46 protein-coding genes and 1 tRNA gene (1 of these 47 running past the window's edge) are annotated in these 57671 nt (G+C 33.6%); 18 read left to right on the forward strand and 29 right to left on the reverse strand.

What is annotated here, in order from left to right:
* On the forward strand, positions 1–479 hold a 479-nt coding region (locus ABJF52_RS08870), incomplete at its 5' end, for a DUF4290 domain-containing protein (RefSeq protein ID WP_348149191.1).
* A gap of 15 nt (positions 480–494) precedes the next feature.
* Entirely contained in the window at positions 495–1805 is a 1311-nt protein-coding gene (murA, locus tag ABJF52_RS08875) for a UDP-N-acetylglucosamine 1-carboxyvinyltransferase (protein ID WP_348149193.1), read from the forward strand.
* Between the two features lie 76 nt (positions 1806–1881).
* On the opposite strand, the gene ABJF52_RS08880 is transcribed toward murA, so the two are convergent.
* From ABJF52_RS08880 to ABJF52_RS08890, 3 genes are read right to left on the reverse strand one after another with little or no spacing between them, the layout of a single operon-like run.
* Positions 1882–3189: a deoxyribodipyrimidine photo-lyase gene (locus tag ABJF52_RS08880; RefSeq protein ID WP_348149195.1), complete on the reverse strand. Its 1308-nt coding sequence runs from the start codon at positions 3187–3189 to the stop codon at positions 1882–1884.
* A 1-nt stretch (position 3190) separates the two neighbouring features.
* On the reverse strand, positions 3191–3883 hold the full coding sequence (locus tag ABJF52_RS08885; protein WP_348149197.1) for an SDR family oxidoreductase: 693 nt from the start codon (positions 3881–3883) through the stop codon (positions 3191–3193).
* Positions 3884–4381: an SRPBCC family protein gene (locus ABJF52_RS08890; RefSeq protein ID WP_348149199.1), complete on the reverse strand. Its 498-nt coding sequence runs from the start codon at positions 4379–4381 to the stop codon at positions 3884–3886.
* A gap of 172 nt (positions 4382–4553) precedes the next feature.
* On the opposite strand from ABJF52_RS08890, the gene ABJF52_RS08895 reads away from it, so the two are divergent.
* Positions 4554–5399: a DUF2911 domain-containing protein gene (locus ABJF52_RS08895; RefSeq protein WP_348149201.1), complete on the forward strand. Its 846-nt coding sequence runs from the start codon at positions 4554–4556 to the stop codon at positions 5397–5399.
* Between the two features lie 72 nt (positions 5400–5471).
* Here ABJF52_RS08895 and ABJF52_RS08900 read toward each other — a convergent pair whose 3' ends face one another.
* The 13 genes from ABJF52_RS08900 to ABJF52_RS08960 all read right to left on the reverse strand — a co-directional run bounded on the left by ABJF52_RS08900 (position 5472) and on the right by ABJF52_RS08960 (position 26884).
* Positions 5472–8594, reverse strand: coding sequence for a DUF5107 domain-containing protein (locus tag ABJF52_RS08900; RefSeq protein WP_348149203.1), 3123 nt, complete (start codon positions 8592–8594; stop codon positions 5472–5474).
* A gap of 4 nt (positions 8595–8598) precedes the next feature.
* Positions 8599–11907, reverse strand: coding sequence for a VCBS repeat-containing protein (locus tag ABJF52_RS08905; protein WP_348149205.1), 3309 nt, complete (start codon positions 11905–11907; stop codon positions 8599–8601).
* A gap of 101 nt (positions 11908–12008) precedes the next feature.
* Complete coding sequence (locus tag ABJF52_RS08910; protein ID WP_348149207.1) at positions 12009–13571, reverse strand: SusD/RagB family nutrient-binding outer membrane lipoprotein; 1563 nt, start codon at positions 13569–13571, stop codon at positions 12009–12011.
* A 26-nt stretch (positions 13572–13597) separates the two neighbouring features.
* A complete protein-coding gene (locus ABJF52_RS08915) occupies positions 13598–16636 on the reverse strand; it encodes a SusC/RagA family TonB-linked outer membrane protein (RefSeq protein WP_348149209.1) in 3039 nt (1012 codons plus the stop codon).
* A 183-nt stretch (positions 16637–16819) separates the two neighbouring features.
* Positions 16820–17860: a LacI family DNA-binding transcriptional regulator gene (locus tag ABJF52_RS08920; RefSeq protein ID WP_348149211.1), complete on the reverse strand. Its 1041-nt coding sequence runs from the start codon at positions 17858–17860 to the stop codon at positions 16820–16822.
* A gap of 118 nt (positions 17861–17978) precedes the next feature.
* The gene (locus tag ABJF52_RS08925; protein ID WP_348149212.1) at positions 17979–19712 is read right to left on the reverse strand and encodes a sodium:solute symporter; all 1734 of its coding nucleotides are present in this window, start codon (positions 19710–19712) and stop codon (positions 17979–17981) included.
* Between the two features lie 104 nt (positions 19713–19816).
* Complete coding sequence (locus ABJF52_RS08930; protein WP_348149214.1) at positions 19817–22351, reverse strand: PIG-L family deacetylase; 2535 nt, start codon at positions 22349–22351, stop codon at positions 19817–19819.
* Positions 22352–22451: 100 nt separating this feature from the next.
* Positions 22452–23501 (reverse strand): magnesium and cobalt transport protein CorA, encoded by a 1050-nt coding sequence (locus tag ABJF52_RS08935; protein WP_348149216.1) that lies wholly within the window; start codon positions 23499–23501, stop codon positions 22452–22454.
* A gap of 32 nt (positions 23502–23533) precedes the next feature.
* A complete protein-coding gene (locus tag ABJF52_RS08940; protein ID WP_348149218.1) occupies positions 23534–24079 on the reverse strand; it encodes a mechanosensitive ion channel domain-containing protein in 546 nt (181 codons plus the stop codon).
* Positions 24076–25029 carry a septum formation inhibitor Maf gene (locus tag ABJF52_RS08945; RefSeq protein WP_348149220.1) on the reverse strand — a complete coding sequence of 318 codons (954 nt, stop codon included), beginning with the start codon at positions 25027–25029 and terminating at the stop codon, positions 24076–24078. Before ABJF52_RS08945 ends, ABJF52_RS08940 begins: the two co-directional genes overlap by 4 nt.
* 30 nt (positions 25030–25059) lie before the next feature.
* The gene (locus tag ABJF52_RS08950) at positions 25060–25650 is read right to left on the reverse strand and encodes a Maf family nucleotide pyrophosphatase (RefSeq protein WP_348149222.1); all 591 of its coding nucleotides are present in this window, start codon (positions 25648–25650) and stop codon (positions 25060–25062) included.
* Between the two features lie 3 nt (positions 25651–25653).
* Positions 25654–26181, reverse strand: a complete 528-nt coding sequence (locus ABJF52_RS08955) for an HAD-IIIA family hydrolase (RefSeq protein WP_348149223.1) — start codon at positions 26179–26181, stop codon at positions 25654–25656.
* Positions 26165–26884: a DUF2520 domain-containing protein gene (locus ABJF52_RS08960; protein ID WP_348149225.1), complete on the reverse strand. Its 720-nt coding sequence runs from the start codon at positions 26882–26884 to the stop codon at positions 26165–26167. The genes ABJF52_RS08955 and ABJF52_RS08960 overlap by 17 nt, the downstream gene beginning before the upstream one ends.
* Before the next feature lie 106 nt (positions 26885–26990).
* Between ABJF52_RS08960 and ABJF52_RS08965 the strand changes: the two genes are divergently transcribed.
* The 3 genes from ABJF52_RS08965 (at position 26991) to ccsA (ending at position 32030) form a co-directional block, all read left to right on the forward strand.
* Positions 26991–28301 carry a hypothetical protein gene (locus tag ABJF52_RS08965; RefSeq protein ID WP_348149227.1) on the forward strand — a complete coding sequence of 437 codons (1311 nt, stop codon included), beginning with the start codon at positions 26991–26993 and terminating at the stop codon, positions 28299–28301.
* Between the two features lie 72 nt (positions 28302–28373).
* Positions 28374–28760 carry a group III truncated hemoglobin gene (locus ABJF52_RS08970; protein ID WP_348149229.1) on the forward strand — a complete coding sequence of 129 codons (387 nt, stop codon included), beginning with the start codon at positions 28374–28376 and terminating at the stop codon, positions 28758–28760.
* Between the two features lie 81 nt (positions 28761–28841).
* Positions 28842–32030, forward strand: a complete 3189-nt coding sequence (gene ccsA / locus ABJF52_RS08975) for a cytochrome c biogenesis protein CcsA (RefSeq protein WP_348149231.1) — start codon at positions 28842–28844, stop codon at positions 32028–32030.
* Positions 32031–32032: 2 nt separating this feature from the next.
* Here ccsA and ABJF52_RS08980 read toward each other — a convergent pair whose 3' ends face one another.
* Entirely contained in the window at positions 32033–32824 is a 792-nt protein-coding gene (locus ABJF52_RS08980; protein ID WP_348149233.1) for a membrane metalloprotease, read from the reverse strand.
* Between the two features lie 126 nt (positions 32825–32950).
* On the opposite strand from ABJF52_RS08980, the gene ABJF52_RS08985 reads away from it, so the two are divergent.
* Together ABJF52_RS08985 and bshB1 are read left to right on the forward strand one after the other, a co-directional pair.
* Positions 32951–34126, forward strand: a complete 1176-nt coding sequence (locus tag ABJF52_RS08985) for a PLP-dependent aspartate aminotransferase family protein (protein WP_348149235.1) — start codon at positions 32951–32953, stop codon at positions 34124–34126.
* A 50-nt stretch (positions 34127–34176) separates the two neighbouring features.
* The gene (bshB1, locus tag ABJF52_RS08990) at positions 34177–34893 is read left to right on the forward strand and encodes a bacillithiol biosynthesis deacetylase BshB1 (protein WP_348149237.1); all 717 of its coding nucleotides are present in this window, start codon (positions 34177–34179) and stop codon (positions 34891–34893) included.
* Positions 34894–34928: 35 nt separating this feature from the next.
* Here the strand turns inward: bshB1 and ABJF52_RS08995 are convergent, their stop codons facing one another.
* On the reverse strand, positions 34929–37019 hold the full coding sequence (locus ABJF52_RS08995; protein ID WP_348149239.1) for a tetratricopeptide repeat-containing sensor histidine kinase: 2091 nt from the start codon (positions 37017–37019) through the stop codon (positions 34929–34931).
* 246 nt (positions 37020–37265) lie between these two features.
* On the opposite strand from ABJF52_RS08995, the gene ABJF52_RS09000 reads away from it, so the two are divergent.
* A tRNA-His gene (locus tag ABJF52_RS09000) sits at positions 37266–37341 on the forward strand.
* 120 nt (positions 37342–37461) lie between these two features.
* Here ABJF52_RS09000 and ABJF52_RS09005 read toward each other — a convergent pair.
* Both ABJF52_RS09005 and ABJF52_RS09010 read right to left on the reverse strand, forming a co-directional pair.
* Positions 37462–39021 (reverse strand): M28 family peptidase, encoded by a 1560-nt coding sequence (locus ABJF52_RS09005; RefSeq protein WP_348149241.1) that lies wholly within the window; start codon positions 39019–39021, stop codon positions 37462–37464.
* An 88-nt stretch (positions 39022–39109) separates the two neighbouring features.
* Positions 39110–39961 carry an AraC family transcriptional regulator gene (locus ABJF52_RS09010; RefSeq protein WP_348149243.1) on the reverse strand — a complete coding sequence of 284 codons (852 nt, stop codon included), beginning with the start codon at positions 39959–39961 and terminating at the stop codon, positions 39110–39112.
* Positions 39962–40105: 144 nt separating this feature from the next.
* Between ABJF52_RS09010 and ABJF52_RS09015 the strand changes: the two genes are divergently transcribed.
* The 4 genes from ABJF52_RS09015 to ABJF52_RS09030 are packed head-to-tail and all read left to right on the forward strand — an operon-like array spanning position 40106 to position 44922.
* Complete coding sequence (locus tag ABJF52_RS09015) at positions 40106–41038, forward strand: dihydrodipicolinate synthase family protein (protein ID WP_348149245.1); 933 nt, start codon at positions 40106–40108, stop codon at positions 41036–41038.
* A gap of 17 nt (positions 41039–41055) precedes the next feature.
* Positions 41056–42642, forward strand: coding sequence for an aldehyde dehydrogenase (NADP(+)) (locus ABJF52_RS09020; RefSeq protein WP_348149247.1), 1587 nt, complete (start codon positions 41056–41058; stop codon positions 42640–42642).
* Positions 42643–42662: 20 nt separating this feature from the next.
* Positions 42663–43670, forward strand: coding sequence for a 4-hydroxyproline epimerase (locus ABJF52_RS09025; protein ID WP_348149249.1), 1008 nt, complete (start codon positions 42663–42665; stop codon positions 43668–43670).
* A gap of 1 nt (position 43671) precedes the next feature.
* Complete coding sequence (locus tag ABJF52_RS09030) at positions 43672–44922, forward strand: FAD-dependent oxidoreductase (protein WP_348149251.1); 1251 nt, start codon at positions 43672–43674, stop codon at positions 44920–44922.
* 54 nt (positions 44923–44976) lie between these two features.
* Here ABJF52_RS09030 and ABJF52_RS09035 read toward each other — a convergent pair whose 3' ends face one another.
* Positions 44977–45684 (reverse strand): Bax inhibitor-1 family protein, encoded by a 708-nt coding sequence (locus ABJF52_RS09035; protein WP_348149253.1) that lies wholly within the window; start codon positions 45682–45684, stop codon positions 44977–44979.
* Positions 45685–45860: 176 nt separating this feature from the next.
* On the opposite strand from ABJF52_RS09035, the gene ABJF52_RS09040 reads away from it, so the two are divergent.
* A complete protein-coding gene (locus ABJF52_RS09040) occupies positions 45861–47423 on the forward strand; it encodes a sulfatase (protein WP_348149255.1) in 1563 nt (520 codons plus the stop codon).
* A 1-nt stretch (position 47424) separates the two neighbouring features.
* Here ABJF52_RS09040 and uxuA read toward each other — a convergent pair whose 3' ends face one another.
* Positions 47425–48633 carry a mannonate dehydratase gene (gene uxuA / locus ABJF52_RS09045; RefSeq protein WP_348149257.1) on the reverse strand — a complete coding sequence of 403 codons (1209 nt, stop codon included), beginning with the start codon at positions 48631–48633 and terminating at the stop codon, positions 47425–47427.
* Between the two features lie 15 nt (positions 48634–48648).
* Complete coding sequence (locus ABJF52_RS09050; RefSeq protein WP_348149259.1) at positions 48649–49455, reverse strand: SDR family oxidoreductase; 807 nt, start codon at positions 49453–49455, stop codon at positions 48649–48651.
* Between the two features lie 126 nt (positions 49456–49581).
* Here ABJF52_RS09050 and ABJF52_RS09055 point away from each other — a divergent pair, with 126 nt between their 5' ends.
* Complete coding sequence (locus ABJF52_RS09055; protein WP_348149261.1) at positions 49582–50406, forward strand: fumarylacetoacetate hydrolase family protein; 825 nt, start codon at positions 49582–49584, stop codon at positions 50404–50406.
* 12 nt (positions 50407–50418) lie between these two features.
* On the opposite strand, the gene ABJF52_RS09060 is transcribed toward ABJF52_RS09055, so the two are convergent.
* The 6 genes from ABJF52_RS09060 to ABJF52_RS09085 all read right to left on the reverse strand — a co-directional run bounded on the left by ABJF52_RS09060 (position 50419) and on the right by ABJF52_RS09085 (position 55835).
* A complete protein-coding gene (locus ABJF52_RS09060; protein ID WP_348149263.1) occupies positions 50419–52104 on the reverse strand; it encodes an NAD(P)/FAD-dependent oxidoreductase in 1686 nt (561 codons plus the stop codon).
* A 42-nt stretch (positions 52105–52146) separates the two neighbouring features.
* Positions 52147–52839, reverse strand: a complete 693-nt coding sequence (locus ABJF52_RS09065; RefSeq protein ID WP_348149265.1) for an SGNH/GDSL hydrolase family protein — start codon at positions 52837–52839, stop codon at positions 52147–52149.
* An 85-nt stretch (positions 52840–52924) separates the two neighbouring features.
* Positions 52925–53791: a hypothetical protein gene (locus ABJF52_RS09070; protein WP_348149266.1), complete on the reverse strand. Its 867-nt coding sequence runs from the start codon at positions 53789–53791 to the stop codon at positions 52925–52927.
* A gap of 9 nt (positions 53792–53800) precedes the next feature.
* Positions 53801–54565 carry a TIGR02757 family protein gene (locus ABJF52_RS09075; RefSeq protein ID WP_348149268.1) on the reverse strand — a complete coding sequence of 255 codons (765 nt, stop codon included), beginning with the start codon at positions 54563–54565 and terminating at the stop codon, positions 53801–53803.
* On the reverse strand, positions 54562–55125 hold the full coding sequence (locus tag ABJF52_RS09080; protein ID WP_348149270.1) for a CPBP family intramembrane glutamic endopeptidase: 564 nt from the start codon (positions 55123–55125) through the stop codon (positions 54562–54564). Before ABJF52_RS09080 ends, ABJF52_RS09075 begins: the two co-directional genes overlap by 4 nt.
* A gap of 8 nt (positions 55126–55133) precedes the next feature.
* Positions 55134–55835 carry an ABC transporter ATP-binding protein gene (locus ABJF52_RS09085; RefSeq protein ID WP_348149272.1) on the reverse strand — a complete coding sequence of 234 codons (702 nt, stop codon included), beginning with the start codon at positions 55833–55835 and terminating at the stop codon, positions 55134–55136.
* 152 nt (positions 55836–55987) lie between these two features.
* Between ABJF52_RS09085 and folE the strand changes: the two genes are divergently transcribed.
* From folE to ABJF52_RS09100, 3 genes are all read left to right on the forward strand, one after another.
* Positions 55988–56587 (forward strand): GTP cyclohydrolase I FolE, encoded by a 600-nt coding sequence (gene folE, locus ABJF52_RS09090; RefSeq protein ID WP_348149274.1) that lies wholly within the window; start codon positions 55988–55990, stop codon positions 56585–56587.
* Between the two features lie 116 nt (positions 56588–56703).
* Positions 56704–57015 carry a hypothetical protein gene (locus tag ABJF52_RS09095; RefSeq protein ID WP_348149276.1) on the forward strand — a complete coding sequence of 104 codons (312 nt, stop codon included), beginning with the start codon at positions 56704–56706 and terminating at the stop codon, positions 57013–57015.
* A gap of 58 nt (positions 57016–57073) precedes the next feature.
* Positions 57074–57671, forward strand: the 5' end (the start) of a protein-coding gene (locus ABJF52_RS09100) for a sulfite oxidase (protein ID WP_348149278.1). 629 nt of this gene lie beyond the right edge of the window; the window shows 598 of its 1227 coding nt (coding positions 1–598); the start codon lies at positions 57074–57076; its stop codon lies off the right edge, out of view.

Genomic DNA, 57671 nt, shown 5'->3' on the forward strand with positions numbered 1-57671 from the left:
CAGATTTTCAACATAAACTTTGGGATCAGTTATTTATAATGTCTGATTTTAAATTAGATGTCGACTCTCCTTTTCCGATTACCACAAAGGAAATGTTGCAAGAGAAACCAGAACCCTTGGAATATCCTCAAAACTTTCCAAAGTATCGTTTTTACGGAAACAATATTAAACGAATGATTGATGTAGCTGTTAAATGGGAAAAAGGTGATATGCGTGATGGTTTAGAATATGCTATTGCTAACCACATGAAAAAATGTTACTTAAACTGGAATAAAGATACAGTTGAAGATAAAATTATTTTCAAGCATTTAATTGAATTGAGTAACGGTGCTATTGACTTAGCTTCGAAAGAAGAGAACTTAACTGAAAGTCAACAGTTTCTTAAAAACCGTTCAAATAAGAGTAACAGTCGCAGTAGCAATAGTCACTCGAATAAAAAGAATCAACGAAATAACAACCGCGGAAAAAAGCGGTACTAATACCTCAAATCTTAGATGGGAACGTTTAAAATTGAAGGAGGCCATCAGCTCTCCGGTGAAATAACACCGCAAGGAGCCAAAAATGAAGCCTTGCAAATTCTTTGTGCTGTATTACTTACAGCTGAAAAAGTAACTATCAACAACATTCCAGATATTGTTGATGTAAATAAATTAATACAACTACTTAAAGATCTTGGTGTTAAAGTCAAGAAGTTAAGTAAAGGTTCATATTCTTTTCAAGCAGATGAAGTTAACCTAGAATATTTACAATCAGCTGGTTTTAAGAGAGACGGGAGTGGTTTACGCGGTTCCATAATGATGGTTGGTCCATTATTATCAAGATTTGGTCAAGGGTATATTCCAAAACCAGGAGGTGATAAAATTGGCCGTAGAAGATTAGACACACATTTTGAAGGTTTTATAAATCTTGGTGCGAAATTTAGGTATAATAAGGAAGAACATTTTTATGGGGTTGAAGCGAAAAAGCTAAAAGGTACTTACATGCTTTTAGACGAAGCTTCGGTTACCGGCACTGCTAATATTGTTATGGCAGCTGTTTTAGCTGAAGGTGAAACTACAATTTATAATGCAGCATGTGAGCCTTATTTACAGCAGTTGTGTAATATGCTGAATAGAATGGGAGCCAAAATCTCTGGCATAGGTTCTAATCTATTAACCATACAAGGTGTTAATGAATTGGGAGGAACGGAACATAGAATGTTACCTGACATGATTGAAATTGGTAGTTGGGTAGGACTGGCTGCAATGACAAAAAGTGAACTAACAATAAAGAATGTTAGTTGGGATGATTTAGGCCAAATACCTACAGTTTTTGGAAAATTAGGGATTAAATTAGAACGAAGAGGTGAAGATATATTTATTCCAGAACACAAGGACGGATATGAAATTCAAAATTATATAGACGGTTCTATTTTGACGATATCAGATGCCCCTTGGCCAGGTTTAACACCAGATTTACTAAGTATTATTTTAGTGATGGCGACCCAAGCAAAAGGAGAAGTTCTTGTTCATCAGAAAATGTTTGAAAGTCGACTTTTCTTCGTTGATAAGTTAATTGATATGGGAGCAAAGATTATCCTTTGCGATCCGCACAGAGCAACTGTAATTGGCCATGATTTTAAATCGACTTTAAAAGCTACGACAATGACTTCACCTGATATAAGAGCAGGGGTTTCATTATTAATAGCTGCTTTGTCAGCAAAGGGAACTTCAACAATCCACAATATTGAACAAATTGATCGAGGTTACGAAGATATAGATACAAGACTTAGAGCAATTGGAGCCAAAATTGAGCGTATAGATTAATTACTTTAGACGAAGATATACTTATATTCTTTCTTATTCAGAATTTGAAGATTTCTAGGCTTTATTAAGCAATATATTATTTTAATGCTTCTTTATAAACCGTTAAACATCTTTCACGGGCCATTTTATGGTCCACCATTTTTGACGGGTATGTAAGTTCTTGTAAATCGGTAACCCATTTGTTGATGTATTCTTTTTTCTTATCGAATTTATCAACTTGGGTCATTGGATTAAATATTCTAAAATAGGGGGCAGCATCAACGCCACTGCCTGCAGCCCATTGCCAATTTCCCACGTTTGCGCTTTGGTCGTAATCCAATAATTTTTCAGCAAAGTAGGCTTCACCCCATCGCCAATCTATAAGTAAATGTTTACATAAAAAACTCGCCACCAGCATACGTACTCTGTTGTGCATATATCCGGTTTGATTTAACTGTCGCAAACCAGCATCGACCAAAGCGTATCCAGTTTCTCCATTGCACCATTTTTTAAATTCTTTTTCATTGTTTCGCCAATCGATTCGATCGTATTTTGGTCTAAAGGACTTATTTACAGTATGTGGAAAATGCCATAAAATTTGCATAAAAAATTCTCTCCATATGAGTTCGTTCCAAAATACTTCATTTTTTTCTGCAATGGCTTTTTTTACCATTTGTCGCACTGAAACAGTACCAAAACGTAAATGCGGACCTAAGTGAGAAGTCCCATTTTTAATAGCAGGAAAATTGCGAGTTTTCTCATAATTTTCAATTAGGGTATGGGTTACATTATACTCTGGTACTTTTATTGAAGACTTTTCGAATCCTAATTCCGAAAGTTGTGGGTTCGACAGATTGATCTGAAGAAGATTTTTTAAATATTTTGTAGTATTCTTTATTTCTATAGATTTTTCAACTCTGAATTTTTCTTTCCATCTATTTTTAAAAGGTGTATAAACTACATAAGGCTCTCCATCACTTTTAACAACTTCATTTTTTTCAAAAATCACTTGGTCTTTAAAGGTTAGGAGCTCAATTTTATTTTCGGAAAGTAATTTTTTAATTTGGCTATCACGTTTTATAGCATAGGGCTCATAATCACTATTTGTATAAACCTGTTGAACATCATATTCACTCATTAACTTTTTAAAAGCTTCTTTAGGTGTATCATGTAAATAGGCTACTGAACTCTTGAAATCTTTTTCAATCGTTTTATTAATTTTTTCTAGTGTATCATAGATAAAGTTTAATCGAGCATCGTCTCTGGGAAGTTTTGATAAAATGTTTTTGTCAAATATAAATATCGGCAACACAGGATAATTACCTTTAAGTGCATGTGTAAGTCCTACATTATCTTCAAGACGTAAATCTCTTCTAAACCAAAAAAGTGATATTTCTTTTTTCATATCAATTTACATTTAGAGTACTTGTTCCCCCATCAACTGCAATAACTTGTCCGGTCATCCAACTACTGTTATCACTCAATAAAAAAACAACCATATTCGCAATATCGTCTGGAGTGCCAATACGTTGCATGGGATGTCGCATTGCATTTGTTTCTTTCTTTTTATCATTATTAAGCAACCTTTTTGCAAGCGGAGTGTCTACTAAAGAAGGTGCTATAATGTTCACCCTAAATTTTGTTGCATATTCTGCTGCTAGTGCCTTACCAAATCCCTCAATTGCTCCTTTGGCTGCAGCAACACTCGTATGAAAAGGCATACCTTTTTGCACGGCAACCGTACTAAAAAATATAACGCTAGAATTAGCTGTTAATCTAGAAACAATGGCTTTAAATACTTTTATTAAAGCAAAAAAATTGAGATGCATTTCTTCCTCAAATTTTTCACTAGCCAACATTTTAAAAGGTTTTAAATTGATACTCCCAGGACAATACACAAAACCATGAAGCTCATCAGGTAAAAGGTCTAAATTTAGACTTTCTTTCGTAGTGTCGAATTGAATATGATTTATATCCAATGAAACTAAATTATCCTTAGTTCTTGATGCAACGAAAATATTATGAGTATTATGCATTTGTTTTACTACAGCGAGGCCAATACCACTAGAACCACCTATTAAAAGAATATTTTTTTTCATTTATATAGATTTAAATTGAAGTACTTTAGATTGTGGATTTAGTACACCAAATAGTTGGTGTAGTACTTTTTCTCGATATGAAAATATTTCTGACAATTGCTTTTTAATTAAGATTGAATGTGCTAATTGACCAATTATTCCAAAAGGGATTTTATAATCAATTATATCTTCCATTTCTATACCGCCTGGAATTACTTTAATAAAGTGTTTGTGATGCCAAAGTTGATAAGGGCCAAAACGCTGTTCATCAACAAAATATTCACCTTCTTTAACATGCGTAATTTCAGTTACCCATTTTGTCGAATAGCCAATAAATGGAGATACCTTATATTGAATGATTTGGCCGGGAAACATTTTTCTTTCTGAACCTGATAAAATATTAAAACCCATTCGGGCAGGGGTAATAGTTTTTAAATTGGCTGGATTTGATAGAAAATCCCATGCTTCTTTCTGGCTTATTGGTAGTGCTTGTTTTGAATAAAGCTGATATAATCTCATAAAAAACTTTTATCAAAAATAATAAATGTCTAATTATAAAACAAAAAAGTTAGACAAAATAGTATAAATGTCATTTAACCAATTATTTCAATTTTACTTATTTAAGTTTTTATTAACAAATGCCGTATGGCATTCTGTGTAATTTCGTATAAACTAATAAATACACTATCACATGAAAAAGATTACACTATTTATTTGTGCAATAATGGCTTCTTTTGCTGTAAATGCTCAAATACAAACACCAGCACCAAGTCCGGGTGCACAATTAATTCAGACAGTAGGTTTAACTGATATTACTGTTGATTATTCACGACCATCTATGCGAGGTAGAACCATTTTTGGTGATTTGGTACCTTATGATAAAATTTGGAGAACAGGAGCAAATGCAAGAACAAAAATCTCTTTTTCAAAGGATGTAACATTTGGTGGTACTGAAGTGAAAGCAGGATCTTATGCAATATTCTCGAAACCCGGCGCATCTTCATGGGAGGTTTATTTATATGAAGGACCTAATGATGGTGGAACTCCCAAAGTTTTGGATGAATCTAAGGTTGTTGCTAAAGTAACATCTGAAGTTGTTAAAATGCCAATGTCAATGGAAACATTTACTATAATAATTGATGACCTATCTGATAATGGAGCCACTTTAGGTTTTCTATGGGAATCAACCTACTTACCCGTTAAAATTGGGGTAGGTACTGATGCAGCCGTAATGCAAAGTATCGATAAAGTTATGGCCGGTCCAGGAGCTGGAGATTATTACGCATCTGCAGTATATTATATGAATTCAGGTAAAGATATTAAGAAGGCAAAAGAATGGATGGACAAGGCAATGTCCATGACTGAAAAGCCAGCATTTTGGCAACTACGTCAGCAGTCTTTGGTAAATGCTAAAGCGGGTGATAAAAAAGCTGCTATAGATGCTGCTAAAAAGTCTTTAGCTGCTGCAAAAGAAGCAGGTAATGATGATTATGTTAAAATGAATACCGATTCTTTAAAAGAATGGGGAGCAAAATAATTAGCATTTTACTATAAAAAAAAGGTTCTATTTATAATTTAAATAGGACCTTTTTTATGTTTTAAAATATGCCTAATATTTAAGCATTTCCAAAATACCATTCCATACGAAATCAGGTAAATGACTTTTTTCTTTATAACCTTCGGCTTCTTCAAGGCTATTATTAAACAATGAAAGTGCTAATTTATTTTTAGGATTATCAGTATTTAATTTTGAACTTAATTTTTTAAGTTCATCTTCTTTTCCTAATTTTTTTAAAGCTAAAAGTCCGTACAAATGATCAATATCTGAATTTGCAATATGAGTATTGGTATAAGCTACAATTGAATTAAGTAATTCATCTCCAGATTTTGTTTCACCAATTGCATCATATGAAATAGCCAATAAATAATCTTGCACTCTTTCATCGGGAGTATAAGGTTTACCGACACCTATATTTTCAGGCCACTTTTTAGAATCATTTAAAATGGCAATGGCAGTATTGTATTTTCTATTGGAAATTAAATTCTGTGCTACCGCTATATGTGCTCGTTCATATATTCTTCTACTTTCACTAGCGTGTTCAAAAGGCAAAATTTGAATTTTTTTCAACACTTTTATTACTTCTGAATATCTGCCTGTACTAATTAAAGCACGTGCATGACTTAATTCGATATTATAATTCCCTTTAAACTTTTTAACTGCTTTTTTTGATAAAGCATAAGCATCGTCATTTTGTTTGTTTTTCAATTGAAATAGAATATTCTCTTCCCAAACTTTCCAATCGTTCGAAGCCAATTTCAGTGCTTTTTCGTAGTCTTTCGCTTTCAATTCATAATCAGAATTCTGTACAAGTGCCGCTCTAGTTCTATAAAAAATATCAGAATCAGGCACATCTCCAATTTCTTTTAGTAACTGTTCACCTTTATTATTTAGACCAACAGCAATGTAGTTTTGCGCTAAATAATACTTTAATTTCCAAGAGTCATTTTGACTTATAGCCCATTGCAGTACCGGAATAGTTTCTCTTCGATAAGGAAAAACAAGTTTAATATCAGCCCCTATTGCATCTGACAAAAGTCTTATACTTTCAGTAGTGCTAGATTCCTTTTGTAAATATGCTGCCCATATAATATTTTTTACAAATTTCTTGTTCTCTAAAATTGAAAGTAAAGCTTCCGTATTAAAACCCAATTGGTGGTATCTAATTGCTGTACTTAAAATATTTTCTTTCTCAAATTCGTTGATTAGTTTACTCGTATTTAAAGTGTCAACTGTATTATAAAATCTCGTTTTCTCGGCAGACGCAAAATTACTTAAGGGGTCAATTTTATCTAGAACTTTAGTGTAATTTTCGAAAGACTCTTTATTGTTTTTAATTCTGGATAACACTAAAAGTACCTCAGTTGCATTTACATTATTCAAATTAAATGTCAATGCTTTGGTGGCATACATTTGAGCTCTATTAAAGTTTTTTTGCGCTAAATAAATTTCTGCCATGTTCGCATAAGCAACTGATCTGTATTTAATATCTCGAGCAGCCCAACCTAAAGATTCCAAAGCATTTAAGTCATCCTTAAGTGCTTTGTAAGTTATGCCTGCAATGTAGTTCGCATTTGAATTATAGGTATCCATTTTAAGCACAGCATTTACATTTTTAAGCGCAGCATCATAATCGGTTTTTCTATATTCGAGTTCGGCTAAAGCATTTAATCCAGCACGATGCGATGGATCCAATTCTATTAAAGAAGATAATTTATTGTGAGCCAACGGGTATTCTCTAAATTCTAAAGCCTCAATACCATCTTGATAAAGATTTTCAGCATCTGAAACTTTCAAATTTTCATCAGGATAGAATGGTCGCTTAATGGTATTGACTGAGGGCTTATTTGTATAATATAACTCTGTACCCAATATCGCTACTTCAATAATATCATTAGAATTTATTGGAAGTGTTTGTGAATAAATTTCCATAGGATTTAGGTCGAAAGATTCATTAAAAACGATTTTATCATTTACTTTTACCTGAATATCCTGATTTAATTTTTGTAATGCATTTAGTCCGATTATTGCCTTGCCTTCTTCAAATTCAATATTTAAGACGCCTTGTTTAGAGGCATCTTCCATACCACCAATTTCCTTATAAGGAAACCAAATTTCCGACCAACTATCCATCATGTAAGGGTCAAAACCAACTTGGCTTATTGGGTTAACTTCTCCAGGGGAGTATTGATCAAAAAGACGACCAGCCTGAAATTCAATATATTGACCATCCGAATCGGTTAAAAGATCTTCCCAAATTCCTCCGCTTCGAGCTTGATTCCAAAGCCATAATTTTTGTCCTGGCATTTCTTCGTAAGGAGCCCATGTTCCAAAACCAAAATTCTTGTCGTGATAATATCCTCCAAAATAGTCATTATATTCACCAACAATATGATATGATTTATCGGAACCGAAATTGTTATTTTTATACATGGCTAAATTTCTACCTTTATCATCAATAGGCCATGAATGTGCATCACCAGGATGCCCTACATATTTATCACCCGGTATAAAAAATTCTAAATCCATAGTTGCTACTGCAGCACCAGTCATCCAATTATAATAACTTTCAGTTAGGGGAGAGGCATTGTACCAAGAGGCATTTGTTTCGAAAAAAGCTTTGTCTTTTTCTAAACGAATTTCTACTGTCCATCGTGTATTAGACGGTAAATCGGTATTTCCAACAATACAACTAACACTTCCGTCAGTATTCGTTTTAGTGAGATAATTAACTGAAGTTGCTGTTGCTGGATGATGTCCAATAATTCCAAAATTAAATTCAATTCCCCCTGAAGTCCATGGGCCACGCATGGCAATATTTCTAAATTTTACTACTTCATTTTTATAGAGAAATTCTTCTCCTGTTGATTTTTCTATGGCCCCCCAAACTTTACCTCCAATTTCAGGGAGTACAAAAACTTTTATATAATCATTTTCTAATGTTACAACTTTCCAATCTTTCATTTTAGAATCGTGTTCGTATTCTTCAAATTTGAAATACGGAAATATTTTTGGGTTTTCAGCTAGAATTGGAACAGGATTAGGCTTGTGAAAACCGTACGTTGGAAGCGATAAAATCTCTTCTTTAATTGCTAGTTCTTGGCTAAAAGCCATTGGTGCAGCGAGTAATAAACTTAATGCAATAATCTTAACTATGTTATTCTTCAATTTCATTCAATCAATCTTTTTTGTAAATTTTTACTGATTCATTATTTCTCGCAAACAAAATTAATTCTTCATTATTTGCATTTTTTACTGATACAACATCTCTAATCTCTCCATCTAAATTGAGTCCACTGTTTTTATTATCAAGTATGGTAAATCCACCTTTTCCATCACCTAAAAGAATAAATCCTTTGTTGGCATCATACCTACCATATTTAACTCTATTTCCAAAAAAGTTACCGGCCATTATAACATCTAAATTACCATCCTCATTAAAGTCTTCTACAAGGATGCCATATATAGGAGCGAACTGTACAACATTAGGTAAGGCTTTTAAACTAAATGTACCATCACCTAAATTCTCTACATATGAACTTGAGAAAGTTACAGCTTTAAGAATTTTCGCATCTTTGAGTTCTTCAGAAGAAAAGATGTCCGTAATTTTTGCCTTAGCATAATCAGCGTAATTAATGTACTTTGCCTTTAGTCCACTAAGTTGACCTATTAAATCATCTTTGGACCATTCTGGATATTCTTCACCCATATTAAAGGAGCTTAATATTGGATCAATAGAACCATTTCCATCAAAATCTTTCGCATACAAGCGAACAGGTTCTACGGGTGAAGCTTTTAATTGTGAGTTTAAACCAAAATTACCGAGCACAAAATCGATATCACCGTCGTTATCAAAATCCGCAGCTTCTATTGAATTCCACCATCCTTCGGTATTTGTCAAGTTCGTATTTTCAATTTCAATAAGTTGACTGTTATTATTTCTAAAAATTCTAATAGGCATAAATTCACCAACCAAAATTAGATCTTCAAGGTCATCATTATCAACATCTTCCCATATTGCATCTGTGACCATTCCAGGGTTCACCAAAGCTGGATTAATTTTTATTGTATTGTCACTAAAATTACCTTGCCCATCGTTAATTAAGATATAACTTCTTGGGGCATTGGGATATTCTCCTGTAATCACCCGACCTCCTACAAAAAGGTCTAAATCACCATCATTATCAATATCACTTGAAACAACACATGAACCATTCGTGAACATTGTAGGTAGTGCTTTTTCTCTTTTTGTAAATTTACCTTTACCATTATTAAAATAGATGCGGTCCTGTAATTCCGTAGCACCAGATTCATATTCATTTCCAGCACTTACTATATATAAATCCAAATCGTTATCATTATCCGCATCAAAGAATAATGCAGCTGTGTCTTCATATTTTAAATCTTCTTCAATTGAGAAATTAGCATCGATAAATTCTCCATTTCTAGATTGTAACATAAGTTTTCCAAGACTGCCTTTTGCGCCACAAACATATATATCTTCTAATCCGTCGCTATTTACATCTCCTTTAGCAAGTTTTGGCCCTTGTGTAGAAAGTTTATGAGGTAATAATTGCTGTCTTTTAAAATCGACATAATTATTTTCAATATGTTCAGCAATTAAGAGACTGTCTGCAGATATATCTGTAAATAGGGTAGTGGAGGGGCTTTTATCTTTTGAGTTAACTGTAATGGCATCAGCTTGATTCAGTGTTATTTCTTGGTTGGACTCGACATTTTCTATAACCTGAACTTTTGAATCTGGCCATATAATCTCAATCTTATCAATTGCTTTAACTTCACCCAATCCGAAAACTAAATTAAAATCTACCGAAGATTGATACCCTCTCGATGGCATCATTTCCTGACTAATTATTTTGTCCTTTACATGTAATAAGACTTTAGCACCAATTCCAAAGGTATTTTCATCCGAACCTTTAAGTCTAACTTTCAGATAATTTGAATTTAAATCTAACTCATTATTATTTCTATAAATAAAAGGTTCATCATCAATGTTATTTACGACTAGATCTAAATCACCGTCATTATCTAAATCTGCATATGCTGCTCCGTTTGATAAAGATTTTTGATTTAGCCCCCAATCAGCATTCATTTTAGTAAATGTTAAGTCGCCATTATTTTTATAGGTATAATTTTCTTCAATGGTAGGTGGAACTTTCTCTAATAGCTCCATGATGGCAATTTTTTGACCAGTTTTATTTTCTTTAAGTTTTTCTTGGACCGCAAAGTTCATAAAGTCCATATTCGTATAGTCGCGCTTATACCCATTGGTTATAAAAAGATCTTTATAACCGTCATTATTTAAATCAGGAAAAAGTGCACTCCAACTCCAATCTGTATTTGATATACCTGAGAACTGTCCAATTTCAGAAAAAGATTCTCCTTGGTTATTAACCTGTAGCATATTTCTCATGGTTTGGTTGTAGAAACCGGATTTTGCAAGCAGACTAAATTTATCGTAATTATCAGGACCTGAAACCATTTTTTGTCTGTCATTACCCTCAGGTAACATATCTAAGGTCATTATATCTGTATAACCATCATTATTAATATCCGCAATATCCGAACCCATGGAGAATAATGAAGTATGACCAATAAATTGTTCTAAACTCTCCGAGAACGTCCCATCTTGATTATTTATATATAGGTAGTCCTGTTCATTATAATCATTAGAAACATAGATGTCCGGCCAAGTGTCATTATTAATATCTGATATTGCAATTCCTAATCCAAAACCTAAAACGTTGGAGATTAAGCCAGATCTGTCACTAACATTAATGAATTTACCATTTTCATTTTTATATAACTTATCTGAATAATTATCGTTTTTCTTTTTCTTTAGGGAAGCTGTTATTTGACCAAAACCTGCATATTCCTGCGTAGAATGATTTAGCACATACAAATCTAAATCTCCATCTTTATCATAATCAAAAAAGGCACCTTGTGTAGAATAACCAGAATCTGCAATTCCATATTCCGCAGCACTTTCGGTAAAAGTGAGGTCTTTATTGTTTATAAATAATAAATTTTTTCTTTTATCTGGGTCTTTAGCTGCTGACCTACAAACATAAACATCTAAGTAACCATCGGCATTTACATCCGCCATTGTCGTACCCGTATTCCATAAACCATCAGCAAAAACTCCCGCTTTTTTAGCAATTTCTTTAAATTTAAAATCACCTTGGTTAATGTAAAGCTGACTACCTACCATATTGCCTGTAAAGTAAATATCTGGTAAGCCATCATTATTTAGGTCGCCTATAGAAACACCACCACCATTATATAAATAGCCATATTCTAAGACATTAAAAGTCTCGGTTTCTTTTAATATATTTTTAAAGTTGATGCCTGTTGTATTGCTAGTTAACAATGAAAATTGTTTGCCTTTATCATCTGAAGTACAGGAGCATATTATACTGGCGACAAGTAAATAAAGTAATTTACTATGAGGTCTTAAGAATTTCATTGTTTGTTATTTTAGAATAATACTATTGTTTGATAATTACATCAAACAAAAAACACCAATATAAAGATATTGGTGTTTTTCTATTAATTGTAATCAAGGGATTATTTTTTATCCCACCATAATTTAATGTTGTTCTTATCAGAGCCTAATTCAGCACTTGAAATAGCAGCATCAACACCTTCACTACTTGGTTCAAATGAGCTAGTAACATAAACCATTCGTCTTACTATCTCATCAGCAGCTACATCAGGATTTTCTGATTGAACTCTTGCGTATTGCTTTGGATATCCAGTTCTTCTCAATTCTGCCCAAGCTTCCCATCCATTAGGATAGATGGCCAACCATTTTTGAGTAATTATTTGCTCAAGTTTTTCTTCATCAGTTCCACCAAAAGCTACTGGAATTGTTGCTACGGGAGCAGCACCTGCTTCAAAAGCAATTGGAGTATTAGTGCTAGCAATATACGTATCGATAGCAGCAGCATCAGCAGTAGTTTCTTTCATTAAAGAAGTCCGAATTCCCATTTCATATAATTCTTGTGCAGTACCACCCATGGCCCATCCTGCTAAAGCGCCTTCTGCTCTTAAGAAATAAGCTTCAGCAGCATTCATTACTTCCATAGGAGGGTTTGTTCCACCCTTAGCAACATCAACAAATTGAATACCAACATCTGAATGTCCAGCATTTTTACTTGTTTCCAAACTAACTTTAGTTTGTCCGTTCAAAAGACCTTCATAAGGACTTCCGTCACCGTCTGAATCACCATCAGCAGCTGGTTGAAAAAATTCTGGTAAACGGGGATCTTCATATCCTTCTAGAATACTTTCCATTGTTGCACTCATTCTATATTCACCCCAATCGGTAATAGTCTCGATTGGGTTTCGGTTTGTATCATCTACAGAGACATACGCATTTTCTGAATTATCAGTAAAAACACCTGCCGCAACAGCTTTTTCAGCTTCAGATTTTGCCAATGCCGGATCAGCATATTTTACTCTTAAAGCTAAACGTAAACGTAAGCTATTCGCAAACTTTAACCATTTAGCTCCGTCACCAGAATAAACTCTATCGCTACCTCCGAAAGAATTTCCGCCTCCCGCTAATTGCGCAACAGCTTCATCTAATGTTACAAAGAAGCTTCTGTACATAGACTCTTGAGAATCATATGGTATAAATTCTAATTCAGTATTACCAAACTCAGAATAAGGAACTGGTCCCCAATAATCTGTCATTCTATGATACGAATGAACTCTCCAAATCTTAGCCATTGCATTACCCACTGCATTACCAGTTTCAGCAGTAAGATCTTCTACCAATTTTAATTGCGGAGCAGACTCACCGTAAAATGAAGTCCAAGCCAAATCAGCCCAACGACCCACTTGGGTGTATCTATCAGAATCAAAACCAGAAGCGGTTGTTGCAAAGTATTGTGCCCAAAGATCTGCAAATAAATTTTGAGATATTTGAAATCTCCAGTGAAGGCCATTTACACCAGTGTATTGTGCTTGTGCAAAAGCTTGTCCCTGTAAAACAGGACTATCTGATATTTTACCAATATCCAATACGAGAGGGTCTGTATTTATTTCTTCGAAGTCTTCGGTACAGCCAACGCTCAGAAAAGCTAAGGCTACACCTAAACTAAATTTTGTTATTATATTTTTCATGTTTTTTCTTTTAAAGTTACAATTTTTTAAAATGCGAATTTCACGTTCACCCCTAAACTACTAGTTGATGGTGGAGAGAATGATTCGAAACCATCAGCATTTGTATTCGTGTTGATCAAGACTTCAGGGTCAAAAGAAGCATTGTTTTTAATAAAGAATAAGTTTCTACCAACCAATGATATTTTCGCACTTTTAAAAGGACCATCACCTAATATTGATTGAGGAAGGCTATAACCTAAACTCATTTCACGCATTCTAATATTAGATGCATCCTCAACGAAGGCTTCACCTACCGGAGAGTTTCTACCGCCAATCTTTGCCCAGAATTGTTCTGCATTTACGTTAATATTATTAGCACTTCCGTCTGCTTGAACAACATCAAGTTCTGGGAAAATATTAGTACCAAAAATTAAACTACCATCACGACCAGCAAGTGTGCTTTCTAAAGCACCATCAGAAGCAAGAATTGCATTTGTCAACGAACCAACTTGACCACCTTGTCGCATATCAATTAGGAAACTAAAACTAAGATTCTTGTAACGGAAAGAGTTGGTAATACCACCTAACCAATCTGGGTTGTAATTAGCAACTAGTACATCTTGACCAGAAGTTACTTCAGGTGTACCATCTGCAGCTACTAATACTTGTCCTGCATCATTTCTTGCGAAACCTCTTGAGTATACATTACCCCAAGGTTGACCAACTTCTAGTTTAAACTGTCTAAAGAAGTCACCACCATATGATAATTCATCTAACCCTTCAGATAAGCTTAACACTTCACTAGTATTTTTAGAATAGTTAACTGTTACATCCCAATTAAAATCTGAAGTACGAATTGGTGTACCTGTTAAAATTAGCTCAACACCTTTGTTCTGAACATCACCACCGTTAATAAATTTAGTAGAAATCCCTGTTGCAACCTCTTGAGAAGCACTGAATAATTGGTCAATACTATTAGACTTATAATAAGTGAAGTCAATCCCTAAACGATTATCAAATAAACGGGCATCTACACCAAATTCTAAAGACTTAGTACGTTCAGGTTTAAGACTCTCATTTGGTTGCGTAGTTTGTAGTTGCACAAAACCACCAGCAACTAAGTTAGCATTTCTAGAAATTTCATAAGGGTCTGTATCGTTACCTACTTCGGCATAAGAGGTTCTTAGTTTTAAATAAGAAATTACTTCCGGTAGTGTAACTAAATCAGAAATAACACCACTAATACCAGCAGAATAATAATCGAATCTTCTATTTTCGGCCGGAAGTGTTGAACTCCAGTCACTTCTATAAGTAAGGTCTAAAAATACAGCATCTTTTAAAGCGGCTTGACCAAAAGCATAAAGTGAATTAACGTGTTTTGTCTCGAAATCTTGAGTTGAAGTAAGATTTAAGGCGTTTGTAACAGCAAAGATATTTGCTGCATTTAAACCACCATTATCAGTACGCACCCATTGTGATCTTGTTTGTCTGTTGTTACCACCAAAATTAAGATTGAATCCAAAGTCTTCACTAATTTCTTTAGTATACCCAAAAAGAAAATCTGAATTCCACTCATAGCCAGTATAATTATACGTATTATAATTACCATTATCTGCAATAATGTATGAATCGTTAGAAAAAGTATCTTCTCTAGTAGAAGAACTGGTATCTAAAGACGTTCTAATCATTAAATCAAAATTGTCGGTAAAATTATATTTTAATGAAGCATAACCTATAATTTTATTTATCATAGTTTCATTAAGATTCTCATTTACTGTCCAATATGGGTTAGCACCACCATTATCATTTGGCTTCCAATAATTTTGCTTAACATTACCTTCTGCATCTATATAATTGTAATTTTCTGCATCTTCAGTTCTGATGTTACGTGGTAAACGGTATGCATGACGCCATGGGTTAGCATAATTTTCACCAGAAGCTATTGAATTATTTAAATCAGTTCGAATATAATTTGCTTTGGCACTTAAAACCAATTTGTCTTCAATAAGATTATTATCAATTTTAAAGGTAACATTATGTCTTTTTAAATCGTTATCCCTTGTAATACCATTTCTAAGTTCATGTGTATAACCGAAAAAGGTTCTAACTTTTTCATTACCTGATCTAATTGAAAGGTTATTGGCTAAATTAAAGCCTGTTTGCATAAAATCTTCCACATTATTGGGTTGTGGGCTAAAGCTATAAGATGTAGCACCTGAAGGCTGCCATCCGGCAACTGTAGAACCATCTAACGCAGGTCCCCAAGATCCAGTAGATCCTGGATTGTAAACTCCAGCACTACCTTGTCCGTATTCATTTTGATAGTCGAATAAAATATTACCTTTTTGTGCAGTTAAGGTAGAACTTACAATAATACTCATACCTCCTTCGGTACCAGATTTTGTAGTAATGATAATCGCACCGTTGTTTGCTCTTGCACCATAAAGTGCAGCTGCGTTTGCTCCTTTTAATACGTTAATTGAAGCAACATCATCAGGGCTAATATCAGAAATATCACCTCCTAATGGCACACCATCTACAATATAAAGAACTTGGCTACTACCATTAATGGATCTGTTACCACGCAGTACAACTTTAGAACTACCACTAACACCACTACCTGTTGTTTGAATAGAAAGACCTGCAACTTTACCTTGTAAACTGTTTACTAAGTTTTGTTGTGGTCTTGCTTCATCAATACCTTCAGCATCGATTCCTTGCGTAGCGTAAGTAAGTGATTTTTTCTGTCTCTCGACACCTAATGCCGTTACAACAACTTCATCAAGTTGACTAGCATCTTCATCTAATGAAATACTTAATTCATCTGCTGAACCAACTGTAGCATTTTTTGTGCTCATACCTAAGTAAGAAAATATAAGAACATTTCCTTCTTCTGCATCGATAGAATAATTTCCATCAAAATCTGTTTGTGTACCATTTGTTGTACCCTGTACAAGTACATTTACCCCAGGTAAAGGGGATCCGTCTGCAGCATCGGTAACTGTACCTGATACTGTTTTAGTTTGTGCAAGCAACGGATAAGATCCGAATACTAGCACCAAAAACAACAATAATTTCTTAATCATAATCGGGTGTTTTGAGTTAATTTATTAATAGTTCGCATTAGATATAGGGTAAAACTGTTTGTATTTTTAATTAACCTTATCTTAACAACGGGGTTAAATTAGTAAATTTTTTGTTAAAGTGAAGGTTTTCTTAAAAAAATGTGTTCGAGCACATTTTATACAATTTATTAGTATGTAGGAATTTTAATTCTCATAATATTTAACATTTTCGGCGGTAATTATATCTATTGGTAAAAGGTTTTGCGATGGTATCTTTTTTCCAAAAAGCAGATTTTCAGCAAGATAACTAACACCTACATAAGCTTGTCTATATGGCCTCTGATGGATTAAGAATTCTATATCACCATTTTTTAGGAGCTCAATATTCTCATTTAATAGGTCATATCCTACAATAACAATTTTTTTGTTTTCATTTTTTAACAAATTTGCGATAAGATAAGCCTTCGAATTCGTCACAAAAACCGCTGAAATTCCATCATTGTCACTCATAAATTGTGAAATATTATCCTGAAAATTAAGGTCTTCACTATTCGTTAAACTAAAGGTGACAATTTCTTTAGGTTTTTTATGCTTTTCTTTAAAATAGGCTCTAAATCCAATTTCTTTATGTTTCATATGCGATTCTTCATTAATATGAAGAATGCCTATGTTGCAATTCTTTTTAGTTATTTTATCAATTAAACCTGCCGCTACCCGGCCACTCTGATTTAAATCTTGTCCAATAAAATTTTCTAAACCTAGCTTGTCTATATGATTATTAAAAGAAGCAACTACTATTGAATGTTCCTTACACAATTTAAAAAGGTCCAATGATTCTTTGTGAAATACAGGCGCCATTAAAATAGCATCTGGCTTTAACGACAATGCCTGTTCAGTTTGTTTTTGAAAGGAATTACAATCTTTAGGATTAAAATAAAATTTCTCTAAAACCAACCCAAAAGGTTTGAATTCCTTTAACGCTTCATCAATACCTTTTATAGTGGGTAACCAGTAATGGTCATATTTGGCATCCGGAATTAGAGCATAAATGCGATAGACCTTATTTTTCTTTAAATTTCGAGCTATTAAATTAGGTTGATAATCGATTTCAACTATTACCTGATTTACTTTATCTCGAGCTTCTTTTGAAACTCTTCCTCTTTTATGAAGCACTCTGTCAACGGTACCTTTTGATACACCCGCTAACTTAGCAATATCTTTTATAGTGTATTTTTTCTCTGTCATATTTTTTGTTCCCACGTAATTATTTTTGTATTACTTGAGGTTAAATATAGAGAAAATATGAAATGTTAACTATTTGCTAATATAGAAAATGATAGATATGAGCAGGGTAATATGAAGTTTATACGCGTATAGGAGGCTTTTTCAATAGTCTATCAAAGCTTTCAAATAACATGGCTAAAACTATCACTAATGCGGAGCCTATAAAATTAAGCCATAAATATCCTAATTTTTCTTGGCCAGAAGGATAAACATGTATTAAGTTGTAATACAGTACAATAACTATAATTTGTGTTAATATGGCAGCGAAGAAAACTGCGTTACCTTTTATAAATTTAAAGAAGAAAGCTAACAAGAAAATCCCTAGAACATTTCCGTAAAAAATTGATCCAATTATATTTACTAACTGAATGAGGTTATCAAATAAATTTGCAACACAAGCTATAGCTATAGCAACAATGCCCCAAAGAAGTGTAAAACCTTTAGAGGCTAATACATAATGTTCATCGGTTTGCTTTTCTTTTTTATTACGTTTATATAAATCTAAAGCGGTGATTGTACCCAGTGCATTTAATTCTGATGCAGTTGAAGACATTGCAGCAGATAAAATAACTGCCAACAGTAATCCGATTAATCCTTTTGGTAAATTATTCAAGATAAAATGAATAAATACATAGTCTTTGTCATTTGTCTCTATGGCATCATTTGCTTCTTTAATTAATGCTTTGGCAGCAGCTCTATTAGTACTGTCTTTAGTATTGATAGAAACAATTTCATGTTTAGCTTGCATTATTGCATCATATTCTTTTCGAGATAAAGCCGCCGAAAATTTATCTTGAGCCATCTTTTTATCTATCTCAAGAATTTTATGTCGTTTGTCCAATTCCAGGTATCGAGGAGCAGCCTCCGATTCCATTACAGCTTGTGTGGCTGCTGGATTAAAATTTAATGGAGATGGATTATATTGATAAAAGACAAAAACCATAACTCCAACAAGCAGAATAAAAAATTGCATCGGAATCTTAAAAATCCCATTAAAAACAAGGCCTAATTGACTTTCACGAACTGATTTACCAGAAAGATATCTTTGAACTTGACTTTGATCGGTGCCAAAATATGCTAAAGCTAAAAATAAACCACCTGTAATTCCACTCCAGAAAGTATAGCGACTTTTAGTGTTAAAACTAAAATCTAAAACATTTAATTTATCACTTGCACCAGCAATTTTTAACGCTTTGTTTAAATTAATATCGGCAGGTAAAGAACCTAAAATGAAGAAAAAGGTAAGAAACATACCCAACATAATAATAAACATCTGTTGTTTCTGAGTAACATTTACGGCATTGGTTCCACCAGAAACTGTGTAAATTATTACGAGTATACCAATTATAATATTAAGTGTAAATAGGTCCCAACCTAAAACGGCTGACAGAATTATAGACGGAGCAAAAATAGTAATTCCAGCTGCTAATCCACGTTGTATTAAAAATAGAATTGCAGCTAGTGAACGTGTTTTTAAATCAAAGCGAGTTTCCAAAAATTCATAAGCTGTGTAAACCTTTAGTTTATGGTATAATGGAACGAATACCATACAAATAATTATCATAGCTATGGGGAGTCCAAAATAAAATTGAACAAAACCCATTCCGTCATGAAAGGCTTGTCCTGGTGTGGATAAAAATGTTATCGCACTAGCTTGTGTGGCCATAACAGAAAAACCGATAGTCCACCATTTTGCTTGTCGACCACCTCTAACGTAATCATCAACATTTTTGCTACCCTTGGTTTTCCAGACTCCATAACCCACTATAAAAAGTAGGGTAGCACATAATATGGTCCAATCGAGTATGCCCATTTATGTTGTGGTTGTCATTATGTAATAAAAAAATAGAATATAGCAGATGTTAAGAATCAAAACCAAGGAATACTCTTTTTTCCAAATAAACTTTTCGTTCATGCTTATCCTTTTATTTTAGGTTCGTTATCTACTTTTTCTTTTCCCGTCGAAAGCATATTTGCAAAAAGTTTGTAAGCACCAGAAACACCAGCTGGTAATTCTCTAAAAAAACTTAAACCAGAATAAATATAATTTCCCTTTCCATAGGGCGCCACTAATAGACTTCCTTTTGTTGCATTTTCTCCTTGGTCTTTCATTGATAAAATGGGTGTAAATTCTTTCGCCCATTCATTCGGAAAATATAGTCCTCTTTCTTGAACCCAACCTTCAAAATCTTTTTCCTCAATTTTGTTCGGAAAATTAACTAACGCATGATTCTTAGCAATTATTTCAACAGGAGAGTTTTCATCCGTTACTCGATCTCGTGATAATTTTAATTTGAAAGGAGCAATATCTTCGTAAGCTCTGTCTCTTCGTCCAGCAGTATTGTATTGTATTACCAAATTCCCACCATCCTTTACGTAATCTAGCAAATACTTTTGCTTAAACCTTAATTCTGGTAGTACATTATAAGCTCTAATTCCAACAACAACCGCATCATATTTTTTTAACGAACTAGAATTTATAGCATTTACATCAATTGTATGAACGGTATAACCGATTTGCTCAAGACTTTCTGGTACAGCATCGCCTGCACCAACAATATAACCAATATGTTCTCCTACTTTTTCAATATTTAAGCGTACTACTTTTGCTTCTGAATGCAGTAAAACTGACTGTAATGGTACATGATCGTAATCAATAGTGGCTAATTCTTTACTAATTGTTTTTCCATTAATTTTTATGATTGGTGAAATATAGCTTTCATCTTCGTGGTCGGGAGGTGTTAAAACAAAATTTACAGTTTGTACATCACCTTTCTTTTCAATAGTAAAGCTTTTTGTTTCTTGATCAACCTTCCAACCATCGGAAAAACAGAATTGTAATTCTCCTTTTATATTATTTTTATGCGCTTTTATGGTAACGGGAACAGTTTTTGGTTGACCATCCGCAAAAATTAAAACTTTATCCTTAAACGACGCTGAAGCAACCGGTAGAATTTCAAAAGGTTGGTAAATTTCACCTTTGTCAGGTTGGGCAGAGCGATAAATCACAGGTTTTGTAAAAGTAAATTTTGTTCCGTTTATATCGAGTACGAATTCAGCATTAACATCACGTGGTGTTTCCGGTTTACCGATAAGTTCTTGGTTATTTACTTTGTACATGCCTAATGTACCTTTTTCACTCAACCAATACGGACTAGTATATTTAGCATCATCTGCAATTTGAACCGACAATTCGAAATTATGTTTTTCGTTTTCTTTTAAAACTATGTTCGTATTCTCAATTGAATTTAAAAATGGAATTCCAAAAGAAACTAAATTCATATCAGCTGAACTGCGGTTTAAAACTTCTACCACAAAATCTGCTTTACCACCAGGATTGCTTATAGGATCTTTTGAAGATACTTCTAAATAAAGTCCGGATATTTCAACTATTAAATTTTCAAGCTCTTTAGATTTTAAAGTTTTCCAATGTTCATTTTTAGTATTCTGTAATAAATTGAAGGCTTCAACTAATTGCGGAAGATGGATGGCCGGGTTCTCAAAATTGAAATTATCTTCAACTTTGTTTAAAATATCTCCAATTGCTTTTCCACCTTTTATACGCGACCAACTTGTATCAATACCATCAAAAATATTGGATTTATCTGTAGGCATATCACCTTTTAGTAATTCTATATACTCATTTTCAGAACCACGTGTAGTAAGTCTGCCAAAACCTTGACATAAATGCTGACTACTGGCTATTGATGCTATTTCGTTATTTGAAAGTCCTAACGATGGATAAAAAACACCAACATCAACATTCAACATTTTCGATTTGTCAGCTTTTTCAAATTTTTCTTGACTCCCATAAAACCACCACGATGTATTAAAAAAAAGTCGTTTCGGCTGCCATGGTTCTACATATTTCAATTGCTCTTTATACAGATTTGAATTATTTGCTAAATCGAAAGCCTCAAAGCTTAACATTGCAGAAGCCGTATGGTGTCCATGTGTGGTACCGGGCGACCTATGATCGAAACGATTTATAATTATGTCCGGTTGAAATTTACGAATGGCCCATACTACATCACTAAGCACGGCATCTTTATTCCATATTTTTAAAGTTTCATCAGGATGTTTCGAGTATCCAAAGTCGTTGGCTCTTGAAAAGAATTGTTCACCACCATCAACATGTCTAGCAGCTAAAAGTTCTTGCGTACGCAATACACCAAGTAATTCTCTGAGTTCCGGTCCAATTAAATTCTGACCACCATCACCTCTGGTCAGTGAAAGATACCCAGTTCTTGCTTTGGTATTATTGGATAAGTAAGCTATCATTCGGGTATTCTCATCGTCTGGGTGTGCAGCAATATATAAGGCTGAACCCAAAAAGTTCAATTTTTGAATGCTATGATAAATTTCTGAAGATGAAGGTTTTGAAGGTGTTTGCGCCTTCATCGGTTGGTTGGTAAGGAGTATTCCCAGAAGGAACACCAGAAATACGCGCATAAGTAAATCGTTTTGTAGTTACTCAAAGATATAAAGTTTAACATGCCTTAGAGAATAATTAAAACTTCTTTAACAGGTTAAATCTCGGTTGAATTGGAATTTATTTATTTCCCGACCATTTCTTTTTTCTGATAAAGTATACTGTTACTATAACTATGAGCAGCATAACACCAAGAACTATGAAATAACCATTTTTAGCTTTTAACTCCGGCATATTTTCAAAATTCATTCCATAAATTCCCGCTATAAAAGTAAGTGGGATAAAAATTACAGAGAAGATAGTTAGTGTTCTCATAACTTCATTTAGCCTATGATTTTGTATGCTGAACATTAAGTTTATTGAACTTTCTAAATGCTGTAATTTGTGGTCAATTTCATCGGTCAGCATTTTGACTTGCTCTCTCGATTCATCAAAGTACTTTTTGTTGAACTTCTCAAAATCAAACAATTGTAGATGACTAAGCGCTTCGTTTAAACTTGTTGATGATTTTTTTATGAGGTACAATTGTTTTTTTTGATTTTCAACCATTCTAGCAAATTCAGGAGTAGGTTTTACATCATCAGGATTATCTAAACCAATATTATCTTCATTTAGCTTATCGAAGGCAGAATAATAATTGTCTGTAATCGCTTCTATTAGCAAAAAGAAAAGATAATCAGCTCCTTTTTTTCTAACAACTCCTAAATTTTCTTTAATTCTAGAACGGATATGTTCGAAATAATCTCCATGAACTTCTTGTATAGACCAGACATAATTTTCACCAACAATAAAAATTAATTGCTCAAATTTAACTTCTTCCTTATCCTCCGAGTAATATGGAGATTTTAATGTTAGAAAAAAACATTCAGATAATTCTATTACTTTGTTTCTATGGTTGTTATCTAAAATTAGATAACTTAAAAATTCATCAATTTTATTGTACGCAACAATTTTTTTTATTTGATGTGCATATTTAAATCCATAGATATTTAGCCAGCTTATTTTTCCTTCATCATCATTTAAAATAATACTATCGAGATTGTTTAATTCTTTTACTTCAGAAAAATTTGTATCGTATTGTATTAAACTACAATCATTTAGAAAACCATCTAATTGAGATTCTTTAATATCGCCAAACGGATTCGCCTTTCGACGGTTTTTTCTTCTCATGTGAAATTATTTTAACAATATAAAGTTAAGACTTAAATATCGTAATCTATTTCGTCATCAAGACCGGCGTTTTTTTCAATAAGTGCTACACCTTTTTGCAGCAGCATATTATTTGGGTAAGTAAGAATTACTCCATTATCTTTTCGTAAATGCATATGAAAAGCTGCTATATCTACTATTAAAGCTTCATCAGCAAAATCCGAATCGTGTATTTTAACACGATCTCCTATTTTAAATGGATACCAAAAAAATAAAATTATGCCAGCCGTAACGTTACTTAAAATGGACCAGTTTGCAAATAAGGCCACTCCAATCACCGCAAATATTGATGACATAACTAATCCTAATTCTTTAAAGTTTACACCCCAAATAAATATTAAAACAATAGCCCCAATAATATAGAGAAGGAATGAAATATATTTATTCACTAAATTGGTGCGAATAGTATTTTTATCCCGCAATTTGCCAATTTTTCTTATGGTTTGAGCCGATACAAAACGAAGTAAAATAATAACTGTAACGCAAATAAATGTAGCTAAAAGCTCAGATTTATTTTGAGCAAAAAATTCTGTCGTCATAATCCAAGGCTGTCTCTTAGTGGGAGATATTGATTACTGTTTTTTTGCCAGTATGGGCTTTTGATAGCCTTAATTTTTGTGGCAGTAGATGTTAGTTCTTTTTTATTGTTACCATAACCGCTTTCATAAGTTTCTGTCCATCCTTCAATTTCATATGGGAAGTTTGATTTGAAACTTATTTTTATACTTCTTTTTAATGAAGGATATGCAATTTCATAAGATGATATTTGCGCATCAGAATTTAAAGTTAAAACAGCATCGTACGCATTTAATTCTTTATGCGAAAGGCGGATATATTCTAAGGAAGGAATCACTTTTTTAGAACCAACCGGAAGTTCATTCGGATTGATTCTTAATTTATTCCATAATTCATTTTCGAGAATATTTTTCTCAAGTTTCATTTCATTATCCGCTTCATTTTCAAAATACGAATGAGATTTAATTTCAAAATTTTCACGATTATTTAATTGTGAGTATGTCTGACCACACCACTCTTGTGATGAAAACGAAAGTTTAATAGCATGAGAATTATCGTAAACTGGATAAAAGCTACTGTTCATAATAGAATAGGGGTATATTCCAGTTAAATATTTTTTGGTACTATTTAATTTTAAAACAGGAATATTATTCGAGTTGTTGCTGTCTGCCTTTGTTTGTTTTTTAGCTAAAAAGGGCTCGGTAACATAAATTAAAACTGCTGTTCCTTCACGCATTTCACCGTAACGAGCTTGATTTAATTTGTAAGATGTAATCTCAGCCTCCCCGGCGTACCAATACGCTTTAAATTCTTCAGAAAGTTGTTTCTTGGGTAAGCTCGCTATCTCATTTTCATCATTTAATGCTATTTCTTTAGAAAGTTTATCATTTCTATTATTGCACGATTCAAAAACTGTAACTATAGCAGCAATTAACACTATAGCTAATTCTAATTTTATCCACTTTTTAAACATGACATTTGTTTTTATAAAGTTACTTAAAATTCACTCATTAGTAAGGTCATTAAACATTTTATAAACTAAATGGGTTGGTAAACCAACAACATTCGCATAAGAACCTTCAATCGATTCTATTGCAATGAGTCCTATCCATTCTTGTATTCCATATGCACCAGCTTTATCATAAGGTTTAAATTGATCAACATAGAATTCTATTTCATGGTTGGTCAGTTGTTTAAACTTTACCTTAGTAGTGCAAGAATTAGTTTGTTGAACATTTTTTCTATTAAAACAAACCGATGTAATAACCTCATGCCATTGGTCGGACATAGAATGTAACATTACAAAAGCTTCTTCCTTATTTTTTGGTTTTCCTAAGGCGGTATTATTATGCCAAACTATAGTATCTGAAGTAACTACAATTTCATTTTGATTTATATCCGATAAAAACGCTTGGCCTTTGAGTTCTGCTAAATATTCTGTGATTTCATTTGCGATTAAATTTGGCGGATAGACCTCTTCAATTTCCTTCAATTCAATCTTAAAATCAATATCAAGTTGTTTAAAATATTCTTGACGCCTTGACGAACCTGAAGCCAATATTATGTCATATTTCTTGAGCTTTTCTCTGAGCATTAATTAGTCGTTTTTTGCACTGAAATTACCTTCCCAATCCCCACGCACTTTTAGTACCTGTTCTATAATATCTCTTGCACAACCTCGTCCACCATTTTTATGAGAAACATAAGCCGAAATCTCTTTTATCTGTGGAACTGCATCCTGTGGGCAGCATGGTAAAGCAATCATTTTCATAGCAGGCACATCAGGCATATCATCACCCATAAATAGAACATTTTCAGGTTTTATATTTTGCTTTTTAAGATATTCAGTTAAGTGTTCAGCTTTTAAATGAGCATTCATATAAAACTCTGTAATTCCTAATCCCTGTAATCGAATTTTAACCCCATTATTATTACCCCCAGTTATAATGCAAACATTATATCCTTTTTTGACTGCAGTCTTTAAAGCATATCCATCCTTTACATTCATGGAACGCAATAATTCACCTTCATTTGTAATAAAAACTGAGCCGTCAGTTAATACGCCATCCACATCAAAAACAAATGTGGTAATGTCGTTTAAAACAGCTTTATAACTTTTGTCCATAAGTGTTTAATATTGATTGTGTTATTTGTTTATATAGTTTTTTATGAATAGAGTTTTTTAATAAATTTTCATGATTTTGTATGGTATCTAAATCATGCCGTTTTGCAGGTCCTGTTTGTGCTATAAATGGATCTAAGGTTTTAATTTTATCAGCCGTTTCAAGAATCAATGGTTTTAATAAATCAAAAGACAAATCATTTTCTTTACATATTCCTTCAGCAATAGTGAACATGTGGTTGCTAAAATTATTGGCCACAACTGCTGCTACATGCAATGCTCTTCTCTGTTCTGAAGATACTGCAGCTATAGAATTTGATATATAACCAGCAAGAATTTTAAGTATATTAAAATCTTCAGTATTATTTGATTCTAAACATATTGGAATGTTATTAAAATTTACTTTCTTTTCTTTTGAAAATGTTTGCAAAGGGTAAAACACTCCGCAGCGTTTATTAGGAAGATTTTTAATAGCAACACTCCCAGAGGTGTGAGCAACCAAAACATTCAGATCGAGTAATTTTTTTGCTACCTCTACAATAGCAGAATCGCTTACAGCAATAATGCAAATATCAATGTTAATAATCTTTTTAGATAAATCGTCGCGACCACTAAATAAAGCTACTTCAACTTTTTTGCTAGTTTTAAAAGCCTTTGTTAAATGATATGCAACGTTACCGCCACCAATAATTGCAACTTTAATCATAATGCAAAATTAGGTATATTTTTATGCCTAACAACTTAGTATTACTAGAACAAATATCTTTCAATATCTTTTTCTATTTTTAAAGAGATATTTTAAAGATATATTTATGGATAAGACAAAAAATGAAGGCGTAAAATCGCGTAGAGATTTTATTAAGAAATCAGCTTTTGCCTGTGCATCATTTCCATTTATAAGCAGAGTAGGGGCCATAAATCCTTTAAATAATGAACTATCAAGCAACACTACAATGAATACAATTAAAAATAAAAGCATTATTGGTGGTTATGGCGATTGGGCTGCTGGTTTGGTTAAAGAAGTGCCTGAATTATCTTTTAGAAACGATAAATATAAATCTATAGATTCTTGGAAAAGTGAAGCCCTTCAAAAAGTGGAAGTATTGGTAGCAGCTCCAAAATTAAAGGTAACTTCTAAGGTTAGAATTGATAAAAAATATGTCTACGATGGTTTACAAGTTGAGGAACTTTCTTGGCAAATTTCTAGTGGGACCCAAAGAACGCAGGCGATATTGTTAAAGCCAGAAGGCGCGAAAGAGAAATTACCAGCAATTTTAGGCTTACACGATCATGGTGGAAATAAATATTTTGGAAAGCGAAAAATAACAAAGGTTTCTGATGATGGTCATCCACTAATGGCTGAACATCAAAAGCAGTATTATGAAGATTTTGCTTGGGCTAATGAAATAGCTAAACGAGGGTATGTGGTTATGGTTCATGATGTTTTCACCTTTGGTAGTAGACGTGTTTTATTAGATGAAATTGATGGAATTTTATGGGGAGGGGCTAATGCAGAGGGACTTTCAGATAAGGATTCTGAAGCAGCTGAAAATATTGAAACCTATAACAATTGGGCAACAGCACATGAACATGTGCTATCCAAGTCTCTTTTTTGTGCAGGTACTACTTGGCCAGGAGTAACTTTTGCAGAAGATCAGATAGCGTTAAATATTTTAGCCGAAAGAACCGATGTTAATGAAAATAATTTGGGTTGTGCTGGATTATCTGGCGGCGGTTTACGTACCAATTATTTAGCAGGACTTGACCATAGAATTAAATGTGCAGTAAGTGTTGGCTTCATGTCAACTTGGCAAGATTTTTTACTTCATAAAGCATTTACACATACTTGGATGCTTTATGCACCATTATTATCAAAATATATAGAATTCCCAGAATTAATTGGATTAAGAGCGCCTTTACCAACGTTGGTTTTAAATAATAATCAGGATAGTTTATATACGTTGCCCGAAATGAAAAAAGCTGATGTCATTCTCAGTTCCGTTTATGAAAAGATGGGCGCCTCAGAAAAGTATAAGGCTAATTTTTATGATGGACCTCACAAATTTGATAATCAAATGCAATTAGATGCATTTAACTGGTTTGATAAATGGCTGAAAGGTTAATTCTGTGGTGATTTTTATAATCGTAGCTTTTATTTGTTCTACTTTTGAGGTGATTTAAAAAACAGTATTATAATGGTAGATGTTACAACTAGAGCTGATGTTTTTCTATTGGTAAATACCTTTTATAATAGTGTGCGAGAAGATGATTTAATAGGTCCTATTTTTAATGGTATTATACAGAATTGGGAGCATCATTTAGATCATTTAACAACTTTTTGGAGCAATCAACTTTTTATTGAACGTGGCACTTATAAAGGTGATCCTATAGCTATACATAAGAAAGTAGATGATTTTACTAAAAATAAAATAGATGAACATCATTTTGGGCGGTGGCTTAACTTATGGATACAGACTATTGATAATCTTTTTAAAGGAGATAATGCTTTTATTCTTAAAAACAGAGCAAGAAAAATGGCAACGCACATACATTTAAATATATTTTCCGCTAGAGAAAATTAGCGAGATTTTGGCAATCACACCTCTTAAAAATTCATAAAAACCACCTATTTTTGCCGAGGCCAATACAAAGCATGTAAATAGATGATATCTAAGCTCAAGAATATACTTTTTTCAACAAGATTAACAGCGGTTCTTTTTCTGGTTTTTGCTACTGCGATGGCATTCGGAACCTTCATTGAAAGCAAGTATAGCACATCAACTGCAAGAATATGGATTTATAACACCTGGTGGTTTGAGGCTATTATGGGTGTTTTTATGATTAATTTTATTGGTAATATTAAACGCTACAATCTTTTACGATGGAAAAAGTGGCCTGTACTATTATTACATATTTCTTGGGTTTTAATAATTGCTGGTGCTTTTGTAACTAGATATATAAGTTATGAAGGTCGTATGCCAATTAGAGAAGGTAGTACAGAAAAAGTATTTTATTCCGATAAAACATATCTAACCGCTTATGTTAGCAGCGCTACAGGTGAAGTTCAAAAAACCTTGCAAGACGATTTGATTGTAACCCCAGAGGGATTAAAATCTAGTTTACCATGGACATCAGATTTTAATGGCACAAACTTTACAATTTCTTATGTAGATTTTATTAAAGGAGCGAAAAAGGGTTTAATACCAGATGAAAGCGGTAAATTATTTTTAAAAATTGTTGAAGCAGGAGACGGGAACAGACATGATCATTATTTAGAGAGTGGTGAAGTAGCAAGTATTCATGGCGTTCTATTTTCTTTAAACAAACACACTGATGGTGCTATAAATATTACTTCATCAGATAGTACCTATAAGATACAATCGCCTTTTGAAGGAAATTTCATGAGAATGGCTGATCAGCATCAAGGTAGCGTTCAGAAAGATAGTTTGCAGGAATTACAATTGCGTTCCCTTTACACAATGGCAGGAATGCAGTTTGTAATTCCAGAACCTGTGGTAAAAGGAGTTCAAGGAATTATTGAAATTCCAGAAAAGGATATAACGCCAATGGATTTAGATGCTCTGGTGGTTGAAATAGCTGTTGGTGAACAAAAGGTGCAACAGAAATTATTGGGAACAGCTGGTACTTCTAATTTCACAGATAAATTTACTGTGGGTGGTTTAGATTTTAATTTAGGTTATGGTTCCAAAATCTACGAATTGCCATTTCAAATAAAATTAAATGATTTTATCGCTGAAAAATATCCAGGAACAGAAGCGGGGTATGCTTCTTTTATGAGTAAGGTTACTGTTGAAGATGACCGATCATTCGATTATGATATTTTCATGAATAATATTTTGGACCATAAAGGTTATCGATTTTTTCAGTCCGGATTTGATCCCGATGAAAAGGGAACTATTTTGTCAGTAAACCACGATCAATGGGGAACAGGAATAACCTATGCTGGTTATTTTTTATTATACCTAGGCCTTATGGGGATTATGTTTTTTGGTAAAACTCGATTTAAAGATTTGGGTAAATCCCTAGAAAAAATGCAGTCTAAAAAAGCAAAAATGGCCGGTATTTTAATCTTTGCATTGGCTTTAAATGTGTCGGCACAAGAACATACTGCAGATGATGGTCATGATCACACTGGGGCATCAATTACAGCACCAACTCAACAACAAATAGATTCGGTTTTAAAAGCGAATATTGTCCCTGCAGAACATGCTGAAAAATTTGGAGCATTAATCATCCAAGATGAAGGCGGTAGAATGAAGCCTATTAATACCTTTTCATCAGAGTTACTGCGTAAGTTGAGTCATGGTGATAAGTTTAATGATATGAATGCTGACCAGGTTTTTTTATCGATGATGATGAATCCGCCACTTTGGTATAATACAGATTTTATCATTATAGACAAGTATCCACATGAGAATGATAGTATTCGTCATATTCTTGGAGTTGCTGAAGGTCAAAAATATGTAAAAGCGCTAGACTTTTTTGATGATAAAGGTAATTACAAATTAGAGCCAGTACTTCGTGAAGCGACATCAACGAATAACCCTGATGCTTTCGAAAAAGATGTAAAGCAAGCACATACACGAGTTAGTCTTTTAGATCAAGCTTTAGGTGGCCAAATTATTAAGATTTTTCCATTATTAAATGATGAAAATAACAAATGGATTTCAGCTGTTGAATTTAATACAGGGCAGTATCAAGTGAACGATTCATTATATGGTAATTTCATAAAAAACTCCTTGCCATATTATTTAATGACGTTGCAACAAGCGAAAGAATCGGGAGATTATTCACAAGCAGATAAATTATTAGCAGCTTTTCATCAGAATCAAAAGAATCATGGTGCAGAAGTACTTCCATCTGAGCAAAAGGTAAAAACGGAAATTATTTATAATAAACTGAACATTTTCAAACATTTATATCGCTTATATGGTTTGTTCTCTTTCCTATTATTTGTGATTTTGATATTACAAATATTTAAAGATCGTTCAATATGGCGCATGGCTGTATATGCCTTAAAAGGCACCATCTTTATTTTGTTTATGTGGCATACTGCAGGTTTAATTCTTAGATGGTATATATCAGGTCACGCACCATGGAGTAATGCTTATGAAAGTATAATTTACGTAGCATGGGCCACTATGGGTATAAGTTTGTTATTTACCCGAAAAAGTAACCTTACGATGGCTGCAGGGGCTTTTGTAACCTGTTTGCTTCTTATGATTGCTAGTTGGAACTGGGTAGATCCTGCCATAGGTAATCTCGTTCCAGTATTGGATAGTTATTGGTTAATGATTCACGTTGCTGTAATTGTAGGTAGTTATGGGCCATTAATTGTAGGAGGTATTATTGGTATGGTCAGTCTTCTTTTAATGATACTAACCACAAAGAAGAATAAAAAACGAATGGAAATTAATATTAAAGAGCTAACGATTGTAAATGAATTATCACTTACAGTAGGGTTAATAATGTTAACCATTGGAAACTTTTTAGGAGGGCAATGGGCCAATGAGAGTTGGGGTCGTTATTGGGGATGGGATCCAAAAGAAACATGGGCACTTATTTCAATTATGATATATGCATTTATAGTTCATATGCGCATTGTACCAGGACTTAGAGGTAAATGGATATTTAATTTTATGAGTTTAGCTGCAATTGGTACAATAATGATGACGTATTTTGGTGTCAATTATTATTTAGTTGGTTTGCATAGTTATGGGCAAAGTGGAGGTGCTGCAATAACTCCTGATTATGTGAAATATATGGTTCTTGCTGTAGTCACTTTAGGTGCAATAAGTTATTGGCGTTATCGTGTTCATTTCAATAAATAAGTTTATTTACCTCCATTAGCACGTAAATCTGCCAAACATAAGCTGTCGAAGTTAGGTATAATTCCCCCGCTAATCATATTTACTAATCCCTCTCCAGTCTCTGCTGTCCAAAACATTAAACAATCTTCATTGGTGCAATGTCTTCCATGTTCAACATCTTGATGGTCGGCTTGCATATCCGTACCTGCATTTACCATTCCCATTATATGACCAAATTCATGGTTTAAAACAGTGCTTTCAAGTACTGTCGAACTAGGTGATAGCGGTTGTCCACTAAAACTTTTTATTGTTTCCTCGAAAATTATAAAAGAAGTATTTCTATAGGCTACACCTAGAACGGAACCATTTTCCGTATTTTCAGAATATTCTCCATCTAAGAAAAGTCCAAAAACAGTCAGTTCACTACCATTATTATACTTCGTTCTTATTTCGTCTTCTAATGCTCTAATATCTGAAATTGTATACACTTGTTGCCCTGGAATAGAAATTGGTTTTAATTCAAATTGTATACCTTCTGGTTTGTTTAGTCTATTCGACAAAAAAGATTCAAAATTTAAGATAGTATCATCAGTCGGTTTAAATCCATCTACATAAAAAAGTTCAACTACAAGACTTTTAAAATTTTGAGCTGCAAGTAAATCATTAGCTGAATCACCAACATTTTTCTGGTTTACGCTTTTATCAATTGATTCTATTTCCTCTCCTTCTTGGATAGTATTAGCAGTCCCATTATCATTAGAACAAGATATAATAAAGAAAAATACAAGTACAATTATTAAATTGAAATACTTCATAAGTAATTAATTCTTTTTATTAAAACGACCTATAATAATGAGTTATTATACTTTAAATTGAGAATAAGCAACGTAAAGCTCTTTTACGTAAAGTTTGTAACTTTAACTTTTTATAAGTTTTTGGATATGGATAAGAATACAAAAGGAATAAATACCATTTGCACGCACGTTGGAGAAGTTGAAGACAAACAATTTAAGGGAGCAGTATCTCCATTATACATGAGTTCTTCATATGCTTTTCAAGACGTTGATGTTAAACGATATCCAAGGTATTTTAACACTCCCAATCAAGAGGGTTTGGCAATAAAAATTGCAGCTTTAGAACAATGCGAATCCGGATTAATTTTTGGAAGTGGAATGGCTGCTATAAGTACAGCTGTAATGGCATTTCTTGAAGCTGGAGACCACATTGTATTACAGGGTGATATTTATGGTGGTACTTATAATTTAGTAGTTGAGCAATTCAATAAATTCGGAATAGATTTTTCTTTTTCAAAAGGGATGAAGGAAGCTGATTTTGAGGAGTTAATAAAGCCCAATACCAAGGTTATTTATGTAGAAACCCCATCAAATCCACTATTGAAAATTACAGATTTAAGGATGATAGCAGCTTTAGCAAAAAAGTACAATCTTATTTCTATGATAGATAATACATTTGCTAGTCCTATAAATCAAATACCGGCTAATTTTGGCATAAACATTATAATACATAGTGCTACAAAGTATATGGGAGGACATTCGGATATGTGTGCTGGGGCTGTAGCATGTTCCGAAGAACATATAGAAAAAATATTTCACCTTGCTAAAAATTTAGGAGGGAGCTTAAGTGATTATACAGTATGGTTATTAGAGCGTAGTATGAAAACCATGGGGATTCGAGTGCGTGCCCAAAATGAAAATGCTCAACGTCTAGCAGATTATTTAAGTAATCATGAAGATATCGATGCAGTATATTATCCAGGTTTAAAAAGTCATGTTGGACATGAAATAGCCAAACAACAAATGAGTGGTTTTGGCGGTATGATGTCTTTTGAACTTAAAGAAGATTTAGATGCTGGTTTATTTCAGAAATCATTGCAATTAATAAAGCCGTCAATGAGCTTAGCTGGTGTAGAAAGCACTGTGCTTTCTCCAGCTGAAACATCTCATGCTCTATTAGGAGCAGAAGAACGAAAAAATCGCGGTATAGCAGATGGTTTAATACGTTTTTCCGTGGGTATAGAAGAAACAGAAGATTTAATCAGGGATATTGAACAAGCACTTATACAAATAAAAAAGAAGCAGATAGTAACTAGTTCTTAAAATAGAAAAGTAGCTTTGTCTTTTTTAAAAACTTTCCTAAGAATTTAATAATGAAATTAGATATATTAGTTTTTGGTGCACATCCAGATGATGCTGAATTAGGGGCGGGTGCAACTATTGCCAAAGAAATTGCTAACGGTAAAAAAGTAGGGGTCGTAGATTTGACAAGAGGGGAGTTAGGCACGCGAGGTACTGCTGAAATAAGAGATGTAGAAGCTGCTTCAGCTGCAAAAATTTTGGGATTATCCGTTCGAGAGAATTTGAAATTTGCTGATGGTTTTTTTGTAAATGACAAGGAACACCAGATTGAAGTGATAAAATTGATTCGAAAGTATAGGCCTGAAATCGTATTATGTAATGCTATTGATGACAGGCATATCGATCATGGTAAAGGCAGTAATTTAGTTAGTGATGCTTGTTTTTTAAGTGGATTGATGAAAATTGAAACTGAAATTGATGGTAATCTTCAAGAAAAGTGGCGACCAAAAACAGTTTATCATTATATTCAATGGAAAAATATAGAACCGGATTTTGTGGTTGATGTTAGTGGTTATATTGATGTAAAGGTAAAAGCTATTAAAGCGTATGGTTCTCAATTTTTTGATTCTAATAGTGATGAACCTAAAACACCAATTAGTAGTCAGAATTTTCTAGATAGTGTAACATATCGAGCACGAGATTTAGGCAGATTGATAAATGTTGAATATGCTGAAGGCTTTACAGCAGAACGGTATGTTGCTGTTGCTAACTTAGATGACTTAATATAGTTTCAAGTAGAATTGGCCTTTTAGATAAAATATTTTTAACTAGCTTTTTTTAATGCCTCATTAGATTTGGTAAGTGTAAAGTAAAAGGAAGATCCCTTATTAGGTATGCTTTCTACCCAGATAGAACCATTATTCTTTTCTATCATTTCTTTACAAAGCGAAAGTCCTAATCCAGTACCTTTTTCATCATTAGTACCGTATGTAGTCACAGCTGAATTTTCTTCAAAAATTAGACGCTTTGTTTCCTCATCCATCCCAATTCCTGTATCGCGCACAGATATTTCCCAATAATCATTTTTCTCAACAGCTTCAACAGTAATTATGCCATCTTCAGGAGTGAACTTTAATGCATTACTAATTAAATTACGAATGACAATGTCTATTTGGTCGCCATCAGTCCAGGCCAAAGTGTTGTTTGGAACACGACTAATTAATTGGATAGATTTATTTTGAGCTAATTCAGAGAGTAATCTAATATTATCATTTACCAAAGCATCGACAGCTATCTTTGATGGCTTAGTAATAAGTCCGTTCATTTGACTTTGTCCCCAAGAGAGTAGGTTATTAAGTGTAAATGATATGTTTTCTATATCATTACGTAGTTTAGGAATAAAAGTCATGAATTCCTCCTGGTTCATTTCACCATCTCTAAACAGGTTAAGCAGACCTTGAAAGGCACCAATGGGGCCTCTTAAATCGTGTCCAATAATAGAAAAAAGTTTATCCTTTGTAGCGTTAATTTCACTTAATTCAGATTCACGAATTTCAAGGTTATTTTGTTTTATATTTAGCTCGGTATTGAGTTTTCTTTGAATTTTTTCGCTCCTTTTAATAAGGATGGTCACCGTTAAGAAAATAAAAAGAATAAAAACGGCTATATAAACATAATTCCTTTGCTTTGCCAAAGATTTCTCATTTGCAATTTCCCATTCTTCTTTCTGTCTCTCATAGTCTACCTGAGTCTTTAACATGGTCAAACTTTTCTTGTTTTCACTTCTAGATAGCGTGTCAGTTACTGTTTGATAAATTTCATGAAATTTAAGAGCTGTTGCATAATCAGCTTCTTTTTTACTAATTAGGTATAATGTTTCTGCACATTCTTGAATACCTTCTTTAAAATTCAATTCGTTCGAAAACTTATATGCTTTTAAGGCATGTGTTTTTGAGAGAGAATCTTGATGATTTCCAAAATAAGCTTGTGCCATGCCATTTAATAAACTTATTTCTCCTCGCGTATCTTGTAGCTTATCATGTAACATTTCACTCTGTCTATACCAATGAAGTGCCCATTTATATTTTTTCTGCTTCAAGTAGGTTTTACCTTTTATTTCGTAGGCATAAGCGAGCCAATCTGTAATTTGTAAACGTTCAAAAACTGAAATACTGCTGTTTATATTAAACATTGCGTATTCTAGTTCACCCATTTCAGCATAAAGTGAGGCTATATTACTTGTTGTTTCTGCAGTAAAGATTTCATTCTTTAGTTCAGCATTAATTTTTTTAACTTCTTTGTAGAATTCTAATGCTTGTTTAAAATCCTTTTGAGCTACATATAGACTAGCGATGTTCTCATTCATTATAGAGAGCATCTTTTTACTATTTTGAGCTTCGGCCTTTTCAATACCGATTAAGAATATTTCTAGGGCGCGAGCATAATCACCAACAAATGTATATTCTAAGCCCAGATTATTTTGAATTCTAAGCTCTAATTTATTTTCTGATGATTCTGCAGCTAGGTCTCTTCCTTTTTTGAAGTTTTCAATAGCGAGTTTGGAGTTTCCTTTATCTGAATAATAATTACCTAATCCAAGTAAAGCTCTACATTCACCAGCTTTGTAATTTGTTTCTTGGCTAATTCTCATAGCTTCTAACGATAGTGAAAACAGACTATCCGTTTTATAATAACGTAATTCATCTCCAAGTGTATTTAATAAATTTACATACACTGAATCTTTCGTAGAAAAGTTTACCGTATTCTTATATTCTGTCAGGCGTAGTTTTAAACTATCAATAGATGATTGTTGGGCAGAAATGTTTTGAAAAGAGAGTGCCACGACCGCAAAAAATGCAAATGTGCACTTAATGTGGTTTAACTGAAATAATTTCTTAGTCTTGATTCGGGACATTTCAAGCTTTACTTAAGTTGTAAATTTAATCTGAGAGTTGTGGGTATAATAATTTATGTTGTGAAATTGCAAAAAATGTGTGTTTGAACGTTAATACGTGGTAGTTCATCGATGATTTGGACTTGAGCCCCGCTTTTGTTCATTAATTTGGATGGATAAGACTAATAGTGAAAAAATAGTTGAAATAACACTTTTTTTAATTTGAAAGATCAGTTAAAAAAAATTACATTTGCACTCGCAATAAATGGTGGTTGTAGCTCAGTTGGTTAGAGCATCGGTTTGTGGTACCGAGGGTCGTGGGTTCGAGCCCCATCTTCCACCCAAAAGTAAAGCCTCTTAGAAATAAGAGGTTTTTTTGTGCTCCAAATTTTCTCTAAATCAAAAACAATAAAAAAGTCCGCTAACATTATGTTAGCGGACTTTTATTAAAAGTATGGACAACTTAATTAATAGCCTTGTCAACTACTAGTTTGTTTGCTCTATTTGCAACTTCCCAGGCCGTATGAAACACTAACCTGGTACGATTTTCAAGTAAATCGTAATTTATTTTATCCGGTGTATCTCCTGGTTTATGATAATCGTCATGGGTACCATTAAAATAAAATATGATGGGAATATTATTCTTGGCGAAATTATAATGATCACTGCGATAATAGAATCGATTTGGGTCATTTTCATCGTTATAAGTATAGTCAAGTTCAATATTCATATACTTATTATTTACCTCTTCGGAGAGTTCATGTAATTCTGTACTTAGTTTGTCAGATCCTATTAAGTAGATATAATTACGCTCACCCTCACGTTTTGGGTCAATTCTACCAATCATATCTATATTTAAATTAGCAACAGTATTAGCCAATGGAAATATCGGGTCAAAATCAGTATAATACTGCGACCCTAATAATCCTTTTTCTTCTCCAGTTACGTGCAAAAATACTATGGAACGTTTTGGGCCATTACCATTTTCTGCCGCTTCCTTAAAGGCTTCAGCAATCTCTAATAGCGAAACAGTACCAGATCCATCGTCGTCGGCACCATTATTTATATCACCATTGGCATTAACTCCTATATGATCTAAATGAGAAGAAATAACAACGTATTCATTTGGTTTTTCAGAACCTTCAAGTATGGCCACAACATTTTCTGATTCTATTTTTAAATTATCCCCAGAAAGATTAAAACTTATTTTAGATGGAATTGAGTGTGGTTTTTCATTAGCATCGATATCACTAAGAATTGATTGTGCTAAGGTTTTATTTAAGACAAGGTAAAAGAATTCTTTGGAGTTTTTTGCAATTGTCATCTGCCCGCCATCGTTTTTCTTCATATAATCGAAATAGCCTTTGTATCGTGGGTAATTCAATTCATCTAAAAAGAGCATACCTTTAGCTCCTTTCTCTTCCGCAATTTTTGCTCTTTTTGCTATAGCTTCTGATCTATTACTCCATGCCGAAGGTTCTACAGTACCCGATAATTTGTAAGTTCCATCGGTATTTGTAGGCTCACCATATTTGGCTAAAATAATCTTACCCTTTAAGTCCAGACCTTCATAATCAGAATAGCCATCTTCTTTTATTCCAAAGCCCACATAAATTATTTCATCAAAATCTCCAGTAGCTTTAGTAAAAGTTAAGAAAGATTCACCAAGATTATATTCTTTACCGTCAACTTTAATTGAACCAGTTGGAAGTTCGGTCATCTCCAACGGTACATCCTGAAAGTAGTCACCGTCTGATTTAGCTGCAGGAATTCCTAAACGTTCATATTCCGCTTTTATATAGGCTACTGCTTTTTTCTGGCCTGGTTTTCCTGTTTCTCGACCTTCATAATCATCCGAAGCATAGGTATATAGGTGTTCTTTTAATTCTTCTTCTGTTATAGTTTCAGCAAACTTTTTAGATTGATCTACATTAGAAACTTCTTTATTTGTATCAGAAGCAGCTTTTTGTGACGAATTGCAAGACATTGCTAAACAAACCGCTAAAAAGATTAATTGTTTCATTTTCGAAAAATTTTGTTTAAAAACAAACAAAAATAGCGAATCATTATCAAATAATCGGATAATCTAAGCGAATGAATACTATTGTAATTTAGATATTAAATTCCGCTATACTTCGGTAATCACTTGGCGTAATTCCTTTTAATTTTTTAAACTTTCTATTAAAATTAGAAATTGACGAAAAGCCAGACATCTCAGCAATATCTGCTATAGAATAGTTTTCTGGCCTAACTGCCAACTGGCAAGAATGTTCAATTCGGAGTTCAATTAAAAATTCGAAAAATGTCTTATTGGTATGCTGCTTAAAAAATCTGCAAAATGCGTTCGGTGTAAGATGTATAAGCGATGCCACATCATTTAAACTAATATCATCTTGAAAATTATTCATAACAAAGTCAAAGACCAATCCAATCCGTCTCCCTTCGTCCTGAGTTATTTGTTTTGTTTTAATGAAAGTTGTTAGTGATATTGTCTCTGATAATGTAAACAGTTTTATAAGTTTTAGGAAGCTTATGAACTTATCCAGTCCTTTTTGGTCTAACAAGTTTGTAATTAGTTGTTTGATGGATTTCTCGTTAGACAGTAATTTAAAACTAGATTCAGACAGGCTTAAAAAGCGCTGCATCTCTTTCATTTCAGGGATTTTAAGAAAACTTTGGCCGAAGCTATCTTTAGTGAAAAATACAGAAATCATATGTGAGGTTTCATCGTTTTTTGCACTCTGGAATAAATGCGGTGTATGACTACCTATAGTAAATACATCACCAGATTTATAGCTATGAATACTGTCAGCTACTAATAGTTTTCCATTACCTTTAAAGATATAACTTATTTGAATATGTGCATGTTGATGTAAGTAATTATAAAATGTTTTTTGCATATCGACTTGTAGTAGAATAGAGTCGTTAACCGATTTTGGTATTTCAAAAGCAAGAACTTTCATAATCTATAATTACGCTTATATTATACCTTAAATTTAATAAATATGGAATAGAACGGTAATATAGTATTAATAATAGATAAAATTGAAGTAACAAATTTTATAGAGCACAATTATTTTTGTAAAAAAAACAAACACATCATAATTATGAAATTTAACTGGGAGGGTGTAATGCCTGCGGTAACTACAAAATTTAATAAAGATGACACCTTAGATTTAGGGATGTTCACGATTAATATTGAAGCGCAAATTAAAGCAGGAGTACACGGAATTGTTTTAGGTGGATCTTTAGGTGAGGCGAGCACATTAACTCGAGATGAAAAAATAATTTTGATTAAAGAAACGGTAAAAATTGTTAATGGTAAAATTCCTGTAATAATGACGATTGCAGAGCAAGCTACTAGTGTTGCTATAGAGGCCGTTAAAGATGCTGAAGAGAACGGTGCTAATGGACTAATGATTTTACCCCCTATGCGCTATAAGTCAACAGATAGAGAAACTGTTGCCTATTTTAAAACGATAGCAGAAAGTACAGATTTACCCATAATGATTTACAATAATCCAATTGATTATAAAATAGAGGTTACTGTAGATATGTTTGCCGAACTAATGGAATTGGATAATATTGAGGCGGTAAAGGAATCTACCAGGGATATCATAAATATTGGACGATTACGCAATCGTTTCGGTGATGACTTGAAAATACTTACGGGTGTGGATCCATTAGCTTTAGAGAGTTTATTAATAGGAGCAGACGGTTGGGTTGCTGGCTTAGTTTGTGCTTTTCCTAAAGAAACAGTAGCTATTTATGAACTAGCTAAAGCAGGTTATGTAAAAGAAGCTACGGTAATCTATCGCTGGTTCTTACCTTTGTTAGAGTTAGATATAAGTCCGCAATTAGTGCAGAATATTAAACTGGCTGAAGTTGCAACAGGTCTGGGGACAGAAAATGTTAGAGCTCCTAGATTGCCATTAGAAGGAAAGGAACGTGAGCGTGTGCTTAAAGTTATTTCAGATGGAATTAAGAGTAGACCTAAATTACCTGATTATAAAAATTTAATTGCTGTACCCACAGCATAATTATTGAATAGAAGTATATGATTACTGGAAAAAACTACATTGGAGCTGAAAAATCAGCAACGGGGAATAAAACGTACAAAACTTTTAATCCTAAATTAAATTCAGAAACAGAGTGGACTTTTACAGAGGCTACTTCTGAAGAGATAGATACTGCAGTTGCAGAGGCGGCTGGCGCTTTTAAGATTTACAGCGCTTTTTCTGATACTAAAAAAGCAAACTTTTTAAGAGCCATCGCTCAAGAAATAGAAGCATTAGGAGATACCTTGATTCAGACTTATATGAAAGAATCTGGTCTTCCAGAAGGTCGTGCAAAAGGTGAAAGGGGCAGAACAATGGGGCAGTTGAATGCTTTTGCTAATTTGTTAGAAGAAGGTTCGTGGGTAGATGCCACTATTGATACGGCACAACCAAATAGAGCACCTTTGCCAAAAGTGGATTTACGAAAAATGTTAATGCCTATTGGTCCAATAGTAGTATTTGGATCTAGTAATTTTCCTTTCGCATTTTCTACGGCTGGTGGTGATACTGCTAGTGCCCTAGCTTCTGGATGCCCAGTACTTGTAAAAAGTCACCCAATGCATGCTGCTACCGGTGAAATGGTAGCTTCTGCTGTATTAAAGGCTGTTGAAAAAACGGGTATGCCTAATGGTGTTTTTTCAAACTTAAATAGTAGTGGAATTGAGGTAGGACAGCAATTGGTAATGCATCCTATGGTTAAAGGAGTTGGATTTACAGGAAGTATTAAAGGAGGTACTGCTTTATATCGTTTGGCAAATCAGCGGGATGAACCGATTCCGGTTTTTGCTGAAATGGGTAGTATAAATCCTGTAGTTGTTTTGCCTTCCGCTTTGGAAGAAAAGAGAGATGAATGGGCGAAAAGTTATGCAGGTTCAATAACATTAGGAGCGGGGCAGTTTTGTACAAACCCGGGATTAATTTTAGGGATAAAAAGTTCAACTTTAGATAGCTTTATAAAAACGTTGGGAGAATCTATAGTCGAAATAGATCCAACTTGTATGTTACATCCAAATATTTTTAAAGGATTTGAAACCGGTAAAAATGAGTTGTCTAGTCAAGGTGGTGTAAACATAGTTGCTGAATATAGCGAGGATGCCGCACCTAATTATGCAAAACAAAGAGTACTAACTGTAGATGGTGCTAACTTTTTAAAGAACACAAAGCTCCATCAAGAAGTGTTCGGTCCGTTTTCAGTTGTTGTTAGTTGTGAAAATGCTGATGAATTGGCTGAAATTATTGAAAAACTTGAAGGACAATTAACAGGTACAATATTAGGGAGTACTGAAGAAATCGCGACATATAGTTATGTAGTTAGTGCCTTACAAAGTAGGGTAGGTCGTATAATTTTTAATGGTGTACCAACTGGTGTGGAGGTATGTCCTTCGATGCACCATGGAGGCCCATTTCCAGCAACAACCGATAGTAGATTTACATCAGTAGGTACTTCTGCAATAAAGCGTTGGGTACGTCCTGTTTCTTTTCAAAATTGGCCACAAGCTGCTTTGCCAGAGGCTTTAAAGGATGATAATCCATTAGGAATAAATAGGTTAGTAGACAGTAAGTTTACATATGACAAAATAGAATAAGTTGAATTAAATGACTTAAAATGGGGGTTAATACTTTTGTATGTATCGATGCACATACTTGTGGTAATCCAGTACGTGTTGTTAAAAGTGGTGGTCCAAAACTTGAAGGACGAACCATGAGTGATAAAAGACAGCATTTTTTAAAAGAGTTTGATTGGATTCGTAAAGGACTCATGTTTGAACCTAGAGGACATGATATGATGAGTGGTAGTATATTTTACCCACCTGCAGATCCAACAAATGATTTCGGCATACTTTTTATAGAAACTAGCGGGTGTTTGCCAATGTGCGGTCATGGTACAATTGGCGCCATAACTATTGGAATTGAAGAAGGACTTATCGCTCCTAAAATATCGGGAAAAGTACGCATGGAAACACCAGCCGGACTTGTCGAAATTCAATACAAAAAAAATGGAAAAAAAGTAGATTGGGTTAAATTGACCAATGTGAAGTCTTATTTGGCTGCGTCCGATTTAAAGGTCCATTCTTCAGTACTGGGTGAGCTTAAGTTTGATGTAGCTTATGGAGGTAACTTTTATGCCATTTTGGACCCGCAAGAAAACTTTTCTGGAATTCAAGATTTTTCAGCAAGTGAATTAATTGGACTAAGTAGGGAGATTAGGAATTCCATAAATAAACTATATCCAGATTTGTTTATTCATCCAGAAGATTCAACAATTCGTAATGTAAGTCATATATTATGGACTGGAGAAACCATTTCGAATGAGGCTAACGCTAGAAATGCAGTTTTTTATGGGGATAAAGCGATTGACAGATCCCCATGTGGTACTGGAACTTCGGCCAGAATGGCCCAATGGTTTGCCAAAGGAAAATTAAAAGTTGGAGACTCATTTATTCATGAAAGTTATATAGGCTCCCAGTTCATTGGGGTTGTGGAGGCCGAGACGACACTAGGTGGCAAACAAGCAATTTTACCAAGTATACAAGGTTGGGCAAGAGTTTATGGTCACAATACATTAACTATTGATGATGACGACCCATATGCACATGGGTTTCAAGTTATTTAATATGGGTAAAAAAGTTGTAATAATCGGAGGCGGTATTATTGGTTTATGTTCGGCGTACTTTTTACAAAAAGAAGGTCATGAAGTAACAGTTTTAGACAAATCTGATATTTCTGAAGGAGCTTCTTTTGTAAATGCAGGCTATATAACACCCAGTCACATTATACCATTAGCATCCCCAGGAAAGATTGCTCAAGGTATTAAATGGATGTTTAATTCTTCGAGTCCTTTTTACATGAAACCTAGAATAGATGTCGACTTTTTTAAATGGGCGTGGTATTTTCATAAATCGTCAACAATCAAAAAAGTTGATAAAGCAATACCGCTAATAAAAGATATTAATCTACTAAGTCGAGATTTATTCGAAGGCATTAAGTCGTCGGGCGATTTAGGTGATTTTCAATTAGAGCGTAAAGGATTATTAATGCTTTATAAGACTGAGACATCCTACTCACATGAAATAGCAGTAGCTAACAAGGCAAAATCCTTAGGTTTAGAAGTTTCAGAATTAAATAAAGCAGAAATAGAAAATATTGAACCAAACATAAAAATAGATGCAGAAGGCGCTATTCATTATGAATGTGACGGACATATGACCCCTACGGAGTTTATGCCAAAAATGCTGAAATATCTTAAGGATGCTGGTGTTCACATCAAAACCAATGAAGAAGTAATCGATATTGGTATGGAAAATGGATTAATTCAAAATGTTACAACTTATAAGGATAACTACGCAGCTGATGAAGTAGTATTAGCAGCTGGATCTTGGAGCGGACAGCTTTCAAAAAAACTTAATATTGCATTGCCAATTCAGGCTGGTAAAGGCTATCGAATAAACGTAGAAAGAAATACTGGAATATCAATGCCAGCAATTTTAATGGAGGCAAATATGGCAGTAACTCCTATGAAAGGTTTTACACGTTTCGCAGGAACAATGGAGTTTTCAGGAATTAATACTTTGGTTAGAAAAGAGCGCGTTCAAGCAATAGCTAATGGTGCACGTAGTTTTTATCCAGAATTAGAGATTACCAAAACTGAAATAGCAGCTTCTAAAACTGGAATGCGACCTGTTACTCCAGACGGGCTTCCGTATATTGGTAGAAGTTCGAAGTTTAAAAATCTAACTTTTGCGACTGGCCATGCTATGATGGGGTGGAGTTTAGGTCCAGCAACGGGTAAACTTGTTTCTGAAATTATTTCTGATAAAAAATCTTCGATGAGTTTAGTAGGTTTTGCACCAGACCGCAAATTTTAAATAAAAAAGCATCCGTTAATTAGCGGATGCTCTTTTTTTACTACAGTATATATTTTATTCCCTAGAAAGAATACTCAAGATGTACCAGAACAACAACATTAACGAAGCAAAAAGTCCTAATGAGGCAGCTACATATTGATTTGGTTGATACTTATGTATCAAATTCGAAGTTTGATATAGAATAGACCCAGATGCCAAAACAACCATACCAACACTAAACCAAAGTCCAAGGTTAAATCCGAAAATAGTTCCAGCGATAATAAGGCCTAATGCAATAAAAAAGCCAATTGTTAAAGCAGATTTTAAAAATGAAAAATCCTTCTTTGTTAAGAATACTATTGCTGAAAGACCAGTAAACATCGATAATGTTAAAATAGCAGCCTGATTTAAAATATCGAAAGCACCTTCACCACCCATCATCATAGCAATAAAAATTAAGGGTATAAAAATGAAAGCCTCTGCGATTACATATAAAATAAGTCCAATATAATGTGTTTTTACACTATCACTTCGTAAGGCCAAGCGTTCTGCATAATTTGTAATTAACATAAATCCACCTAGCATAATAAGCCAACTGTATCCTGATGTCATTGATAAAGCAAAATTAACAATAGGATCAATTTGAAAGAAAAGTGTTTCAACAAGTATAAAAAGTAAAACGGAACCTGCTAAATGAGCATAGGTTTTTTTGTAAAAAGCAACTCGTACTTGATCCGAAAGTTGACTAACTACTCCAGTTTGAGGTGTTTGATGATTTTCCATATTAAATGTTATTGAGGTTTGAATTAAATTTAACAGCGGCTTTATTAGTAAAATTGTATGTATCAGACGAATAGCAATTATTTTCGTTATCCCTATATTTCATGGGTTTTTAACCCATTAAAAGCGAAGATTATTGATTACCTTGGTCATTGTTTTTATTCAATAAAAGATTTAATATGAGATTCCTGTTTGTACTTGTTTTTATTTTTAGTGCTTCGATTTTTGCGCAAGATAAAAATGCTGAAAAATCACCTCCAAATATTCTATTTATTCTTTCCGATGACCATACTTCTCAAGCTTGGGGAATATATGGTGGAATATTAAAGGATTACGTTAATAACAAAAATATTGAAAGGCTAGCTAGTGAAGGAGCAGTTTTAGAGAATGCTTTCTGTACGAATAGTATTTGTACACCTAGTAGAGGGGCAATACTAACAGGTCAATATAGTCATGTAAATCAAGTATATACATTAAGCGAGCCATTACCACCAGGGCATCCGCATATTGCTAAAGAATTAGGTAAAGCCGGTTATCAAACTGCAGTAATAGGAAAATGGCATTTGGTAAAACAGCCCGAAGGTTTTGATTATTTTAATGTACTTCCAGGTCAAGGTCGTTATTGGAATCCCATTTTAAAAACCGAAGAAAATTGGGAAGACGGATATACCGCTACTTCAGGTACAGAATACAAAGGATTTTCTACTGATGTGATTACTGATTTAACTATAGAGCATTTAAATAAACGAGATACCTCAAAACCATTTTTAATGTTTTGCAATTTTAAGGCAACGCATGAACCATTTGATTATCCCAAACGATACGATTCTTTATATATAAATGAAGAAATTCCGGAGCCAGCATCATTGTTTGATTTTGGTAAGGAGACAACAGGTAGAACTTTTAAGGGGCAAAAGTTAGAGAATATAGCTGCTCGTTGGAAAAAGGCAACGGAAGACCCTGAGAATTTCTGGACGGATTATCCAGGATTACCTTATCCTTTAGAAGGTTTAGATAGTGTGCAAAAGCGCAAGAAAATTTATCAAAAATTAGTGAAGGATTTTATGCGTTGTGGTGCAGCTATTGATGATAATATCGGTAAACTATTAGATTATTTGGAGGCTGAGGGTATTGCTGATAATACAATTGTTATTTATACTGCAGATCAAGGTTATTTTCTTGGGGAACATGGTTTTTTCGACAAACGTTTAATTTATGAAGAATCATTACAAATGCCTTTTGTTATTCGATATCCTAAAGAAATTAAAGGTGGACAGCGCATTGATGATATTGTATTAAATATTGATTTTGCACCATTAATGGCTGATTATGCTGGGATTGAAAAACCAGATTTTATGCAAGGGGAAAGTTTTAGAGAGATACTTAAGGGAAATTCCCCTGAAGATTGGAGATCAGAAATGTACTATAGATATTGGTTACATCATCCAGATAGACCAGCACATTTTGGAGTTAGAAATGAAAGATACAAATTGGCTTTTTTCTACGGTCAACCATTAGGAATGCGTGGTACAGATAAAGTAGTAACGAAACCGGCTTGGGAATTCTATGATATTCAAGAAGACCCTAAAGAATTACAAAATAGTTATGACAATCCTAAGTATGCTAAAATCATCGCTGAGATGAAAATAGCTATACAGAATGAGCGAAAGAAATACGGTGACTTAGATGCAAATCACCCTGAAATGACAAGTATTATTTCGGATGCCTTTGGAAATAAGTAAGTTATTTAGATAAGAATTTAGAAATTCCTAATTCGAGTCCACGTAGTTCTGCTAGTCCTCGTAGTCTGCCAATGGCAGAGTAACCAGGATTGGTATGTTTATGTAGATCATCTAACATAAGGTGACCATGATCTGGACGCATTGGTATTTGCCAATCACTTCTACCTTCTTTTTTACGTCTTTGCTGTTCAGTTAGAACTTTTTTTACGATTTCGTACATTGGAACATCACCTTCTAAATGGTTAGCTTCATAGAAATTTTTATTACCATCGCGTTGTGTACTTCGTAAATGTAGAAAATGTAATCGCTCCGCAAACCGTTCAATAATCTGTATTAAATTATTATCAGCTCTAGCACCTAGTGAACCAGTACATAATGTTATACCATTATTTATCGATGGTACATTTTCAAAAATATGGGCATAATCTGCTTCGGTACACATAATTCGAGGTAAACCTAATATAGCGAAAGGTGGATCATCTGGGTGAATACAAAGTGCTACGCCATTTTTATCTGCAGTCGGAATTACATCTGCAAGAAAAGCAACTAAATGCTTTCGCATTTCAGTTTCACCAATATCTTTATAATCGTCTAATTTTGATTGAAAAAGACTTAAATCGTATCCATCTTCACGCATTGGATAACCATCAGCAGAACCTGGTAAGCCAGCAATAATTGTTTTGACTAAATCTTTTTTGTCATTTTCTGACATAGCTTCAAAAGTAGATTTGGCTTCTTCTATTTGCTTGGGAGAATAGTTTTTTTGTGCACTTGGTCGTTTCAATATAAAAAGGTCAAAAGCTGCCAAGGCACTAAATTGAAAAGCCAATGCTTTAGAGCCATCTTTCATTTCAAGAAAAAGATTAGTACGTGTCCAATCCAATACGGGCATAAAATTATAGCATACCAATCTAATATCACATTTCGCTAAATTCTCAAGGCTTACTTTATAATTCTCAATGTATTGTTTGTAATTACCTTTTCTAATTTTTATGTCCTCATGTATTGGTAAAGATTCTACTACCGTCCATTTAAGTCCTGCCGCTTCTATGCTATTTTTACGTTTTAAAATTTCTTCTATCGTCCAAATATCACCGGTAGGTATTTGATGTAATGCAGAAACAACCCCTTCTGCTCCAGCTTGTTTAACATCTTGTAAGCTAACAGGGTCTGTTGGTCCATACCAACGCCATGTATGTAGAGTTTTCATAAAATAATAGATTAATTATACACCGCTAAAAGCACTAAAGCCCCCATCAATAGGTAAAACTGCTCCTGTAATAAATTTAGCAGCATCACTACATAAAAAATGTATGGCTCCATTTAATTCATCAGTATTACCAAATCTTCGCATAGGAGTTTTTTGAATTACAGCATTTCCTCTTTTCGTATAAGACCCGTCTTCATTAATTAAAACAGCTTTATTTTGTTTAGCAATAAAGAAACCTGGAGCAATAGCATTTACACGAATTCCATCTCCAAATTTTGTGGCCATTTCAACTGCCATCCATCGCGTAAAGTTTTCCATTGCAGCTTTAGAAGCAGAATAACCAGGAACTCGATTTATAGCTTGGGCAACGGCCATAGAAGAATAATTGATCATTACTCCCTTTTTGTTTTCAGCCATTGTTTTTCCAAAAACGATGGATGGTAGCACTGTTCCATTTAAGTTAAGCTCATTAACCTTTTGAAAATCGGCCATATCCAAATCGAAAATGGTTTTATCATCGGGTATAGTAGCACCAGGTAAATTTCCACCGGCACTATTTATTAGAATATCAATTCCACCAAATTCTTTTAAAACTTCTTCACGCGTAGCTATTAATTGTACTTCGGAAAGTACATCAGATTCAAAAGCAACTGCTTTATTAGGCAATAATTTTATTAAATCAGATACCGATGATTTATTACGTGAAAGTAAAGCTAGTTTTACACCAGCATTGGAAAGACATATTGCGGCTTCACCGGCCAAAGTACCACTCGCACCAGTAATTATTGCTACCTTGTCTTTCAGGTTAAAAAGGTCTGTCATATTTTGTTTCTATCAACCTGAAATATACTTAATATATTATATATTACTTCATCATAATAGGAAATTGACTTTACTAATTTCTAAAAATAATTACTTTTATAACTTAATAATTATTTAGACCAACCCATGAAGATTTATAAGACTGTTGACGGAGTATGTATAGAATTAAATTCTAATTTTTTCCAAAAGGAAATTACAGATTGGGATGCATTTATAAATAGAACAAATCTTTATAGTTTATTGGTAAAAGAAGTTGAAACATGGGAAAGTTGTGGTTCGCCTGAAGGAATTCTAGCGCCAATAGAAAATCAAGAAATTTGGGCTTCGGGTGTTACATATATGCGCAGTAGAGATGCAAGGATGGAAGAATCGAAAGATGCTGGAGGCGGTACTTTTTATGATCGTGTTTATGTTGCAGATCGTCCTGAGCTTTTCTTTAAAGCCACTGCTGCTAGGACTGTTGGACCTAATGGAACGGTAAGAATCCGTAAAGACTCTAAATGGAATGTACCAGAACCTGAATTGGCTTTATTATTAAGTTCTGAGGGTACTATTGAAGGATATACCATTGGAAATGATATGAGTTCTAGAGATATAGAAGGAGAGAATCCTTTATATCTACCACAAGCAAAAACCTATGAAGCTTGCGCGGCTTTAGGACCGTGTATATATTTATCGGGTGAACCTATAGATCCAGATTCACTTATTACATTAGAAATATTTAGAAGTGGAGCCACTGCTTTTAAAGGGGAAATTCCGTTGAGTAATATGAAGCGTAAATTAACGGATTTAGTTGGCTACCTATTTAGAGAATGTAATTTTCCTAAAGGTTGTTTTCTAATGACAGGAACAGGAATTATTCCACCGGATGAATTTACATTACATATTGGCGATGAAGTACATATTTCCATTGATAATATTGGAACGCTTATCAATACAGTAGGGCAGTAGTAGAAGTATTAATTACTTAACTTTTGTTTTAGCTCTATCCCTTTTCAGATTGATTTTTTTCTGTAACCATTCCGGATAATTGCTATCATCTTCTGCATCAAATAATTGCACTTGTTGCGAAGGGTCAGGTTTAATTAAATCTTTAGAGGTACAACCTAAAATTTGTGCTGCTGTATCAACACCCGAATGCGAAGCTCCCGCCACACCATGCGACAGTACACTTGAGCCACAGAGGTACAAGTTTTCTATTTCACTTTTGTTTTTAAACGCAAATGGTCCAATATTCCACAGACTTTTTTCGGTACCGTAGATACTTCCTCGTGTAGTATTTACATAATATTCGTTGGTAATAGGTGTGCCCAATTCTAACTGTACAATATGTTCGGAAATATTGGGGACAACGGTTTCAAGTCCTTTAAGCATTTTCTTAGTTAGTAAATTTTTAAAGTCGAGATATTCTTGTGAACGTTGTTCACTTTCATTTTTAAATTTTTCGAAAGGGGAGTAGTCCACCAAAGTAATTGCTTCTAGAGTATGATACTTGCCATCATAACTCGATGGGTCTTTTAACGAAGTACAGCTGATAAACATTCCTTCAAAGGGAGCATCACTAGTTAAGTCATCTTTCATCATTTCTGCATAATATGCATTCTCATCCCTATTTGGCATCATCCAAATATTACCAGAATCTAGCCCCGCCTTTCTTAAATCGTAATCAATAGTCATAAATAACATTAATGAAGTACAAGAATATTTAGTCTTGTTTAATTTCTTTAATAATTTTTTACTAAGGTGCTGCTCACCAATTAGTTTTTTATAAGTGATATCAGGATCTGTATTCGAAACTATTCGGTCTGCATATAATTTTCTGCCATTTTCAAGTTCAACGCCAATGGCTTTTTTAATAGTACCGTCTTCAATTAGTATTTTTTGAACACCGTTGCTAGTCCATACCTCCCCATTATTTCTTTTAATGGCATTCGTCATCGATTTTATGAGCGCGCCTCCGCCACCCATAGGGTAAAATCCACCACTAAAATAATGAGTCATTAAACCTGCATGCATTAAAAAACTAACTTTATTTGGGGCTAATGCATGATCGCCACATTGTATATTTAAAATTCGTTTTAATAAAGGGTCTTTAATATGTCTATTAATAATACGGTTTAAAGTAAACGGAGCGTGTTTACCCATATGCCTAGTTTTATACGGCATAAATAATTTGTTCCAAAATCCTTTAAAATGTGGTATCATTTGCACCTCTTTACTCACGGTTTTTATGAGATTTAAGTAGGTATAAATGTTCTTTTTTTCTTTGGGAAATTTTTCTTGTAGCCGTTTAATGAGTAGATCGAAATTATTTGGATAATCGAATTTCTGATCTCCCATTCTAACATGCTCATAGCCGTTAGGATTCATCCTAAAAAACGTCAATTCACTAGCAATTCCTAATCCACTATATAAGTTGTTTGTTGTTTCCCCTTCTTCTAAAAGACCTACATAATGTACCCCTGGAGTAAAACGGTGACCATCCAAGTAAAAACTATGACACCAACCTCCAGGGACATCATGTTTTTCAAGCACCAATACTTTTTGACCTGCTTTAGAAAGACAAATAGCTGTAGCAAGACCACCTGCGCCTGCACCAATAACTATAGTATCCCACTTATTTTTAGTACTCTTTTTGTTTTCAATCATATAGTTGTGTAACTCAATTCAAAAAAGAGTTTTGTTTTTTAACTACTTGGCCAAAGCTTCGGCAATTGCTTTTTCTACCAAAGGTTCCATTACAGCGTAACCTTCTGGCGTAGGATGCACTTCATCATGCGCGTACTTTTTAGGTAATCCGTTACGTTCATCGGCCATTGCTGTAAAATAATCGAGATAAATATGGCCAGCTTCTTCGGCGTAGGTTTTTATCATTTTATTTAACGCAGGTATTTTTTCATTTGGTTTTAATCCAGGTCGCCAAGGATAATCATAAGCAGGAAGTACTGAAGATAAAATCACCTTAATATTGTTTGCCTCAGAAACTTCAGCCATCGACTTGATGTTATCTAATATTTGTTCTAACGTCATTGGTCCTGTATTACCGGCAATGTCATTGGTGCCAGCAAGAATTACAACAACTTTTGGTTTTAAATCAATAACATCTTGTCTAAATCGCAATAGCATTTGTGGTGTAGTTTGACCACTAATTCCTCGATTTACAAATGGTTTGTCTTTAAAAAATTCAGGTCTATTATTTATCCAACCTATCGTGATGGAATTACCCATAAAAACAACCCTATTTTCATAAATTGATGGTTCTCCAACTTTCATATTTTTTTCTTGAAATTGTTTAAGATTTGGCCAATCTTCTTTCGATTGTGCAGTTACAGTTAGTCCTAAGAGTAGAACAAAAGTTAAAAGATTGATTTTTATAATTTTCATAATTCTAATTGGTTTTCTATAGAAATTCATCACTCACAAAATACTGATAAGTCATCACATTTTAAAAGTCAGCAATGGTTTTGTGCTATTTTGTTGTTATTTCTAGTTTTTTCAGACCTTCTAAGTTTGATAGTAAAACTTCTTTTACATCACCATTTTCTATATGTCCAAGAATACCAAAATCTCCTGTGTAGCCCGCTGCTATCAATTGATTAATCATTTCCCTTTCAAAATCTCCATCTCCTATTGTCATAATTTTTGGACCACCTTTACGAATACCATTCAAATTAACACTCCATAAATAAGGCATCATCATTTTTACTAATTCGGGGAAATTCTCCAATTGATGGTGAGCATGATGGAAATTATAAATAAGGCCTAATTCTTCATTTGGTAAGGCCTCAATAATTTTAATTTGATTTTCTGGTTCACCAAACCAATCACCATGGTTATATAAGGCAATGGTACAGTTTAAAGCAACTGCTCTCTTACTCAAATTAGAAATCATATTAGTACCTTTTTCTACTGCTTCAGCATCAGATAAGTTATCGAAAAAATTAGCATGAAAACTAACCCAGATTTGGCCCTTATAACCAACCTCTTCAATTATCTCAAAAAGCTTTTCATTGGAGTCACTTAACCTTTCAATGGTGTTCGCATTATTATCAATCCATAGCCAAACACTAATTACTTCTACATTGTTCTTTTTTGCTAATTGAAGTTCTTCAGCCATAGTCGCTAAATGTTCATCACGCCAATCATATGCATATTTTGTAATGCCTATTTCTTTAAGCATATTTATTCGTTCAATAGGTGTTCTTTTTAAACTATCGTAAGGTACAATACACCATGCATACAGATTTTCAGTTTGGATTATTGACTTTTTATCAGACGAATTACAGGCTGATAATAACAAAATTGTTAGAACAAAAAGTGGAATAATTTTTTTCATTTTTATGTTTTAAAATTTCTCAAAAACTCCCAATCCAAAAAGTGCAAAATCATATTTTACCGGATCATGTGGGTCAAGCTTTCTTAAATTATAATCAAGTTCAGCCAATGCCTTAGCATCGTTTTGTTTGCGTGTAAGCAAATTTAATTTTCGGGCAACATTGCCTGAATGAACATCTAAAGGACAAGATAATTGTGAAGATAAAATACTTTTCCATAAACCGAAGTCAACCTTGGTAGAATTATCGCGAACCATCCAACGCAGAAACATATTTAAGCGCTTAGCTGCGCTACCTTTTAATGGGTCTCCTACATGTTTCGTTGTTCTCGATTGATGTGGTAGTTCGAAAAAAAGTTTTTTAAAATTTGAAATTGCTGGCTGCACCGAATTTTCTTCAATACCAATTGAAAATGCAGCTTCTAAACCATTATGGTTTTTATAAATGTTTTTTAAACTGGATATAAAAAAAGTGAGGTCTTCAGCATTAAATGTACGGTGTACAAAACCTTGTAAATTTTCTAAATCTTTTTCTTCGTGATTTATAATAAAGTCATATGGTGAATTACCAAGTTTATCCATAAGTTTATTAGCGTTGGTAATAATACTTTTTCTATTTCCCCAAGCTATAGTTGCAGTTAAAAATCCACTGATTTCAATATCTTCTTTTTTAGAAAATCGATGTGGAATTTGAATAGGATCGCTTTCTAAATATTTAGGCTTGTTGTATTGCTCAACTTTAGCATCTAAAAATTCTTTAAGTTCTTTTTGATTCATTCTGTGGGAATTGAAATATCAAAAGCAAGTGCTAATAAAATGGGTCCTATAAGAATTAAATTATAAAAAGCATGTAGTCCAATTGCCCATGCAAGACCAAATTTCACGCGAATAAAACCTAACATAGCCCCCACAATTATCTGGGGTAATACTAAAAGAGGTGCTAACAAAAGTGTGGTTGTCGTAACCTCATAATTGGTAATATGGATTAATCCAAAAGCAATGGTAAGGCCCCAAAAAATAATATTGAAATAAGATTTATTTTTAAAATAAATCATTGGACCTCTAAAAAATAATTCTTCAAGTACAGGAGCTAATATAACTGCTACAAAACCTGAAAATAGTAAAGGGTACTTATCTAGAGCATCGTCTATAGCATGATTTCCTAGGTCAAGACCGAAAATAGGTTCTATCATCCCAAAAATGAGCGTCAAACCAATATTAATTACTAGTGCGCCAATTAAAATTTGGAAAAATATTTTTTTGCGATAGTTAAACTCTGCATTCTCATCTTCAATATAGACTGGTTTTTTTAAAAACAGTAATAAGTCATCGAACATAACCGATTCTAATTAATTTCAGTTATCGATGCTGTGGTTGCAGTTTCTGAACTTGTAATTAATCCGTCGACCATGGTAAGTTTTCGGTCTGCTAAATCTGCTAATTCGTCATTGTGGGTAACGATAACAAAAGTTTGTCCAAATTTATCGCGCAATTCAAAAAATAATTTATGAAGATTATCTGCACTTTCGGTATCAAGGTTACCACTAGGTTCATCTGCGTATATGATAGAAGGACTATTAATTAACGCACGGGCAACGGCTACACGTTGTTGTTCACCTCCAGATAACGCATTAGGCTTATGATTTGTTCGTTCAGAAAGTCCTAAAAAAGCAAGTAATTCTAACGCTCTTTTTTCTGCTTCTGCTTTTGAAGTACCTTTAATAAATGCAGGAATACATACATTTTCAAGAGCAGTAAATTCAGGTAATAACTGGTGGAACTGAAAAATAAAACCAATATGCTCGTTTCTAAATCGTGCTAATTCTTTACCTTTTAAGTTCGTCACTTCAATACCATTTAATACTAAAGTGCTTTCTTTTTCATTCGATTGCTTGTCTAGAGTACCCAAAATTTGAAGTAAGGTCGTTTTTCCGGCGCCAGATGCACCGACCACTGAGACAATCTCACCAGATTTTATATGCAAATCTACACCCTTTAATACCTGTAGATTACCGTAATATTTTTGAATGTTTGATGCTTTAATCATCCATAGTAATTTTAAGTTTTGAAAGTAATCATTGTACCAGACATGGCAAAATTAAAGCGATCTCCAAACTACATATATTAAGGTTATTTTGGCATTGTTATTGCGACCTAGGATTATGTTGTATAACTTGCACAACTATCTAAAGTGAATAAATGAAGCAATACAAGAATTTAGAAGAATATAATGTAGAAGCTACCAATGAAATTAAAGGGAGCTTTTCAAAGATTATTGATGAACTTGGTGAAGATACATCTCGAGAAGGCATAGTTAAAACCCCGGAAAGAGCTGCAAAAGCTATGATGTTTCTTACACAAGGTTACGATTTAGATCCTGTGGAAATATTAAAGGGTGCTATGTTTAAAGAGGATTATGATGATATGGTCATAATAAAGGACATTGAATTATACTCTTTATGTGAACATCATATGTTGCCTTTTTTTGGAAAAGCACACATAGCCTATATTCCTAATGGACACATTGTAGGCTTAAGTAAAATCCCACGAGTGGTTGATGTTTTTGCTAGAAGATTGCAGGTTCAAGAGCGCTTAACTCATGATATTTTAGAGTGTTTAAATAATACGCTTAAGCCACAAGGCGTAGCTGTTGTTATTGAGGCATCACATATGTGCATGATGATGCGCGGTGTGCAAAAACAAAATTCAGTGACTACAACTTCTGGCTTTAGAGGTCAATTTGAAAAGCAAGAAACTAGAAATGAATTTCTTAAATTAATAAGTTCGGATTTATCTTAAAATTCTAAAGGACATAAATTCAGTAGCGGTATTAAAAGCTTTTGAAAAGGCTAGAATGCTAATTATTTTTGGCATCTTATTTGCATAATTTTATTCTGAATACTAACTTTAGAACTATGTCAAAATTAAAAGATAACAAAACACGTAATCTATTTCTTGGATTGCTTTTAGATGCTGTTGGCATGGCATCTTATTTTATTCCTGGTATTGGTGCATTTTCAGATATTATTTGGGCACCTATTTCCGCTTGGATAATGACTAGAATGTATAAAGGAAAAGCAGGACAAACTGCAGGGGCAATTACCTTTTTAGAAGAATTAATGCCCGGCTTAGATGTACTTCCAACTTTCACAATAATGTGGTTTTATACGTACGTTTTTAAGAATGCCAAAAAGAAGAAAAAAATCATTGAAGTGGATGCCGAATAATTCATAAATCAGGGCGTTTTATTTTTAACTTCCGCATAAAAATATCTAATTTTATGTGATGGATTTTAAGCGAAGAAATTTTATAAAAAAGGCCACTTTAGGCTCATTGGCGGCTGTAATTGGCGCTGATATTGTGTATGGTGATAATATGCCGAAAGGCTATAATTTATTAGCCTTACAAGACCCCGACCCCTTTAAATTATTTGATAAAGATGTAGACATGACTTTGCTTAATAGCAAGCCATGGAACATGGAAGCAAAGGCTCATTTATTGGATGATAAAATTACACCAAACAAGTTTATGTTTCTTAGAAATAATGGAATTATTCCAGAGGATATAAATGCCGATAATTGGACCTTAACCCTTGATGGTGAATCTGTTGAAAAAACAAAAACATATACCTTAAATGAATTAAAAACAAAATTCAAGCAGTATTCATATCAGCTCACTTTAGAATGTGGTGGAAATGGAAGAAGTGAATTCAGTCCTCCAGCAAAAGGTAATCAATGGACTATTGGAGCAGTTTCTTGTGCAAAATGGACAGGTATACGTTTAAAAGATGTACTTGCAGATGTGGGGGTTAAGGATGATGCAGTTTATATTGGGTATCATGCAGCGGACATTCATTTAAGTAGAGATCCTTCAAAAGAACCTA

The sequence above is a fragment of the Aurantibacter sp. genome, assembly GCF_039941195.1.
Taxonomy (GTDB): domain Bacteria; phylum Bacteroidota; class Bacteroidia; order Flavobacteriales; family Flavobacteriaceae; genus Aurantibacter_A.

Bases quoted from the DNA above. Each gene is read 5' to 3' on its own strand.
- murA (WP_348149193.1), top strand. From the start codon at position 495: ATGGGAACGTTTAAAATTGAAGGAGGCCATCAGCTCTCCGGTGAAATA.
- ABJF52_RS08880 (WP_348149195.1), bottom strand. From the start codon at position 3,189: ATGAAAAAAGAAATATCACTTTTTTGGTTTAGAAGAGATTTACGTCTT.
- ABJF52_RS08885 (WP_348149197.1), bottom strand. From the start codon at position 3,883: ATGAAAAAAAATATTCTTTTAATAGGTGGTTCTAGTGGTATTGGCCTC.
- ABJF52_RS08890 (WP_348149199.1), bottom strand. From the start codon at position 4,381: ATGAGATTATATCAGCTTTATTCAAAACAAGCACTACCAATAAGCCAG.
- ABJF52_RS08895 (WP_348149201.1), top strand. From the start codon at position 4,554: ATGAAAAAGATTACACTATTTATTTGTGCAATAATGGCTTCTTTTGCT.
- ABJF52_RS08900 (WP_348149203.1), bottom strand. From the start codon at position 8,594: ATGAAATTGAAGAATAACATAGTTAAGATTATTGCATTAAGTTTATTA.
- ABJF52_RS08905 (WP_348149205.1), bottom strand. From the start codon at position 11,907: ATGAAATTCTTAAGACCTCATAGTAAATTACTTTATTTACTTGTCGCC.
- ABJF52_RS08910 (WP_348149207.1), bottom strand. From the start codon at position 13,571: ATGAAAAATATAATAACAAAATTTAGTTTAGGTGTAGCCTTAGCTTTT.
- ABJF52_RS08915 (WP_348149209.1), bottom strand. From the start codon at position 16,636: ATGATTAAGAAATTATTGTTGTTTTTGGTGCTAGTATTCGGATCTTAT.
- ABJF52_RS08920 (WP_348149211.1), bottom strand. From the start codon at position 17,860: ATGACAGAGAAAAAATACACTATAAAAGATATTGCTAAGTTAGCGGGT.
- ABJF52_RS08925 (WP_348149212.1), bottom strand. From the start codon at position 19,712: ATGGGCATACTCGATTGGACCATATTATGTGCTACCCTACTTTTTATA.
- ABJF52_RS08930 (WP_348149214.1), bottom strand. From the start codon at position 22,351: ATGCGCGTATTTCTGGTGTTCCTTCTGGGAATACTCCTTACCAACCAA.
- ABJF52_RS08935 (WP_348149216.1), bottom strand. From the start codon at position 23,501: ATGAGAAGAAAAAACCGTCGAAAGGCGAATCCGTTTGGCGATATTAAA.
- ABJF52_RS08940 (WP_348149218.1), bottom strand. From the start codon at position 24,079: ATGACGACAGAATTTTTTGCTCAAAATAAATCTGAGCTTTTAGCTACA.
- ABJF52_RS08945 (WP_348149220.1), bottom strand. From the start codon at position 25,029: ATGTTTAAAAAGTGGATAAAATTAGAATTAGCTATAGTGTTAATTGCT.
- ABJF52_RS08950 (WP_348149222.1), bottom strand. From the start codon at position 25,650: ATGCTCAGAGAAAAGCTCAAGAAATATGACATAATATTGGCTTCAGGT.
- ABJF52_RS08955 (WP_348149223.1), bottom strand. From the start codon at position 26,181: ATGGACAAAAGTTATAAAGCTGTTTTAAACGACATTACCACATTTGTT.
- ABJF52_RS08960 (WP_348149225.1), bottom strand. From the start codon at position 26,884: ATGATTAAAGTTGCAATTATTGGTGGCGGTAACGTTGCATATCATTTA.
- ABJF52_RS08965 (WP_348149227.1), top strand. From the start codon at position 26,991: ATGGATAAGACAAAAAATGAAGGCGTAAAATCGCGTAGAGATTTTATT.
- ABJF52_RS08970 (WP_348149229.1), top strand. From the start codon at position 28,374: ATGGTAGATGTTACAACTAGAGCTGATGTTTTTCTATTGGTAAATACC.
- ccsA (WP_348149231.1), top strand. From the start codon at position 28,842: ATGATATCTAAGCTCAAGAATATACTTTTTTCAACAAGATTAACAGCG.
- ABJF52_RS08980 (WP_348149233.1), bottom strand. From the start codon at position 32,824: ATGAAGTATTTCAATTTAATAATTGTACTTGTATTTTTCTTTATTATA.
- ABJF52_RS08985 (WP_348149235.1), top strand. From the start codon at position 32,951: ATGGATAAGAATACAAAAGGAATAAATACCATTTGCACGCACGTTGGA.
- bshB1 (WP_348149237.1), top strand. From the start codon at position 34,177: ATGAAATTAGATATATTAGTTTTTGGTGCACATCCAGATGATGCTGAA.
- ABJF52_RS08995 (WP_348149239.1), bottom strand. From the start codon at position 37,019: ATGTCCCGAATCAAGACTAAGAAATTATTTCAGTTAAACCACATTAAG.
- ABJF52_RS09005 (WP_348149241.1), bottom strand. From the start codon at position 39,021: ATGAAACAATTAATCTTTTTAGCGGTTTGTTTAGCAATGTCTTGCAAT.
- ABJF52_RS09010 (WP_348149243.1), bottom strand. From the start codon at position 39,961: ATGAAAGTTCTTGCTTTTGAAATACCAAAATCGGTTAACGACTCTATT.
- ABJF52_RS09015 (WP_348149245.1), top strand. From the start codon at position 40,106: ATGAAATTTAACTGGGAGGGTGTAATGCCTGCGGTAACTACAAAATTT.
- ABJF52_RS09020 (WP_348149247.1), top strand. From the start codon at position 41,056: ATGATTACTGGAAAAAACTACATTGGAGCTGAAAAATCAGCAACGGGG.
- ABJF52_RS09025 (WP_348149249.1), top strand. From the start codon at position 42,663: ATGGGGGTTAATACTTTTGTATGTATCGATGCACATACTTGTGGTAAT.
- ABJF52_RS09030 (WP_348149251.1), top strand. From the start codon at position 43,672: ATGGGTAAAAAAGTTGTAATAATCGGAGGCGGTATTATTGGTTTATGT.
- ABJF52_RS09035 (WP_348149253.1), bottom strand. From the start codon at position 45,684: ATGGAAAATCATCAAACACCTCAAACTGGAGTAGTTAGTCAACTTTCG.
- ABJF52_RS09040 (WP_348149255.1), top strand. From the start codon at position 45,861: ATGAGATTCCTGTTTGTACTTGTTTTTATTTTTAGTGCTTCGATTTTT.
- uxuA (WP_348149257.1), bottom strand. From the start codon at position 48,633: ATGAAAACTCTACATACATGGCGTTGGTATGGACCAACAGACCCTGTT.
- ABJF52_RS09050 (WP_348149259.1), bottom strand. From the start codon at position 49,455: ATGACAGACCTTTTTAACCTGAAAGACAAGGTAGCAATAATTACTGGT.
- ABJF52_RS09055 (WP_348149261.1), top strand. From the start codon at position 49,582: ATGAAGATTTATAAGACTGTTGACGGAGTATGTATAGAATTAAATTCT.
- ABJF52_RS09060 (WP_348149263.1), bottom strand. From the start codon at position 52,104: ATGATTGAAAACAAAAAGAGTACTAAAAATAAGTGGGATACTATAGTT.
- ABJF52_RS09065 (WP_348149265.1), bottom strand. From the start codon at position 52,839: ATGAAAATTATAAAAATCAATCTTTTAACTTTTGTTCTACTCTTAGGA.
- ABJF52_RS09070 (WP_348149266.1), bottom strand. From the start codon at position 53,791: ATGAAAAAAATTATTCCACTTTTTGTTCTAACAATTTTGTTATTATCA.
- ABJF52_RS09075 (WP_348149268.1), bottom strand. From the start codon at position 54,565: ATGAATCAAAAAGAACTTAAAGAATTTTTAGATGCTAAAGTTGAGCAA.
- ABJF52_RS09080 (WP_348149270.1), bottom strand. From the start codon at position 55,125: ATGTTCGATGACTTATTACTGTTTTTAAAAAAACCAGTCTATATTGAA.
- ABJF52_RS09085 (WP_348149272.1), bottom strand. From the start codon at position 55,835: ATGATTAAAGCATCAAACATTCAAAAATATTACGGTAATCTACAGGTA.
- folE (WP_348149274.1), top strand. From the start codon at position 55,988: ATGAAGCAATACAAGAATTTAGAAGAATATAATGTAGAAGCTACCAAT.
- ABJF52_RS09095 (WP_348149276.1), top strand. From the start codon at position 56,704: ATGTCAAAATTAAAAGATAACAAAACACGTAATCTATTTCTTGGATTG.